The 44,744-nt window shown below is 60.7% G+C and carries 42 protein-coding genes (1 of these 42 running past the window's edge); 27 read left to right on the top strand and 15 right to left on the bottom strand.

The features are described from left to right. Positions 1 to 412: 412 nt before the first annotated feature. Positions 413 to 1,633, bottom strand: coding sequence for a CaiB/BaiF CoA-transferase family protein (locus tag PSFL_RS16410; protein ID WP_057442150.1), 1,221 nt, complete (start codon positions 1,631 to 1,633; stop codon positions 413 to 415). A gap of 13 nt (positions 1,634 to 1,646) precedes the next feature. Then, positions 1,647 to 2,828, bottom strand: coding sequence for an acyl-CoA dehydrogenase (locus tag PSFL_RS16405; protein ID WP_029290432.1), 1,182 nt, complete (start codon positions 2,826 to 2,828; stop codon positions 1,647 to 1,649). Positions 2,829 to 2,985: 157 nt separating this feature from the next. Here PSFL_RS16405 and PSFL_RS16400 point away from each other — a divergent pair, with 157 nt between their 5' ends. The 19 genes from PSFL_RS16400 (at position 2,986) to PSFL_RS16310 (ending at position 23,320) form a co-directional block, all read left to right on the top strand. Further along, positions 2,986 to 3,885, top strand: coding sequence for a LysR family transcriptional regulator (locus tag PSFL_RS16400; protein ID WP_057442148.1), 900 nt, complete (start codon positions 2,986 to 2,988; stop codon positions 3,883 to 3,885). A gap of 449 nt (positions 3,886 to 4,334) precedes the next feature. Then, a complete protein-coding gene (locus PSFL_RS16395; protein WP_057957923.1) occupies positions 4,335 to 5,456 on the top strand; it encodes a Re/Si-specific NAD(P)(+) transhydrogenase subunit alpha in 1,122 nt (373 codons plus the stop codon). Between the two features lie 15 nt (positions 5,457 to 5,471). Further along, positions 5,472 to 5,792, top strand: a complete 321-nt coding sequence (locus PSFL_RS16390; RefSeq protein WP_003233786.1) for an NAD(P) transhydrogenase subunit alpha — start codon at positions 5,472 to 5,474, stop codon at positions 5,790 to 5,792. Further along, the gene (locus PSFL_RS16385) at positions 5,792 to 7,228 is read left to right on the top strand and encodes an NAD(P)(+) transhydrogenase (Re/Si-specific) subunit beta (RefSeq protein ID WP_057957922.1); all 1,437 of its coding nucleotides are present in this window, start codon (positions 5,792 to 5,794) and stop codon (positions 7,226 to 7,228) included. The genes PSFL_RS16390 and PSFL_RS16385 overlap by 1 nt, the downstream gene beginning before the upstream one ends. 180 nt (positions 7,229 to 7,408) lie before the next feature. Continuing rightward, positions 7,409 to 8,902 carry an acetyl-CoA hydrolase/transferase family protein gene (locus tag PSFL_RS16380; RefSeq protein WP_198817589.1) on the top strand — a complete coding sequence of 498 codons (1,494 nt, stop codon included), beginning with the start codon at positions 7,409 to 7,411 and terminating at the stop codon, positions 8,900 to 8,902. 318 nt (positions 8,903 to 9,220) lie between these two features. Continuing rightward, positions 9,221 to 9,436 (top strand): DUF1127 domain-containing protein, encoded by a 216-nt coding sequence (locus PSFL_RS16375; RefSeq protein WP_007911656.1) that lies wholly within the window; start codon positions 9,221 to 9,223, stop codon positions 9,434 to 9,436. Between the two features lie 304 nt (positions 9,437 to 9,740). Next, complete coding sequence (locus tag PSFL_RS16370) at positions 9,741 to 10,061, top strand: DUF2388 domain-containing protein (RefSeq protein ID WP_057442142.1); 321 nt, start codon at positions 9,741 to 9,743, stop codon at positions 10,059 to 10,061. Positions 10,062 to 10,174: 113 nt separating this feature from the next. Continuing rightward, positions 10,175 to 10,483, top strand: coding sequence for a DUF2388 domain-containing protein (locus PSFL_RS16365; protein WP_057442140.1), 309 nt, complete (start codon positions 10,175 to 10,177; stop codon positions 10,481 to 10,483). A 26-nt stretch (positions 10,484 to 10,509) separates the two neighbouring features. Then, positions 10,510 to 10,830 (top strand): DUF2388 domain-containing protein, encoded by a 321-nt coding sequence (locus tag PSFL_RS16360; RefSeq protein WP_057442137.1) that lies wholly within the window; start codon positions 10,510 to 10,512, stop codon positions 10,828 to 10,830. After that, on the top strand, positions 10,827 to 12,788 hold the full coding sequence (locus PSFL_RS16355) for a DUF4105 domain-containing protein (protein WP_057442135.1): 1,962 nt from the start codon (positions 10,827 to 10,829) through the stop codon (positions 12,786 to 12,788). Before PSFL_RS16360 ends, PSFL_RS16355 begins: the two co-directional genes overlap by 4 nt. Before the next feature lie 336 nt (positions 12,789 to 13,124). Beyond that, on the top strand, positions 13,125 to 14,432 hold the full coding sequence (locus tag PSFL_RS16350) for a CitMHS family transporter (protein WP_057442133.1): 1,308 nt from the start codon (positions 13,125 to 13,127) through the stop codon (positions 14,430 to 14,432). A 65-nt stretch (positions 14,433 to 14,497) separates the two neighbouring features. Further along, positions 14,498 to 15,265 carry a TerC family protein gene (locus tag PSFL_RS16345; protein WP_057442131.1) on the top strand — a complete coding sequence of 256 codons (768 nt, stop codon included), beginning with the start codon at positions 14,498 to 14,500 and terminating at the stop codon, positions 15,263 to 15,265. Between the two features lie 211 nt (positions 15,266 to 15,476). Further along, on the top strand, positions 15,477 to 17,135 hold the full coding sequence (locus PSFL_RS16340) for a Na/Pi cotransporter family protein (RefSeq protein ID WP_057442129.1): 1,659 nt from the start codon (positions 15,477 to 15,479) through the stop codon (positions 17,133 to 17,135). Positions 17,136 to 17,281: 146 nt separating this feature from the next. Beyond that, entirely contained in the window at positions 17,282 to 18,664 is a 1,383-nt protein-coding gene (locus PSFL_RS16335; RefSeq protein ID WP_397470273.1) for a M16 family metallopeptidase, read from the top strand. 72 nt (positions 18,665 to 18,736) lie between these two features. Beyond that, positions 18,737 to 19,768 carry a DUF5924 family protein gene (locus tag PSFL_RS16330; protein WP_057439236.1) on the top strand — a complete coding sequence of 344 codons (1,032 nt, stop codon included), beginning with the start codon at positions 18,737 to 18,739 and terminating at the stop codon, positions 19,766 to 19,768. Positions 19,769 to 19,823: 55 nt separating this feature from the next. Beyond that, entirely contained in the window at positions 19,824 to 20,972 is a 1,149-nt protein-coding gene (locus PSFL_RS16325; RefSeq protein ID WP_057957915.1) for an ABC transporter permease, read from the top strand. Then, positions 20,969 to 21,772 (top strand): ABC transporter ATP-binding protein, encoded by an 804-nt coding sequence (locus tag PSFL_RS16320; protein WP_057439238.1) that lies wholly within the window; start codon positions 20,969 to 20,971, stop codon positions 21,770 to 21,772. The genes PSFL_RS16325 and PSFL_RS16320 overlap by 4 nt, the downstream gene beginning before the upstream one ends. 1 nt (position 21,773) lies before the next feature. Next, on the top strand, positions 21,774 to 22,712 hold the full coding sequence (locus PSFL_RS16315) for an MlaD family protein (protein ID WP_057439239.1): 939 nt from the start codon (positions 21,774 to 21,776) through the stop codon (positions 22,710 to 22,712). After that, positions 22,709 to 23,320 (top strand): ABC-type transport auxiliary lipoprotein family protein, encoded by a 612-nt coding sequence (locus PSFL_RS16310; protein WP_397470272.1) that lies wholly within the window; start codon positions 22,709 to 22,711, stop codon positions 23,318 to 23,320. Before PSFL_RS16315 ends, PSFL_RS16310 begins: the two co-directional genes overlap by 4 nt. Positions 23,321 to 23,390: 70 nt before the next feature. On the opposite strand, the gene PSFL_RS16305 is transcribed toward PSFL_RS16310, so the two are convergent. The 5 genes from PSFL_RS16305 to PSFL_RS16285 form a co-directional block, all read right to left on the bottom strand. After that, complete coding sequence (locus PSFL_RS16305; protein WP_115127098.1) at positions 23,391 to 24,620, bottom strand: nucleoside recognition domain-containing protein; 1,230 nt, start codon at positions 24,618 to 24,620, stop codon at positions 23,391 to 23,393. Positions 24,621 to 24,715: 95 nt separating this feature from the next. Further along, positions 24,716 to 26,047 carry a glutamate/aspartate:proton symporter GltP gene (gene gltP / locus PSFL_RS16300; RefSeq protein WP_057444842.1) on the bottom strand — a complete coding sequence of 444 codons (1,332 nt, stop codon included), beginning with the start codon at positions 26,045 to 26,047 and terminating at the stop codon, positions 24,716 to 24,718. A 708-nt stretch (positions 26,048 to 26,755) separates the two neighbouring features. Beyond that, positions 26,756 to 27,223: an inhibitor of vertebrate lysozyme family protein gene (locus PSFL_RS16295; protein WP_057957910.1), complete on the bottom strand. Its 468-nt coding sequence runs from the start codon at positions 27,221 to 27,223 to the stop codon at positions 26,756 to 26,758. 2 nt (positions 27,224 to 27,225) lie between these two features. Further along, positions 27,226 to 27,390 (bottom strand): DUF1328 domain-containing protein, encoded by a 165-nt coding sequence (locus PSFL_RS16290; RefSeq protein WP_003170804.1) that lies wholly within the window; start codon positions 27,388 to 27,390, stop codon positions 27,226 to 27,228. An 80-nt stretch (positions 27,391 to 27,470) separates the two neighbouring features. Next, positions 27,471 to 27,755 (bottom strand): hypothetical protein, encoded by a 285-nt coding sequence (locus tag PSFL_RS16285; protein WP_186625925.1) that lies wholly within the window; start codon positions 27,753 to 27,755, stop codon positions 27,471 to 27,473. A 395-nt stretch (positions 27,756 to 28,150) separates the two neighbouring features. Here PSFL_RS16285 and algB point away from each other — a divergent pair, with 395 nt between their 5' ends. Next, entirely contained in the window at positions 28,151 to 29,497 is a 1,347-nt protein-coding gene (gene algB / locus PSFL_RS16280; protein WP_305418743.1) for a sigma-54-dependent response regulator transcription factor AlgB, read from the top strand. A gap of 10 nt (positions 29,498 to 29,507) precedes the next feature. Further along, positions 29,508 to 31,295: a KinB sensor domain-containing domain gene (locus PSFL_RS16275; protein ID WP_397470271.1), complete on the top strand. Its 1,788-nt coding sequence runs from the start codon at positions 29,508 to 29,510 to the stop codon at positions 31,293 to 31,295. A 90-nt stretch (positions 31,296 to 31,385) separates the two neighbouring features. On the opposite strand, the gene PSFL_RS16270 is transcribed toward PSFL_RS16275, so the two are convergent. The 6 genes from PSFL_RS16270 to PSFL_RS16245 all read right to left on the bottom strand — a co-directional run bounded on the left by PSFL_RS16270 (position 31,386) and on the right by PSFL_RS16245 (position 36,990). Further along, complete coding sequence (locus PSFL_RS16270) at positions 31,386 to 32,162, bottom strand: N-acetylmuramoyl-L-alanine amidase (protein WP_057957907.1); 777 nt, start codon at positions 32,160 to 32,162, stop codon at positions 31,386 to 31,388. A 90-nt stretch (positions 32,163 to 32,252) separates the two neighbouring features. After that, positions 32,253 to 34,328 carry a diguanylate cyclase gene (locus tag PSFL_RS16265; RefSeq protein WP_273871513.1) on the bottom strand — a complete coding sequence of 692 codons (2,076 nt, stop codon included), beginning with the start codon at positions 34,326 to 34,328 and terminating at the stop codon, positions 32,253 to 32,255. Beyond that, positions 34,325 to 35,203, bottom strand: a complete 879-nt coding sequence (locus PSFL_RS16260; protein WP_057439246.1) for an endonuclease/exonuclease/phosphatase family protein — start codon at positions 35,201 to 35,203, stop codon at positions 34,325 to 34,327. Before PSFL_RS16260 ends, PSFL_RS16265 begins: the two co-directional genes overlap by 4 nt. A gap of 10 nt (positions 35,204 to 35,213) precedes the next feature. After that, positions 35,214 to 35,849 (bottom strand): thiol:disulfide interchange protein DsbA, encoded by a 636-nt coding sequence (gene dsbA / locus PSFL_RS16255; RefSeq protein WP_057439247.1) that lies wholly within the window; start codon positions 35,847 to 35,849, stop codon positions 35,214 to 35,216. 189 nt (positions 35,850 to 36,038) lie between these two features. Beyond that, positions 36,039 to 36,653, bottom strand: coding sequence for a cytochrome c4 (locus PSFL_RS16250; protein WP_057439248.1), 615 nt, complete (start codon positions 36,651 to 36,653; stop codon positions 36,039 to 36,041). A 46-nt stretch (positions 36,654 to 36,699) separates the two neighbouring features. Then, positions 36,700 to 36,990 (bottom strand): cytochrome c5 family protein, encoded by a 291-nt coding sequence (locus tag PSFL_RS16245; protein WP_057439249.1) that lies wholly within the window; start codon positions 36,988 to 36,990, stop codon positions 36,700 to 36,702. Positions 36,991 to 37,182: 192 nt separating this feature from the next. Here PSFL_RS16245 and yihA point away from each other — a divergent pair, with 192 nt between their 5' ends. Continuing rightward, on the top strand, positions 37,183 to 37,824 hold the full coding sequence (yihA, locus tag PSFL_RS16240) for a ribosome biogenesis GTP-binding protein YihA/YsxC (protein WP_032862650.1): 642 nt from the start codon (positions 37,183 to 37,185) through the stop codon (positions 37,822 to 37,824). A 267-nt stretch (positions 37,825 to 38,091) separates the two neighbouring features. Here the strand turns inward: yihA and polA are convergent, their stop codons facing one another. Beyond that, entirely contained in the window at positions 38,092 to 40,887 is a 2,796-nt protein-coding gene (gene polA / locus PSFL_RS16235; RefSeq protein WP_397470270.1) for a DNA polymerase I, read from the bottom strand. A gap of 74 nt (positions 40,888 to 40,961) precedes the next feature. On the opposite strand from polA, the gene PSFL_RS16230 reads away from it, so the two are divergent. Together PSFL_RS16230 and PSFL_RS16225 are read left to right on the top strand one after the other, a co-directional pair. Further along, a complete protein-coding gene (locus PSFL_RS16230; protein ID WP_057444840.1) occupies positions 40,962 to 41,252 on the top strand; it encodes a DUF2782 domain-containing protein in 291 nt (96 codons plus the stop codon). A gap of 56 nt (positions 41,253 to 41,308) precedes the next feature. Beyond that, positions 41,309 to 42,262, top strand: coding sequence for a homoserine kinase (locus tag PSFL_RS16225; RefSeq protein WP_057439250.1), 954 nt, complete (start codon positions 41,309 to 41,311; stop codon positions 42,260 to 42,262). 125 nt (positions 42,263 to 42,387) lie between these two features. Here the strand turns inward: PSFL_RS16225 and PSFL_RS16220 are convergent, their stop codons facing one another. After that, positions 42,388 to 43,317 carry a zinc ABC transporter substrate-binding protein ZnuA gene (locus PSFL_RS16220; RefSeq protein ID WP_057439251.1) on the bottom strand — a complete coding sequence of 310 codons (930 nt, stop codon included), beginning with the start codon at positions 43,315 to 43,317 and terminating at the stop codon, positions 42,388 to 42,390. 58 nt (positions 43,318 to 43,375) lie between these two features. Between PSFL_RS16220 and zur the strand changes: the two genes are divergently transcribed. The 3 genes in view from zur to znuB are tightly spaced (each overlapping or abutting the next) and all read left to right on the top strand, a layout consistent with a single transcriptional unit that may run on beyond the window. Then, complete coding sequence (gene zur, locus PSFL_RS16215; RefSeq protein ID WP_029290345.1) at positions 43,376 to 43,858, top strand: zinc uptake transcriptional repressor Zur; 483 nt, start codon at positions 43,376 to 43,378, stop codon at positions 43,856 to 43,858. Then, entirely contained in the window at positions 43,858 to 44,643 is a 786-nt protein-coding gene (gene znuC / locus PSFL_RS16210) for a zinc ABC transporter ATP-binding protein ZnuC (protein WP_057444838.1), read from the top strand. The genes zur and znuC overlap by 1 nt, the downstream gene beginning before the upstream one ends. Further along, a protein-coding gene (gene znuB / locus PSFL_RS16205) for a zinc ABC transporter permease subunit ZnuB (protein ID WP_029290341.1) crosses the window boundary here: on the top strand, positions 44,636 to 44,744 show its start. Its footprint extends 680 nt past the window's final position; only the first 109 of its 789 coding nucleotides appear in the window; it begins with the start codon at positions 44,636 to 44,638; its stop codon lies beyond the right edge, outside the window. The genes znuC and znuB overlap by 8 nt, the downstream gene beginning before the upstream one ends.

Raw genomic sequence — 44,744 nt, 5'->3', positions numbered from 1 at the left:
TGTCAAGTGATTATTTTCAGAAGTTTTCGAGGATTTCCTCAACAACTTCAACCACTTGCGCTTCCGATCTCTCGTTAGCGGGAGGCGAATTCTACAGCGTTACACGCTGCTGTCAACACCTCTTTTTCTCCGCTTTCGACCGAGAGGATCGAAACGTTAATAGAGCCAAACAACACTGCTCTACCAACTCCTTCTGGGCTTCGATGAACTGAAGCAACTCGCCGTCGAATTCTGCGTAACTCTTTGTTTACCAAGGAGTTTTCCGTTTCGACTGCGCCGGAAGTGGGGCGAATTATAGACTTCCAGAATCTGCCGTCAACCCTTAATTTTGCTTTTCTATCAATTAGTTACGATCGTTTAAAAAACAACCAGCCTTTCTATATAGAAACCCCCTCTATATAGAAGAAACACCTCAAATGACCCCCGCTTCCTTTAAAGCCGCCACATGGGCTGCCCCCAATCCCAGCACCTGGCTTAGCACCTGAGCCGTATGTTCGCCCAGCAGAGGCGGCGCACTGCGATACTCCACCGGTGTCTTGGACAGCCGCATAGGGCTCCCCACCTGCGGCACCTTGCCTGCCAGCGGATGCGGCAACTCTATAGCCAACCCGCGCGCCCGCACTTGAGGATCGGCAAACACCTGCGCCAGATCATTGATCGGCCCACAGGGCACACCGACCTGCTCCAGTTGGCTCACCCACTCGGCGGTGGTCTTGAACACTGTGGCCTGGCGAATCAATGGAATGAGCACCGCCCGATTGGCCACCCGCAGCTTATTATTAGCAAACCGCGGATCATCAGCCCACTGTGGCTGCCCGGCAACCTGGGCAAACTTGCGAAACTGACTGTCGTTACCCACGGTCAGGATGAAATCGCCGTCAGCGGTGGGAAAGTCCTGATACGGCACGATATTCGGATGCGCATTGCCCAACCGCTTGGGCGATACACCCGTCGTCAGGTAATTCATCGCCTGATTAGCCAGGCAAGCCACCTGGACATCCAGCAACGCCATATCAATATGCTGGCCGCCACCATCATGGTCGCGGTGCGCCAAAGCCGCCAGAATCGCCACCGTAGAGTAGAGCCCGGTCAAAATGTCAGTCAGTGCCACACCCACCTTGACCGGACCTTCGCCCTCATCACCCTCGGGACGCCCCGTCAGACTCATCAGCCCGCCCAACCCCTGGATCATAAAGTCATAGCCCGCGCGCGCCGCATACGGCCCGGTCTGGCCAAACCCTGTGATAGAGCAGTAGATCAGCTCCGGGTTGAGCTCCTTGAGCGACTCATAGTCCAGGCCATACGCCGCCAAACCGCCAACCTTGAAATTCTCGATCAAGATATCCGACTTCGCCGCGAGGTCCCGGACCAGCTTCTGCCCCTCCGGCCGGGTGAAGTCGATAGTCACCGACTCCTTATTACGGTTGGCCGATAAGTAGTAGGACGCCTCAGTGGTGTTCTCACCATAAGCGTCCTTAAGGAACGGCGGCCCCCAGGCGCGCGTATCGTCGCCACTGCCAGGTCGCTCGACCTTGATCACCTCGGCCCCGAGATCCGCAAGAATCTGCCCGGCCCAGGGCCCTGCCAGCACCCGTGACAAATCCAGTACCCGCAGATGCGATAGCGCGCCCATGGTCACACTCCTATTAATAGAACGCCTGGATACCAGTCTGTGCACGTCCGAGGATCAGCGCATGGACGTCATGCGTGCCTTCGTAGGTATTCACCACTTCCAGGTTGACCAGGTGCCGGGCGATCCCGAACTCATCGGAGATACCGTTGCCACCCAGCATGTCACGAGCCATACGGGCGATATCCAGGGATTTGCCGCAGGAGTTACGCTTCATGATCGAAGTGATCTCCACCGCCGCCGTTCCTTCATCCTTCATCCGCCCCAGACGCAGGCAACCCTGCAGGGCGAGAGTGATCTCGGTCTGCATATCGGCGAGCTTTTTCTGGATCAATTGTGTGGCAGCCAATGGACGCCCGAACTGCTGGCGATCAAGGGTGTACTGACGCGCCGTGTGCCAGCAGAACTCCGCTGCCCCCAACGCGCCCCATGAGATGCCGTAGCGCGCCGAGTTCAAGCAGGTGAACGGCCCTTTCAAGCCGCGCACATCGGGGAAGATGTTTTCTTCGGGAACGAACACGTTATCCATGACGATTTCGCCGGTGATCGAAGCGCGCAGGCCGACCTTGCCGTGAATCGCCGGGGCACTCAGGCCTTTCCAGCCCTTCTCCAGGACAAAACCACGGATATCGCCGGCGTCGTCCTTGCCCCAGACCACAAACACATCGGCAATCGGGCTGTTGGTGATCCACATCTTGCTGCCGGTAAGGCTGTAGCCGCCATCCACCTTGCGCGCACGGGTAATCATCGCGCCCGGGTCCGAACCGTGGTTGGGCTCGGTCAGGCCGAAACAACCAATCCACTCACCCGAGGCCAGCTTGGGCAGATACTTCTGTTTTTGCGCCTCAGTACCGAACTCATTGATCGGCACCATGACGAGGGACGACTGCACGCTCATCATCGAGCGGTAGCCGGAGTCGACACGCTCCACTTCACGGGCAATCAAGCCGTAGCTGACGTAGTTCAAGCCACTGCCACCGTACTGCTCGGGGATCATCGCGCCGAGCAGGCCGGTCTCGCCCATTTCACGGAAAATTGCAGGATCGGTCTTTTCATGACGGAAGGCTTCCAGCACACGCGGTGCCAGCTTGTCCTGGGCAAATTGCTCAGCGCTGTCGCGCACCATGCGCTCTTCTTCTGTGAGCTGTTGATCCAGCAGCAGTGGATCGATCCAGTTGAAGCTTGCCTTACCGCCCATGAGTGAGTCCTCGCGAAGTAAATCAAAAGTCGTGCATGGAGCCTAGGCCGGACAGGCGAGGAGGGCAAACGAGGTTTTTGCATAGGCTTGTGCTAATTTCTCACTTCGTAATGATTAAAAAGGGCAAAACTGCTCTTTATTAGTGAGGCGACGGTACATGCGCAGGAAGATCCCCAGCACCACGGCCCTGGTCAGTTTTGAAGCGGCAGCCCGCCACGAGAGCTTTACCAAGGCCGCGCAGGAGCTATCCATTACCCAGGGCGCAATCTGCCGACAGATCGCCAGCCTCGAGGAGTTTTTGAGTGTCGAACTGTTTCGACGCTCGCGACGTGGTGTAAAGCTCACGGAAGCCGGGCTTTCCTATAGCCGACGGGTCGCGACGCAACTAGATGCCGTGGAGCGCGACACTCTCTCAGTGATGGGCCAGCAGGGCGCCAATGTCATCGAGCTGGCAGTAGTGCCCACGTTCGGCACGCAGTGGCTGATCCCGCGCCTCAAGGACTTCCAGCAACAACACCCCGAAGTCACGGTGAACCTGACCAACCGCACTCGCCCATTCCTGTTTGCCGATACGCAATTCGATGCCGCGGTCTATTTCGGCGATGCCGACTGGTCCGGGACCGAATCCCACCGACTGATGGGCGAAAACCCGGTTCCCGTTTGTAGCCCGCGATTGCTGGAGAACCGCTCGCACTTCAGCGCAGAGGAAATCGCCGAACTGCCGCTGCTACAGCAAACCACAAGGCCCTACGCCTGGCGCCAGTGGTTCAATGCCCAGCAACTGAATATCCCCCGGGACATGACAGGCCCGCGTTACGAACTATTCTCCATGCTGTCCCAGGCAGCCATGCATGACATGGGCATTGCGCTGATCCCACCGTTCCTTATTCAACGCGAACTGGGCGAGAAACAGTTGGTGATCGCCAACCCGCAGGCGCTGACCAGCAGCAAGGCTTATTACTTGATGATTCCCGAGAGAAAGGTCGAATCCGCGTCGCTGCGCGCCTTTCGAGACTGGCTGGTTGATCAGGCACAACGCTACAGCCACCAGTTCTAGGCGCCCGCGATATTTACTGACCCTGTAGTCAGATAATTTATAGCACTACAGATATAAATATATGTCGCCTTTAGACAGACTGTACCGATCAATGCAAAAATGACCTGAAAGCCAATAGCTATCAGCGCTACAGGGGTTATTCACCCCCCATGACCCGCTATTCATGACGACAATTGCAAAAATTGTCTTTTTCCGCCCGAAGCCTTTAAACACCTGTATTCAAAGAGGTTATTTCGGCACGTTGCGACAATCAGTCACAGGGTGACTTGTAGTTAATTTTTCGTCACCCGTCATAATCCCTTGAAGGCCGTAAAGTTCGCCTGCAAAATGCCGCGCCCTGCTGTCATTTCAGCAGGGTCGTGCTGATCGGCCGCCCCAGTTGCGCCACTCGCGGTGCACTGGCCTTTTTACAAAAATCAAAAGCAAAAAGATCATGCAGGAGATTTGACGTGCACATTGGTGTTCCTCTCGAAACCCAGACCGGTGAAACGCGGGTTGCTGCAACCCCGGAAACCATCAAGAAGCTGATCGGCCAGGGCCATAAGGTCACTGTACAAAGCGGCGCAGGCATCAATGCCAGCGTCGTCGACAGTGCCTATGAAGCGGCAGGCGCAACCATTGGCAGTGCCAGCGACGCGTTTGGCGCCGAGCTGATTCTCAAGGTGGTCGCCCCCAGCGACAGCGAACTGACGCTGATTAAAAGCGGCACCGTGTTGGTGGGCATGCTCAATCCGTTCAGCAACGAAACCATCACCCGCCTGGCCGAACATGGCATCACTGCCTTCGCCCTGGAGGCCGCCCCGCGCACCTCCCGTGCGCAGAGCCTGGATGTGCTGTCGTCCCAGGCCAACATTGCCGGCTACAAGGCGGTGTTGCTCGCGGCCCATCACTACCCGCGCTTCATGCCGATGCTGATGACTGCCGCCGGTACGGTGAAAGCCGCCCGTGTGCTGATCCTCGGTGCTGGTGTGGCCGGTCTGCAGGCCATCGCTACGGCGAAACGCCTGGGTGCCGTCATCGAAGCGTCCGACGTCCGTCCGGCCGTGAAGGAACAGATCGAATCCCTCGGCGCCAAGTTCGTCGACGTGCCCTACGAGACCGATGAAGAGCGCGAATGCGCCGTCGGTGTCGGCGGCTACGCACGCCCCATGCCCACCAGTTGGATGCAGCGTCAGGCCCTGGCCGTGCATGAGCGCGCCAAGCAAGCCGACATCGTCATCACCACCGCCCTGATCCCGGGTCGCAAGGCCCCGACGTTGCTGAGCGCCGAAACCGTCGCCCAGATGAAGCCAGGCTCCGTGGTGATCGACCTGGCCGCCGCCCAAGGTGGCAACTGCCCACTGACCGTCGCCGACCAGGTGGTGGTGGAGAACGGCGTGACCATTTGCGGCCCGACCAACCTTGCCGGTGCCGTCGCTGCCGACGCTTCAGCCCTTTATGCGCGCAACCTGCTGGACTTCCTGAAGCTGGTCTTCACCAAGGAAGGGCAGTTTGAAATCAACCTCGAAGACGACATCGTCGCCGCGTGCCTGATGTGCCGCGACGGCCAAGTCATCCGCAAAAACGCCTAAGCAGGGATTCAGACGATGGAAGAGCTTATCTCCCCCGGTATCTACAACCTGATCATCTTCGTGCTGGCGATTTATGTCGGTTACCACGTGGTCTGGAACGTCACCCCCGCGCTGCATACGCCGTTGATGGCCGTGACCAATGCGATCTCGGCGATTGTGATCGTCGGCGCGATGCTCGCCGCCGCACTCACCGTCACGCCACTGGGCAAGACCATGGGCACCCTGGCCGTGGCCCTGGCTGCCGTTAACGTGTTCGGCGGTTTCCTGGTTACCCGTAGGATGCTTGAGATGTTCAAGAAGAAAGCGCCCAAGGCTAAAGAAGAGGTGCAGAAGTAATGAGCATGAACCTCGTGACGACGCTCTACCTGATCGCGTCGATCTGCTTCATCCAGGCCCTCAAAGGCCTGTCGCACCCAACCACGTCCCGACGCGGCAACCTGTTCGGCATGCTGGGCATGGCGCTGGCGGTACTCACCACCGTTGGCCTCATCTATAAGCTCGGTGCAGAACTTGCCACTGCCGGCATCGGCTACGTGATTGTCGGCCTGCTGGTCGGCGGTACCGCCGGCTCGATCATGGCCAAGCGCGTAGAAATGACCAAGATGCCGGAGCTGGTCGCCTTCATGCACAGCATGATCGGCCTGGCAGCGGTGTTTATTGCGATCGCCGCAGTGGTCGAGCCGCAATCCCTGGGGATCGTCAAGCAACTGGGCGATGCGATTCCTGCGGGCAACCGCCTGGAGCTGTTCCTCGGTGCCGCTATCGGTGCCATTACCTTCTCCGGTTCGGTGATTGCCTTCGGCAAGCTGTCAGGCAAGTACAAGTTCCGTCTATTCCAGGGCGCACCGGTACAGTTTGGCGGCCAGCATAAATTGAACCTGGTGTTGGGCCTGACCACCCTGGGTCTGGGCCTGGTGTTTATGTTCACCGGCAACCTCAGCGCCTTTGCCCTGATGCTGGCCCTGGCCTTCGTGCTGGGCGTGCTGATCATCATCCCGATTGGCGGCGCGGATATGCCGGTAGTCGTGTCGATGCTCAACAGCTACTCCGGCTGGGCTGCGGCGGGTATCGGCTTCTCGCTGAACAACTCGATGCTGATCATTGCCGGCTCCCTGGTAGGTTCGAGCGGCGCGATCCTCTCGTACATCATGTGCAAGGCGATGAACCGCTCGTTCTTCAACGTGCTGCTCGGCGGTTTCGGCAATACGCCGGATGCGGCAGGGCCGGCCGGTTCGAAAGAGGCGCGCCCGGTGAAGTCCGGTTCGGCTGACGACGCCACCTTCCTGCTGACCAACGCCGACACCGTGATCATCGTCCCAGGCTATGGCCTGGCGGTAGCGCGGGCGCAGCATGCACTTAAAGAACTGACCGAGAAGCTGACCCATCGCGGCGTCACCGTGAAATACGCGATCCACCCGGTCGCCGGGCGCATGCCTGGTCACATGAACGTGCTGCTGGCCGAGGCCGAAGTGCCGTATGACCAGGTGTTCGAGATGGAAGACATCAACTCCGAGTTCGGCCAGGCCGACGTGGTGCTGGTGCTCGGCGCCAACGACGTGGTCAACCCGGCCGCCAAGAACGATCCGAAATCGCCGATCGCCGGCATGCCGATTCTCGAAGCCTTCAAGGCCAAGACGATCATCGTCAACAAGCGCTCGATGGCCAGTGGTTATGCCGGCCTGGATAACGAACTGTTCTACCTGGACAAGACCATGATGGTCTTCGGCGACGCGAAGAAGGTCATTGAAGACATGGTCAAGGCTGTCGAATAAACACTGCTCCAGCGCAATACCCAAAACCCCGGCCTCCCGTAGGCTGGGGTTTTTTATTAACGGGAAAAACCCGACCAAAGGCTCTAAATCGCCACCTGGCATTCGACCATGGTAGCGGGACGAACGCCTTTGAAATCACTAGACTGCCCACCTTGCCTCCGTTGCCCGAGATAACAATCCATGTACCGTGATCGTATTCGCTTGCCTTCGCTGTTGAACAAGGTCATGAGCGCCGCCGATGCTGCCGCCCTGATCGAGGACGGCATGACCGTCGGCATGAGCGGCTTTACCCGCGCCGGTGAAGCCAAGGCTGTGCCCCACGCCCTGGCCGAACGCGCCAAGACCTCGCCCCTGAAAATCACCCTGATGACCGGCGCCAGCCTGGGCAACGACCTGGACAAGCAACTTACCGAAGCCGGCGTGCTGTCGCGCCGCATGCCGTTCCAGGTCGATAGCACGCTGCGCAAGGCGATCAATGCCGGCGAAGTAATGTTTATCGACCAGCATCTGTCGGAAACCGTCGAGCAGTTGCGTAACAACCAGCTCAAGCTGCCGGACATCGCAGTGATTGAAGCCGTGGCCATCACCGAGCAAGGCCATATCGTGCCCACCACCTCCGTGGGCAACTCGGCCAGCTTCGCGATTTTTGCCAAGCAAGTGATCATCGAGATCAACCTGGCACACAATCCGAACCTCGAAGGCCTGCACGACATCTATATCCCGACCTACCGCCCGACCCGCACCCCGATCCCGCTGGTCAAGGTGGATGATCGCATCGGCAGCACCGCGATCCCGATCCCGCCAGAGAAGATCGTCGCCATCGTCATCACCAACCAGGCCGATTCCGCCTCCACGGTTACGCCGCCCGACAGCGACACCCAGTGGATCGCCAATCACCTGATCAACTTCCTCAAGCAGGAAGTGGACGCCGGGCGCATGACCAACAAGCTCGGCCCACTGCAGGCCGGTATCGGCAATATCGCCAACGCGGTGATGTGCGGCCTGATCGAATCGCCGTTCGAAGACCTGACCATGTACTCCGAAGTCCTCCAGGACTCGACCTTCGACCTGATTGACGCCGGCAAGCTGAGCTTTGCCTCCGGCAGTTCGATCACCTTGTCAGAGCGGCGCAATGCCGACGTGTTCGGCAACCTGGAGCGCTACAAGGACAAGCTGGTGCTGCGCCCGCAGGAAATCTCCAACCACCCGGAAGTGGTGCGGCGCCTGGGCATCATCGCCATCAACACCGCGCTGGAGTTCGACATCTACGGCAACGTCAACTCCACCCACATCTGCGGCACGCGGATGATGAATGGCATTGGCGGCTCGGGGGATTTCGCCCGCAACGCGCACCTGGCGATCTTTGTTACCAAATCCATTGCCAAGGGCGGGGCGATTTCCAGCGTGGTGCCGATGGTCAGCCATGTCGACCATACCGAGCATGACGTCGATATCCTCGTGACCGAGATCGGCCTGGCTGACCTGCGCGGCCTGGCGCCACGGGAGCGGGCACGGGTGATCATCGATAACTGCGTGCACCCAGACTACCGTGACGCCCTCAATAACTACTTCAACGCCGCCTGCGCCATCGGCGGGCATACCCCGCACATCCTGCGCGAAGCCTTGAGCTGGCACATCAACCTGGAAGAAACCGGGCACATGCTCAAAGGTTGATCAATACAGATCCGGGCGGATGCAAACACAGTTGCATTCGCTCGGAACTGAGTGCCGCATCCTTTAAAAAAACTGTACTACTGTACCGGTCATTTCCTACCGAAAAACCCTACGCCCGCTCTCCAAAACGCCTAAAACGCACCAAATAAGTGCCGACAGGTACAGTTGCCCCATTTCCGTACAGTACAGCCGCTATAAACAGTTAACTGGCCCCTCACAATACAGGTGAACTGTATCTAGAGAGTCTTGCGCCGGAGGAGGATCATTGGCATCAGTTAAACCACTACCTAATCCCGCCACAAGCGGAAGGATGTCATCATGGAACGTACACTCAGTTCCGAACTGTTCTTCGAAGATAAAGCTGTAAACACCCAGGCTTCCCTGCCTCTGCGCGTTATCGCCAACCTGATGTTGTGGCAGCGCCGCATCTCCAGCCGCCATCAACTGGCTCGTCTGGACTCGCGTCTGCTGGCCGATGCCGGGATCAGCGAAGCTCAACGCTACGAAGAGCTGAGCAAGCCGTTCTGGCGCTGATTTAGCGCCCGCTGGCCCTGACCTAACAGGTCCACAGCCAGCAACCCGAATTGTTGTAGCAGAACCCGCCCCGGGTAACCGGAGGCGGGTTTTGTGGTTTCTGGGAGGCTGAAAAGTCAGTGCTCAGCCTCGCAACAAGTACAGTTTCATTGGTTTAAGAATCGACCAGTACAATTTTATAACGATCGTTTTGTACTACCCCAATAGCCTTTCCGGGCAACGACTTCTCACTGCGTACTACCCGAACAGATAGGCGCCCGCTACTATCGCGTCATTAGTTCGTCCCATACACAGGAGTCACCCCATGTCCCGTCTTCGTTTGCTGAGCGCTGCAGCCCTGCTTGCCGTCGCCGCCAATGCCAGCGCCACCAGCCTGATTGTGACCACCGACTCGATTGTGGGCGCGCTTAAAGCCACGTCCGATGCCAGCTCCGATGCCACATCGTCCCTGCGCGACAACAAGGTCGTACGTGCTGCCCGTGACGATGCCGCCAGCTTCGTCGCCAGTGAAGGCGCGATCCGTGGCGTGAAGCTGGAAAGCGCCCTGGCGCAGATCCGCCAACAGGCGCCACAACTCAATGCGGCCACGGATGTGCAACTGGCCCAGGCGATCCTGGCCATCTGAGCCGGAGCTGTTTTGTAGGAGCCGGCAAGCCAGCTCCTACATAGAGGTGCCCGCGCTGGCTCTCGCCCAGGCATTACGCTAGCCTTGGCGCTCGTTTTCAGTTGTCGAGTCCCATGGCTTTTTCATACCGTTTGTTGATTGTTCCCACAGTGCTTGCCGTGTGCGGGGCCGGGCCTGCCCAGGCCTTTGATGTGTCCACGCAAGGCCTCGTCGCCAGTGCCTATGCCACCAGCAAAGTGACCTCGGCGCCGTTCGACCGTAAATTGCTACTGGCCGCCCAGGATGACGCTGCCGCGTTTATTGCCACTGACGGCCAATGGCGAGGCGCCCGGCTGGAAAGTGCCCTGGATTATCTGCGTCGCACCCAACCAAAACTTAAGTCCAGTGACCTTGAACTGGCCCAGGCAATTCTCGTCCAATAATCATCCTTTCTCTTTGGAGTCATTCCATGCGTCGCCCGTTGATCGCTGCTGTTCTCGGCCTGTTCCTGCTGGCCGATATCGCCCAGGCTCAAACCCTCGTGGCTACTAGTAACATCATTGTTCGTGCCTTCGGCCGCACCATTGATTTCACCTCGGACACAACCACCTCCATCCGTGACTCCAAAGTCGTGCGCGAAGCCCACGACGATGCCGCCAGCTTTGTCGCCAGCAATGGCGATATCCGTGGCGCGCAACTGGAAGCCGCCTTCGACACCCTGCGCACCCGCGTGCCAGAAGCCCGCGACGCCAGCGACCAGGTCCTCGCCGAAGCCATCCTCGCATTGTGAGGCGCTTCACCGCCTGGCTATTGGCTGCGACGGTACTGCTGGCAGGCAGCGCCGCCCAGGCCAGCCTGCAACTACGGCTCAAGACCGACGGCTTGAGCCCAGCCCAACAGCAGGCCAGCCAGGCATTGCTTGATGAAGCCATGCAGGCGCTGCCGCCGCGCTTCATCGAGCAACTGGACCGGCGCATCGACGTCGGCTGGACCGACGAGATGCCCGCCAATGCCTATGGCCAGGCGTCACTGGTCTCGGAGCTGGACCTCAACCGCAAGCTACTGGCCAGCCTCACGGACGGCACCGCCGCCACCCAGCAGACTCAGCGCCCCCATGGCACCGTGCGCCGGGAACTGCTCGCCACTGTGCTACATGAGCTGACCCACATCTATGACCGTGCGCGCCTGTGGCCCAAGGACCAGCGCTCGCTGATCCAGCGCTGCAGCCGCCAGAACAACATCACCGGCCTGATTGGCCTGCCCGATCAATGCCGTGGCCAGAATGACCGCCGTTTCACCCTCAGCGACGACCCGCGCTTGCTCGACCTGGCCGGCTGGCCGCAATACGTCGGCCGCCGTGGCGAGCGCGAGCAACACAATCGGCAAGTGGCTCGTAGTCCGGACCTGTACGAAATCACCAACCCCAAGGAGTTCGTCGCGGTCAACATGGAGTACTTCCTCCTCGACCCGAGCTACGCCTGCCGCCGTCCTGCGCTGTATCGCTACTACCAGGCACACTTCGGCTGGGCCCCGCCGGCCAAGGACACCTGCGCCAACACTTTCGCCTTCCTCAATGCCGGTAACGATTTTGCCAAGACGCCTTTGGGCCAGGTCGATCCCGAGCGCGTGTACGCCATCGACTACCTGCTGGCCGAGGCCAACCAGAACCTGGTGAGCCGCTGGGGCCACAGCATGCTGCGCCTGGTGATCTGCGCCCCGGGCCGCCCTCGTGGCCCGGATTGCCGCCTGGACCTGGACCAGCACTTGGTGTTGTCCTACCGCGCATTCGTGGGCGACGTGCAGCTATCGAGTTGGGACGGACTGGTAGGCAAGTACCCCTCACGCCTGTTTGTACTGCCCCTGGCCCAGGTGATCGACGAATACACCAAGACCGAACTGCGTGGCCTGGCATCGGTGCCCTTGATCCTAACGCGCCAGGAGATCAACGACACCGTCGAACACGCCGCCGAAATGCACTGGAGCTACGACGGCAATTACTACTTCCTCTCCAACAACTGCGCGGTCGAAGGCCTGAAACTGCTGCGCAGCGGCAGCGCCAACCCGCAACTGACCACCCTGGACAACATCACCCCCAACGGTTTGCTCGAAGTACTCAAGGCCCGTGGGCTGGCCGACACCAGCGTGCTGGATGACCGCCGCGAAGCCTTGCGCCTGGGCTATCACTTCGACTCCTTCCGCGAGCGCTACCAGGCGATGTTCGAGGTGCTGAAGAAACACCTGCCGATCCCGCAGACCCAGGTCGAAGACTGGCTGGCCTTGAGCGCCGAGCAACGCAGGACCTGGTTCGACAAGGCTGACCTGCGCACCAGCGCCGCCTTGCTGCTGCTGGAACAGGCCAGCTTTCGCAAACAGCTGATGCTCGCCCAGGACGAGGTCAAGCAACGCTACCTCGGTGCCCGTGAGCTGAAGAACGGCGGCATGGCCAAGGCCGATGCCACCTTGCAGCAGATCCTCGCCAACAGCGGCTTCCTCAGCCGCCCGGCGGAGTTGCTCGGCAGCGGCGGCTATGGATTGCCCCAACCCAAGGAGTGGCAGCGCCTGGAGTCGGAAAGCGCATCGCGCCAGAAACAGCTGCAATCGTTGACCGGCGACCTGGACAAAGAGGTGAGGGCACTGCTGGAGCCTTCGCGGGCTGCAGAGATTGCCGCCTGCGAGGCCAATCTCAAGCAGGTGGGCGAACATCTGCGGGCCTTGCACAAGGCGGCCGGTGGCCTGCAACTGCCTTAAGGTCAACAGCATCGCGGGCAAGCCCGCGATAGCGCCCTTACAGACATCAAAACCAGACCAGTCCCACGAAGCATCTGTTCATCGCCTGTTTACCCAGCGAAAGCTGGCTGAAAGCTTTCGCGATTAGGATCGCCCTCACTATCGGCAATAGACCGGTTGGCCAACCTGAGCTTTTCTACGCCCAGGGGCCCAATTAACAACAACAATGGTGATTCTGATGTCCGCTCCTACCCGCCTGTTTTTCCCGACTCCCCCCGTACGCCTCGCGCTTTTCGTTCTGCGCTGACCCCAACCCGGTTCGCCATTCCCTAGCCGCGCTACGCCTGGAGTATTCCTATGCTGACTTTCCTTGGCTTTGCCATGGTCATCACGTTCATGTTCCTGATCATGACCAAGCGCCTGTCGGCGCTGATCGCCCTGATCATCGTGCCGATCCTGTTCGCGCTGTTCGGTGGCTTTGCGCCAAAGATCGGCCCGATGATGCTCGAAGGCATCACCAAGCTCGCGCCCACCGGCGTGATGCTGATGTTTGCCATCCTCTACTTTGCCTTGATGATCGACTCTGGCCTGTTTGACCCGGCCGTGCGCAAGATCCTCAAGCTGGTCAAGGGCGACCCGCTCAAAGTCGCCGTCGGTACTGCCGTACTGGCACTGGTGGTGTCCCTGGATGGCGACGGTGCCACCACTTACATGATCTGCGTGGCCGCCATGCTGCCGCTGTACAAGCGCATTGGCATGAGCCCGCGGATCATGGCCGGCCTGATCATCCTCGCCGGTGGCGTGATGAACATGACGCCCTGGGGCGGCCCGACCGCCCGCGCCGCCAGTGCGCTGCACGTGGACCCCTCGGATATTTTCGTACCGATGATCCCGGCCATGGCCGCCGGCGTGGTCGCCATTCTGGTGATCGCCTATATGTACGGCCTGCGCGAGCGCGCTCGTCTGGGTGTGCTGCACTTGCAAGGCGATGAAGTCGACCATAGCGAAATCAGCGTCTCGCAGTTCCCCGATGCCCGTCGCCCGAAACTGATCTGGTTCAACGGCGCCCTGACCCTGGCCCTGATGTGCACCCTGATCGCCGGCCTGTTGCCGCTGCCCGTGCTGTTCATGGTGGCCTTCAGTATCGCGATGATCGTCAACTACCCGTGCCTGCAGCAGCAGAAAGACCGCGTTGCCGCCCACTCGGGCAGCGTGCTGGCGGTGGTCGGCCTGATCTTCGCCGCGGGTATCTTCACCGGCATCCTGTCGGGCACTGGCATGGTCGACGCCATGTCCAAGAGCCTGCTGGCAGTCATCCCTGAGGCCCTGGGCCCGTACCTGGCGGTGATCACCGCGCTGGTGAGCATGCCGTTCACCTTCTTCATGTCCAACGATGCGTTCTACTACGGCGTACTGCCGGTATTGGCCGAAGCCGCCAGCCACTACGGCATCACCGCCGCAGAAATGGGCCGTGCCTCAATCGTTGGCCAGCCGGTACACTTGCTCAGCCCGCTGGTGCCCTCGACTTACCTGTTGGTCGCCCTGGCCGGTATCGAATTTGGCGATCACCAACGCTTCACCCTGAAGTGGGCAGTACTGGTATGCCTGTGCATAATGTTCGCTGCATTGTTGTTGGGCACATTCCCGCTGTTCAGCACTCTATAATCGTAACAACCCACTGCGCCGGTCCTACTGCCGGCGCGGTCTAACACTCGCGCAAAGGAACACATATGGAATGGCTGACCAATCCGGAGATCTGGATTGCCTTCTTCACCTTGACGGCTCTCGAGATCGTCCTGGGCATCGATAACATCATCATGATTTCGATCCTGGTCAGCCGTATGCCCAAGCATATGCAGGCGCGCACCCGGATCTTCGGCCTGGCCCTGGCCATGGTCACGCGGATCCTGTTGCTGCTGTCGATCACCTGGGTCATGCAATTGACCGCCGACTTGTTCACCATCGCAGGCCAGGGTATTTCCGGTCGCGACCTGATCCTGTTCTTCGGTGGCCTGTTCCTCCTGTGGAAAAGCTCCCAGGAGATGTACCACGCCCTGGAAGGTGAAGACGAAACCCACGAAGAGCCGAAAGGCAAGGGTGGCAAGTTCATCTACACCATCATCCAGATCGCGATCATCGACATCGTGTTCTCCCTGGATTCGGTGATTACCGCCGTGGGTATGGTTTCCCACGTTCCGGTCATGGTCGCGGCGATCATCGTAGCGGTACTGGTGATGATGCTGGCAGCTGGCACCATCAGTGAGTTCATCGACAAGCACCCGTCGCTGAAAATGCTCGCGCTGTCGTTCCTGTTGATCGTGGGTACCGTGCTGATCGCTGAATCCTTCGACGTCCACGTGCCAAAAGGCTACGTGTACTTCGCCATGGCGTTCTCCCTGGCGGTAGAAGCGGTCAACATCAAGATGCGTAGCGCCATCGCGAAGAAGAAAAAGCAGCAGGATCCAGTGAAACTGCGCAAGGACATTCCGGGCCAGTAAACCTGCGATGACCGAATGAGGGGCCCCATGCGGGCCCCTTTTTTTCGCCTGCAAAAAGCTGATTTCATGACAGTTTTGTTTCAAAGCCGACTTTAGCTATGCGATGCTGGCGCACAGGCCGTTCGCCAACTACAGCTTAAGTACATAACCCAAAACGGCACACGGCACTTTTTGCTCCACTTCGAGCACGACTCAATACAGGGGGCCGAGCATGCTGACCCTGCTCAATCTTCTTTCTGCGGTAACCCTGCTGATCTGGGGCACGCATATCGTCCGTACTGGCATCCTGCGGGTCTACGGTTCCAACCTGCGCCAAGTCATCGGGCAGAACATGGCCAGGCGCTGGCTGGCGTTCATTGCCGGGATCCTGGTGACCGCCATGGTGCAAAGCAGCAACGCCACGGCGATGCTGGTGACCTCGTTTGTCGGCCAGGGCCTGATGGGCCTGACCCCCGCCCTGGCGACCATGCTCGGTGCCGACGTCGGTACCGCATTGATGGCGCGGGTGCTGACCCTGGATCTGTCGTGGCTGTCGCCGCTGCTGATCTTTCTCGGGGTGATCTTCTTCCTGTCGCGCAAGCAGACACGCGCCGGGCAGATGGGGCGGGTGGGGATCGGCCTGGGCCTGATCATTCTCGCCCTGCAACTGATCGTTGAAGCCGCCGGGCCGATTACCCAGGCCCAGGGCGTCAAAGTGCTGTTCGCCTCGCTGACCGGCGACATTCTGCTCGATGCCCTGGTGGGCGCGCTGTTTGCGATGATTTCCTACTCCAGCCTGGCCGCCGTGCTGCTGACCGCGACCCTGGCCGGCGCCGGGGTGATTGGCCTGCATGTGGCCATCGGCCTGGTGATCGGCGCCAATATCGGCAGCGGCGTGCTGGCCTTCCTCAGCACCAGCATGCAAAACGCCGCCGGACGCCAAGTGGCCCTGGGCAGCCTGCTGTACAAGCTGATCGGCCTGTTGCTGATCATTCCCGTCCTTGACCCGCTGGTGCAGTGGATGGACACCCTGGACTACAGCGCCCAGGGCATGGTCATCACCTTTCACCTGCTCTACAACGTCACCCGCTGCCTGATTCTGCTGCCGACTATCGGCCCCATGGCACGCCTGTGTGCCTGGCTGCTGCCGGAGCGCCCAGAGGCCAATGGCCTGGCCAAACCCCGCCATCTCGACCCCACGGCGTTGACCACGCCGAGCCTGGCCCTGGCCAATGCCGCGCGGGAAACCCTGCGCCTAGGCGACCTGATCGACAACATGCTGACCGCCACGCTGGAAGTGCTGCGCGGCAAACAAACCGCGATCACCCAGGAAATGCGCAGCCTCAGCGATGATGTCGAGGCGCTCTACAGCGCGATCAAGCTGTACCTGGCGCAAATGCCCCGGGAGGACCTCAGCGAGCACGACAGCCGGCGCTGGGCCGAAATCATCGAGCTGTCGATCAACCTGAAGCTGGCCGGCGACTTGATCGAGCGCATGCTGCGCAAGGTCCAGCAGCAGAAAACCTCCCAGCGTCGCTCGTTTTCCGAAGTCGGGCTGGAGGAACTGGCCGACCTGCACAGCCAGTTGATCTCCAACCTGCGCCTGGGCCTGTCGGTATTCCTCAGCGCCGACCCGGAAAGCGCCCGCCAATTACTGCGCGAGAAGCGCCGCTTCCGCGCCCAGGAACGGCGCCTGGCCCACGCCCACGTCAGCCGCCTGCAACGCAAGATCGTGCAAAGTATCGAGACCAGCTCCCTGCACCTGGAGCTGATTGCCGACATGAAACGCCTGAACTCGTTGTTTTGCAGCAGTGCTTATGTAGTGTTGGAAACCTCCGAGACCGGCGCGCTGGCAGTGGACAATATTGCCGACATCACCCATTCGCCCTGAACGAACCGCACGCCCGGGGAGTCAGTTAAAAACACCGCCCAACCAATGTGGGAGCGGGCTTGCCTGCGATAGCGGTGTGTCAGCAGACAAATGCATGCCTGACACACTGGCTGCTCCCAAAGTCATCACCCGCCAGGAACCCCGTTATGCGTCGCCTGTTATTCGCCTGCCTGCTCATAGGCTCGGCCCACGCCTTTGCCTTTGACCGCTTGCAGGTCGAAGGCTATCTGTTGCCCAACGGCCTGCAGTTGCTGCTCAAGCCGGGCACCGAACGTGGGCACGTGGCGATCCGCCTGGTGGTCGGTGTAGGCCTGGACGACTTCAGTTGCGCGGACAAGGAACTGCCGCACCTGCTGGAGCACCTGCTATTCAGCGGCATCAATGGCGGCGGCGAGGGCGAGCTGGAAGAACAGATGCAGGCCCTGGGCGGGGAGTGGAACGCCTACACCAGCAATGCCGACACCACCTTCGTCATCGAAGCCCCGGCGCGCAACCAGCGCAAGGTGCTGGACCTGCTGATGGCAATCGTGACCCGTACCGAGCTGAGCGACGCCGCAATCAACGCGGCCAAACAGGTGGTGGAGCGCGAAGACGGCGGCCACTCTTCGCACCTGCAACGCCTGCTGGATCGCCAGGACCTGGGCCACAACGCCAGCAATCAACTGGCGGTGGAACTGGGCCTCAAATGCGCCGAGCGTGCCGAAGTCGAGCATCTGACCCGCGCCCAGTTGGAAAAGGTACGCCAGGACTGGTACGCCCCCAACAACATGACCCTGATCATCGTCGGAGACCTCGACAAACTGCTCCCGGCCTATCTGGAACGCACCTATGGCCAGCTCGAGCCGGTAGACCCCAGTGAACACCGGGCCTTACCGCAAACCCTTAACGCCGCAGCGACCCAGCGTGACCTGGTCCGTGGCTGGGTCGGCGATGGCGCCAAGCTGCACTGGCTGTTTCCCGAGCCGATACTGGACGACCAGCACGACGCGACCTACGACCTGCTCAAGAACTATCTGGATTGGACGTTGTATCGCCAGTTGCGCCTGCAGCATGGCCTGTCCTACGGCCCGCGGAGCGAGCGCGAAGTGCTGGGCGGCGTGGGGTTCATGAGCCTGAACGCCGACCTGGACCGCGACAACCTGCCTGAAGCCGAACACGTCCTCGAAAACCTCAAGGCCAAGCTGCTTGAGGATGGCCTCGACCGAGTCACCTTTAGCCGCCTGCAACAAGCCGCCATCGACCGCCAGGCCTGGGCCGTGCAGGGCAACAGTGGCCTGGCCGACTATTACTGGGGCGCCTTGGCCGACTACGCCGATGGCCGCTTCAGCGACCCGGCCAAGCGCATCAAGGCCGTAAGCCTGGCGCAAACCAACCAGGCCATGCGCCAGTTGCTCAACCAGCGCGGCTACTGGCGCATCGAAAAGCCGTTGCTCAGTTACGACGCCCTGGGCTGGATCGCCGCAGGCGTGCTGGGGCTGATTGCCATTGGGCTGATTGGCGTGCTCCGTTATCGCAAAGCAGTTGCGTAATCGCACGCCACTCAGAGGGCTAAGACGTTATTCTGTCTGGGATTTTTTCCTACAAAGACTGCGAACCGCCGAATGCCAAACCTGACCCATCTCATCCAGCGCATCCTCGAACTGATGAAGCGCTACCCAGGGGTGATCGCACTCGGCGGTTTTATCTCGGGGGTGGGCAGCTTTATCCTGGTGGACCGCCAGCAAGGCATGGCCAGCTGGATCGCGATCATCATGCTGGTGAGCTGGCTGTGGCTGATGCTGGAGAACAGCTTCACCCAGTTGTTCAGCAAGGTCTTCAAGCGGGAAATCCCCGAGCCGCTGCTGCGCTACGCCACGCAAATGATCCACCAGGAAAGCCTGTTTTTTGTCCTGCCGTTCTTTTTTGTCACCACCACCTGGAACAGCAGCCAGGCAATTTTCACCGGTTTGCTGGGCGCCGCCGCACTCGTCTCGATCACCGACCCGCTGTACTACAAATGGCTGGCACCCAAGCGCTCGCTGTTTCTGGCGCTGCACACCCTGACCCTGTTTGCCGCCTTGCTCACCGCGTTGCCGATCATCCTGCACCTGACCACCGCCGAAAGTTACAAACTGGCCCTGGGCGTGGCGATGGTCTTGTCGATCCCCAGCCTGGCAGTAAGCCTGCCACTGCGCAGCGTCAAGGGGTGGCTGATGCTGCTGGGCGTGACGGCGGCGATCGGTTGCGCGGGCTGGTTCCTGCGCAGTTGGGTGCCGCCGGCGACCCTGTGGATGACCGAAGTGGCAATCAGCACCCAATTGCAGGACCGTACCCCCGGCGATGACCTCAAGGAAGTCAGCGCCAGCCAACTGCGCAGCAGCGGCCTGTACGCCTACACCGCGATCAACGCACCGCGCGGGCTGGACGAGCGCATCTACCATGTGTGGAAGTTCAACGGCAAAGAGGTCGACCGCATTGCCCTGGACATCCATGGCGGGCGCAAGGAAGGCTATCGGGCCTGGACGCACAAGCAGAACTTCCCGGCGAATGCCGCGGGCCGCTGGCAAGTGCGGGTGCTGACCGAAGATGGCCAGGTGATCGGCGTGTTGCGCTTTAAAGTCACGGACACAGCACCAACGGACACGCCAAAGTAGGATGGATCGTGCTATTACATAGCAATTGTGGAATAGCCAAACAAGCTCGGAGCTTATGACCAGTAGCACAACGGCAGGCAATGCCCACCTGGACGCGTCCACCCAACCGCCCCAACTCAGGGTCACCGGGGACTGGACGCTGGCCCACTACAGCGCCCTCAAGCGGTTGTCGGCGAGCCTCGACGGCCAGTACGACGCCAGCACCCGCGTCGACCTCAACGGCCTGGGCGCGCTGGACACTGCCGGCGCCTCGCTGCTGGTGGAACTGTTGGGGCCCGAGCGCATCGAGCACTCCGCCGAACAATCCGACTGCAGTCTGCCCGCCGCCGACCGCGCGCTGCTCAAGACCGTCTACCGCTCCCTGAATGATTTCTGTGTGCCAGTCAAAGAGCCGCAGGAAAGCGCCGGCATCCAACTGCTGGCGCGCATCGGCGGCGCGGTGGATACCGTCTGGCAAGATGCCATGAAGCTGCTCGGCTTTATCGGCCTAATCCTCGAAACCCTCGCCCGTGGCGTGTTCCGGCCCAAGCGCTGGCGCCTGACGCCGATGGTGGCGCATATCGAACAGACCGGGCTCGACGCCGCGCCTATCGTCGCCTTGCTGACCTTTCTGGTGGGCGCCGTGGTTGCGTTTCTCGGCGCCACGGTGCTGGAAAGTTTCGGCGCAAGTATTTTCACCGTGGACCTGGTGGCGTTCTCCTTCCTGCGGGAGTTTGGCGTCCTTCTCACGGCAATCCTGATGGCCGGCCGTACCGCCAGTGCCTTCACCGCGCAGATCGGCTCGATGAAGGCCAACGAAGAAATCGACGCCATCCGCACACTGGGCCTGGACCCCATGGAATTGCTGGTGCTGCCCCGCGTTCTCGCGTTGCTGGTGGCGCTGCCGATGCTGACCTTCCTCGCCATGATCTCCGGAATTATCGGCGGCGGCGTGGTGTGCGCCGTGGCCCTGGATATTTCGCCGGCGATGTTCCTCTCGCTGCTGCAATCGGACATTGGCGTCCAGCATTTGCTGGTGGGCCTGGTCAAAGCGCCGTTCTTCGCCTTCCTGATCGCCGCCATTGGCTGCCTGGAAGGCTTCAAGGTCAGCGGCAGCGCCGAATCGGTCGGTGCCCACACCACCTCTGCGGTGGTGCAATCAATTTTTGTGGTGATCGTGCTCGACGCGGTGGCCGCATTGTTCTTTATGGAGATGGGCTGGTGAGCCGTTTACAGCGTGCGCCCAGCGAGGCGGTGATCGAAGTCCGTGGCCTGTGCAATCGCTTTGGCCCGCAGAGCGTGCATGAAAACCTCGACCTGGACCTGTACAAGGGCGAGATCCTCGCCGTGGTCGGCGGCTCGGGCAGCGGCAAGTCGGTGCTGTTGCGCAGCATCGTCGGCCTGCGCCAGCCCAGTGAAGGCCAGGTGCGGGTCTTCGGGCAGAACCTGCCGAGCCTGGCGGAGCACGAGCGCTCACTGGTGGAGCGGCGTTTCGGCGTGCTGTTCCAGAAGGGCGCGCTGTTTTCTTCGCTGACGGTCACGGAGAACGTCGCCCTGCCATTGATCGAACACGCTGGCCTCAGCCGTGCCGATGCCGAGCACCTGGCGGCGGTGAAGCTGGCCCTGGCCGGGCTGCCGTTGTCGGCGGCCGACAAATACCCGTCGTCACTCTCGGGCGGGATGATCAAGCGTGCGGCCCTGGCCCGCGCCCTGGCCCTGGACCCGGACATTCTGTTTCTCGATGAACCGACTGCCGGCCTCGACCCCATTGGCGCAGCAGCCTTCGACCAGTTGATCCTGACCCTGCGCGATGCCTTGGGCCTGAGTGTGCTGCTGATCACCCATGACCTGGACACGCTCTACACCATCACCGACCGCGTGGCGGTGCTGGCGCAGAAAAAGGTATTGGTGGCGGGAGCCATAGATGTTGTTTCGGAAACGGACGACGCCTGGATTCACGAATACTTTCATGGCCCACGGGGCCGTGCGGCACTGGATGCCGCTCAACAGCTTAACGAGGTATGACATGGAAACCCGAGCCCATCATGTGATGATCGGTCTGTTCAGCGTGATCGTTGTGGTCGGCGCCATGCTGTTCGGCTTGTGGCTGGCCAAGTCCAGCGTCGACAGCGCGTTCCAGGATTACGAAGTGATCTTCAACGAAGCGGTCAGCGGCCTGTCCCAGGGCAGCGCGGTGCAGTACAGCGGGATCAAGGTCGGTGATGTCACCAGCCTGCGCCTGGACCCGAAAGACCCACGTCGCGTCCTGGCACGCATCCGCCTGGCCGGGCAGACGCCGATCAAGGAAGACACCCAGGCCAAGCTGGCGCTGACTGGCATCACCGGCACCTCGATCATTCAACTGAGCGGCGGCACTCCGCAAAGCCCCGAACTCAAGGGCAAGAACGGCAACCTGCCGCAGATCACCGCCTCGCCATCGCCCATCGCCCGGCTGCTGAACAACAGCAATGACCTGATGACCAGCATCAACCTGCTGCTGCACAACGCCAACCGCATGTTCTCGCCCGCCAACGTCGATCGCCTGAGCGGCACCCTGGCACACCTGGAGCAGACCACCGGGGCCATCGCCGAGCAACGGGGCGATATCAAGGTGGTGATGCAGCAACTGGCCCAGGTCAGCAAACAGGCGGGCGCCACCCTGGAGCAGACCACCGCGCTGATGCGCAACGCCAACGGCCTGCTCAACGACCAGGGCAAACAGATGTTCGGCAGCGCCGAAGGGGCCATGCGCTCCCTGGAGCAAAGCACCGCGACCATCAACACCTTGTTGAGCGACAACAAAGAATCCCTGAACAGCGGCATGCAGGGCCTCAATGAACTGGCGCCGGCCGTGCGCGAACTCCGCGATACCCTCGGCTCCCTGCGGGCCATTTCCCGTCGCCTGGAAGCCAACCCCAGCGGGTACCTGCTGGGCAGTGACAAGAACAAGGAGTTCACGCCATGAAGCGTGCTTACCAAATGATCCTGCCAGTGGCCCTGGCCCTGGTCAGCGCCTGCTCGATCCTGCCCAAGGCCGATCCATCCAACGTCTATCGGCTACCGGCAGCCCAGGCCTCAGCCCATGGCAACCCGGGCACCTGGTCATTGCGCCTGGCCAAGCCGCAGGCCAGTGAATTCCTCGACAGCCCGCGCATTGCCGTGGTCCCCGAGGGCAACTTGATCAGCAGCTATGCCCAGTCGCGCTGGAGCGATCCGGCGCCGGTGTTGTTGCGCAACCGTCTGTTGGACGGTTTCCAGCGCGATGGCCGGGTGGCGTTCCTGAGCACCGATGACACCAACCTGCAGGCGGACTTCGAACTGGGCGGGCAGTTGCAGGCCTTCCAGAGCGAGTACCGGGGCGGGGCAGTGGAGGTGGTGATACGCCTGGACGCGCGACTGGTGCGCGGCAGTGACCAGCGGATCGTGGCGGCCAAGCGCTTTGAAGTGCGCCAGCCGGTGAGTGATACCCAGGTGCCAGCGGTGGTCGCCGGGTTTGGGTTGGCGGGGGATCAGTTGAACAAGCAGATGGTGGATTGGGTGGTGGCGCAGGGCAATGCAGCGCCGAAACGCTGAGGGCCTCATCGCAGGCAAGCCAGCGCCCACATTCTGATGTGTGGGCTTGCCTGCGATAGCGATCTAAGCCTTAGCCAAAGAACCAGTAGCAAACGGTAATCGCCGCCACCACACCGGCCAACTCCGCCAGCAACGCACACCCCACCGCATGCCGCGCCCGCTGGATACCCACCGAGCCAAAGTACACCGCCAGCACATAGAAGGTGGTCTCGGTACTGCCCTGGATCGTCGCCGCCACCAGCGCCGCGAAGCTGTCCACCCCTTGGGTCTGCATGGTCTCGATCAGCATCGCCCGCGCCGCGCTGCCGGAGAAGGGCTTGACCATCGCCGTAGGCAAGGCGTCGACAAAACGCGTGTCCAGGCCGGTCCAGGCCACCAGATGGCGAATGCCTTCCAGGCCAAACTCCAGCGCCCCGGAAGCGCGCAGCACGCCGACTGCACACAGCATCGCCACCAGGTACGGCAGCAGGTTCTTGGCAACGTCGAAGCCCTCTTTGGCACCTTCGACAAACGCTTCGTAGACCTTGACCTTGCGCAGCGCGCCGATCAGCAAGAACAGCATGATCAGGCCAAACAGCGTGAGGTTGCCGAGGATCGAGGACAAGCCTGCCAGGGCCGTCGCCGACATCGTGGCCAGCAAGGCCATAAAGCCACCCAGCACCAGCGCACCGGGGATCAGGTACGCCAGCACCACCGGGTCCCACAGGCGCAGGCGTTGCATCAGTGCTACCGACAGCAGGCCCACCAGGGTCGAGGCGCTGGTGGCCAACAGGATCGGCAGGAACACCAGGGTCGGATCGGGCGCGCCTTGCTGGGCGCGGTACATGAAGATCGTCACCGGCAGCAGGGTCAGGGAGGACGCGTTGAGCACCAGGAACAGGATCTGCGCGTTGGTCGCGGTGTTGGGGATCGGGTTGAGCTCTTGCAGCGCCTTCATGGCCTTGAGGCCGATCGGCGTCGCCGCGTTATCCAGGCCCAGGCCGTTGGCGGCAAAGTTGAGGGTGATCAGGCCGATGGCCGGGTGACCGGCCGGCACTTCCGGCATCAGCCGCAGGAACAGCGGGCCCAGAGCCTTGGCCAGCCACTCGACGATCCCGGCCTTCTCGGCGATGCGCAGAAAGCCCAGCCAGAGGGTGAGGGTACCGAACAGCAGCACCATCACTTCGACCGACAGCTTGGCCATGGCGAAGATACTCTCCACCATCGCCGCAAAGATCCCGGCATTGCCGCCCACCAGCCATTGCGCCAGCGCCGATACCATTGCCACGACAAAGAAGCCAAGCCACAGGCCATTAAGCATCAGTCACACCCCTTTAAATATGTGGCGAATGATAGCGGGGCTGGCAGAAACGACAAACCCCGGATTTACCGGGGTTTGTGCGAATCAAGCAGGGATCAGCCCTGGCTGGTCTCGCCAGCCGGCAGCGCGGTCTTGGTCCGCCAGTGTGGCAGGGAGTTCCAGTAGCGCTCGCCCTTGGCATCGTCGTACATGCCTTCCCAACGCGCGATGACCAACACGGCCAGGGCGTTGCCGATCACGTTCAGAGCGGTACGCGCCATGTCCATGATGCGGTCGACACCAGCGATGAACGCCAGGCCTTCCAATGGAATGCCCACACTGCCCAGGGTTGCCAGCAGTACCACGAAGGACACGCCCGGCACACCGGCGATGCCTTTGGAGGTGACCATCAGGGTCAGTACCAGCATCAGTTGCTGGCCAACCGACAGGTCGATGCCATACAGCTGGGCAATGAAGATTGCCGCGATGCTCTGGTACAGGGTCGAACCGTCGAGGTTAAACGAGTAACCGGTGGGTACCACAAAGCTGCAAATGGCTTTCGGCGCACCGTAGGCTTCCATCTTCTCGATCACGCGCGGCAGCACGGTCTCGGAGCTGGCGGTGGAGTAGGCCAGTACCAGCTCATCTTTGAAGATGCGCATCAGCTTGATCACCGAGAAGCCAAACAGGCGAGCGATCAGGCCAAGAATCACAAAGGCAAAGAACAGGATGGCGACGTAAACCAGGATCACCAGCTTGGCCAATGGCAGCAGCGAGGCGAAGCCGAAGTTGGCCACGGTCACCGCGATCAGGGCGAATACACCGATAGGGGCGTACTTCATGATCATGTGGGTGACTTTGAACATGCTCTCGGACACGCCCTGGAACATGGTCACCAGGGGTTCGCGCAGGTCTGGCTTGAGGCTCGACAAGCCCAGGCCGAACAGCACGGAGAAGAAGATGATCGGCAGCATCTCGCCACGGGCTACGGCGGCAAAGATGTTAGACGGAATCAGGTTGAGGATGGTCTCGATGAACGCATGTTCATGCTGCACCTCGGCGGCGGTCGCCTGGTACTTGGAGATATCCACGGTACCCAGGGTACTCATGTCGATCCCGGCACCGGGGTGGAACAGGTTGGCCAGCAGCAGACCGACCACAATCGCAATGGTAGTGACCACTTCGAAGTAAACGATGGTCTTCACACCGATCCGACCGAGCTTTTTCGCATCCCCTACACCGGCGATTCCGACAATCAGCGACGAAATCACGATCGGGATCACGATCATCTTGATCAGGCGGATAAAGATATCGCCCGCCGGCTGCAACACGTTGCTGATCCACCAGGCTTTTTCGGCACTGAAGTGGTTGAGTACAGCACCGATTGCAATCCCTAGCACCAGACCGATGAGGATCTGCCAGGCGAGGCTTAGTTTTGCCTTCTTCATGTCATTACCCTTGTTTCAAGTGGACTCAGGCAGATGCGCCAGCTGGAACGCCCGGGAGCGAAAAAGTGTGAGCATCAGCCTCCGTAGAAGGTCACCGCAGATGGCCGATATGGCTTACTGGCAAGCGAAAAAAGGCGCAACTATTCCGATGCGGGGGGGCATAGTCTAATGCCGTAAACGCCTACCCTATGCCGAATCGGCATGGGTTTTTGCAAATAAAACTGTCTGTTTGGTCAGTTCGAATGCGACATTCTGTCAGGCATACATGCCGTGAACCGGCCATTTCAGGCTCGCTCAGGGATTTTCAGTTTTTTTGCCGGGAGGGAAAAACTCTTGAAAATTCCTACGCATACCATCGAAAAACCAGTCTGGCCGAGACCAAACTTTCTCGATAGATGGTCGCGCAGTAACACCGTGAAATGGTTGTGATGTAGCAGAAGGGAATTTTACAGCTATGGGCGGCATAAGCGCCTAGCGATCACTCTCAAGCCCGCCGCAAGTCCATCAGGCCATAACGGCCTGCGGACCTGCGTCGCAGCTTTTCTCCTGACCCGGCCCTTGCGCAGGCACTCCCTGTACCCGTAGGTCACGCCGATCCACCTTGATCAGAGCAACCCGGCCCCCTGGTCATGCATCGCCGTCAGGTGGCGGTGCAAACGGAAACAGGCAGTTGGCCGGTTTCCATGTTGGTGAGGCCCGCAGACGGACCTAGTACCAATTCGGATCTTTCTTCAGTTGCTCCATCAGCAACTTCTGCATGCCTTCATCCGGCTTGCCAAGAAAACGGTAGTCCGCATGCCGTGTCGGTGACTTGTCTGCCGGAAGCCCCGCAGGCACTTCGACCAACATCGCGTAGGCATCGTCCTTATCCATGCTGAAAGCCACGATCAGACGTTTATTCAGGCAGGTATCGGCCGTTTCACACAGCGGCCCGACCAAATAACCATCACCGTCTTCCGTCACGGCATTCATTTGCTCAGCAGTGCCCGAAAGATTGATCACCCATTCAGGCAAACGCTCTTCCTGCTTGACCACGCCCTGCCAGGTTTCGCGATATTGCGGGTCGGTATTGAGCAGGTCATTGGCCCGCGCCTGGCCGTCATTGGCGGCCATGGCCAAGCCACTGCCGCCCAACAGCAGGGCGGCAGCAAGGGTTTTAAAAGACAAGTTGGCCATGTTCAGCCTCGACCGCGACGGCCAAAGAAGAAGGAAGCGATGAACATCACCAGGAAAACGACAAAGAGAATCTTGGCGATACCCGTGGCGGTGCCCGCGATACCACCGAAGCCCAGGACTGCAGCCACAATGGCAATGATCAGGAATGTGATTGCCCAACTCAACATGGTGATTCTCCTTTTGCGTCTATAGAAGTGACTGCTGTGTAGCCATCCTGTCGCGACCCAACGGGGCGGCAGGTTCGTGCCTAGAACACCCAGCGTTCCTGGACAGGTTCGTCGTACAGGGCGATGTCCTGTTCAACGGCCATCATGCGTGGGGTTGTCACGTCGGCGCTGTGGCTGCCAACGGAACGGAAATGGGTCTGCGTCATGGGTGCGCGTTCGAACTGCGGGGTGGACGCCTGGCTCTGCTGCCAATGCTGTAACTGCTGGCCACCGATCAAGGTCACCATCAACGCAAGGCTGGCGAACAGACCCTGTTGAAGGCGCAGTGGCGATACACGCAATGGCTTGAGGCTTTGGCGAGTCATCCTGAATCTCTCCCGCATTTGTTTTGTTCGTTAATCACGCTTGTAAGAGAGATATTGCAGAGTGCGTGCCAGTTTTTTCTCCGAATAAAAACCAATAAAACCAGTAGCTTATAAGATCATTGGTTTTCTTCTCAGCAGCATCCTGCACGATGCGCCTATCCTCACCGTGCGAAATGCACGATGGTCGTTGGTCGGATCAAGGGATCAGAACGGGCTGTGGGGCTGCCGAAGCATCAAGAAGGGTCAAAAACCCACTGCCCAGGCATATAAGTAGGAAGGGTCTTAGATAGCTGCGCGATAGGGCCTTGAATCAATCAGAATAAACCATGCAACTTGCCCGATTATTCCGGGACTAACCAAGATCAATCATTCTTAATTTAAGGAGCGCGGGACAGATGGAATCAGCCAAGGAACTTCAAGGCCGCATTCTTTTAGTGGACGACGAGTCCGCGATCCTCCGCACCTTCCGCTACTGCCTGGAAGATGAAGGCTATACCGTCGCCACCGCCAACAGCGCGGCCCAGGCCGATGCCCTGTTGCAGCGCCAGGTGTTCGACCTGTGCTTTCTGGACCTGCGCCTGGGCGAAGACAACGGCCTGGATGTGCTGGCGCAAATGCGGGTCCAGGCGCCCTGGATGCGCGTGGTGATCGTCACCGCCCACTCAGCCGTCGATACTGCCGTGGATGCGATCCAGGCGGGCGCGGCCGATTACCTGGTCAAGCCGTGCAGCCCGGACCAATTGCGCCTGGCCACCGCCAAGCAACTGGAAGTGCGCCAGCTGTCGGCACGCCTCGAAGCGCTGGAAGGCGAAGTACGCCAGCCCAAGGATGGCCTCGACTCCCATAGCCCGTCGATGATGGTGGTGCTCGAAACCGCCCGCCAAGTGGCCGGCACCGATGCCAATATCCTGATCCTCGGTGAATCCGGTACGGGTAAAGGTGAGCTGGCCAGGGCCATTCATGGCTGGAGTAAAAGGGCGAAAAAATCCTGCGTCACGATCAACTGCCCATCCCTGACCGCCGAACTGATGGAAAGCGAGCTGTTCGGCCACAGTCGCGGGGCCTTTACCGGCGCCAGCGAAAGCACCTTGGGGCGGGTCAACCAGGCGGACGGCGGTACGCTGTTTCTCGACGAGATCGGCGACTTTCCCCTTACGTTGCAACCAAAGTTGCTGCGTTTCATCCAGGACAAGGAATATGAACGGGTCGGCGACCCAGTCACTCGGCGCGCCGATGTGCGCATCCTGGCAGCGACCAACCTGAACCTGGAAGACATGGTGCGCGATGGGCGTTTTCGCGAAGACTTACTGTATCGGCTGAACGTCATCACCTTGCATCTGCCGCCCCTGCGCGAGCGCAGCGAAGATATCCTCGCCCTTGCCGACCGCTTCCTGGCGCGCTTCGTCAAAGAGTATGCGCGGCCGGCTCGCGGCTTCAGCGATGAGGCCCGTGAAGCCCTGCTCAACTACCGTTGGCCGGGCAATATCCGCGAACTGCGCAACGTCGTAGAACGCGCGAGCATCATCTGCGCCCAGGAGAAAGTCGAAATCAGCCATCTGGGGATGGCCGAGCAACCGACCAACAATTCCCCGCGTATTGGTGCGGCGTTGAGCCTGGATGAATTGGAAAAGGCCCATATCGGCGCCGTCCTGGCCACCAGCGATACCCTGGACCAGGCGGCCAAGACCCTGGGCATTGATGCATCGACGCTATATCGCAAACGCAAGCAATACAACCTGTGAGCTGCACCTTATGAAGTTGGCGATGAAACTGCGCACGCGGCTGTTCCTGAGTATCTCTGCGCTGATCACCGTGGCCCTGCTTGGGTTGCTGCTGGGGCTGGTGAGTGTCATGCAAATGGCCAAGACCCAGGAGTCCCTGATCCGCAGCAACTTCATTACCCTGGACCTGGGACTCAAGCTGCGCCAGACCCTGGGCGACCAGTTGATCCTGATGCTCAACGCCACCCCGGAACCGGTCGCGCTGAATACATCCAAGCAGGAGTATTTCAAGCTGCTGGACCAAGGCATCGCCCATGAGAAAAGTGTGGACAGGATCGGCGGTCTCACTCAGGCCAAGGCCGATTACCTGAGGTTTATCGAAGCCTTCGACGAAAATGAAAGTACGCCGCCATCCCTGCGCAATAACGCAAAACTTACCGCCAGCTTCAACGCCTTGCGCAATGGGCTGATCAGCGAACACAAAACCGCGCTGGAAAACATCAGCGACACCGTGCGGCAATCGCGTGAGCGAGCCTTGTGGATCGCCGGCCTGCTCGGGCTGGTGGGGCTGGCAGTGCTGATCATCGGGTTCATCACCGCCCATGGCATCGCCCGGCGCTTTGGCGGGCCGATCGAGGCGCTGGCCAAGGCTGCCGATAAAATCGGCCAAGGCAATTTCGATGTCACGCTGCCTATTTCTTCAGCTGCAGAAATGAACCTGTTGACCCGGCGCTTTGGCATCATGGCCGAAGCCCTGCGCCAGCATCAGGCCACGAACGTCGATGAATTGCTCGCCGGCCAGCAACGCTTGCAGGCCGTGCTCGACAGCATCGACGACGGTTTGCTGATGATCGACCGCCAAGGCCGTCTTGAACACCTCAACCCGGTCGCCCAGCGCCAGTTGGGTTGGGACGAGACCCGCCTGGGAGAGGGCCTGGGCGAAGCGTTACAGCGCCCGGAACTGGATGAGCAACTGCATCTGGTGCTGCGCGGCGGCAACCTGGAGCGCGCACCTGACGACCTGGAAGTGGAAGTCGAAGGCGAATCACGCCTGCTGACCTACAGCATGACGCCGGTCAGCCACCACCAGGGGCACATCCTCGGCGCGGTGATGGTATTGCATGACGTTACCGAGCAACGGGCCTTCGAGCGGGTGCGTAGCGAATTCGTGCTGCGGGCCTCCCATGAACTGCGCACGCCGGTCACCGGTATGCACATGGCGTTCGGGCTGTTCCAGGAACGGGCGAAGTTCCCCGCCGAGTCGCGCGAAGCCGACCTGCTGAATACGGTCAATGAAGAAATGCAGCGCTTGATGCAACTGATCAACGACTTGCTCAACTTTTCCCGCTATCAGAACGGCCTGCAAAAACTCACCCTGGCGCCCTGCGACACCAACGATCTGCTCGAACATGCCCGCGCGCGTTTTGCCGAACTGGCGAATGCGCAAAACATCGACCTGGTGATAGAGGCACAGGCGCAACTACCCAGGCTACACGCCGACCGGGCGCAATTGGAGCGAGTCCTCGACAATCTGCTGGGCAATGCCCTGCGCCATACCAGCGACGGCGGGCAGATTCGCCTGCAAGCGCGGCGCCATGGCGAACGGCTGATCATCAGCGTGGAGGACAACGGCGAAGGCATCGCCTATGGCCAGCAGGGCAGGATTTTCGAACCTTTTGTCCAGGTAGGCCGCAAGAAAGGCGGTGCCGGCCTGGGGCTGGCGCTGTGCAAGGAGATCGTGCAGCTGCACGGCGGCAGGATGGGGGTTTATTCCCGGCCGGGGCAGGGCACGCAGTTCTATATGGCGTTGCCGCTTTAACTATCAGTCAGCGCGCTACTCAAAGGCTGCAACGATCAAAGGTGGGAGCTCGACGGCTCCCACATCAATTGCGCGCAGCGCTTAAAGACCTTAGCGGTGGTTCAGTGCCCGCAGGATCGCTGCACTTTGCGCATCCGGCGTACCGTCGAACAACGCCGGCCGGAAGCGCATCTGGAAGGCGGCCAGTACACGCCGTGTCGCCACATCCAATTCACCGGTTTGCGGCGTGGCATACCCCAAGCGTGCCAACTCTTCCTGGAACCAGGTAATGCTCGGCAACTGCCCGGCGTACTCGGCCTGATACCGCGCAACCGCCTGGGCCTCGGGCCAGATCCCCAGACCTTCATCAGCCAGGCGCTTCCACGGGAACAATGGACCCGGATCGAGTTTGCGGCCAGGCGCGATATCGCTATGACCAATAATGAATCGCGGGTTGATCCGGTTGCGCTGGCTGATGTCCTTGAGCAAGGTCACCAGGGACTGGACCTGCGCCTCGGAGTACGGATACCAGACCCGACCTGTTGGCGTGTCGCGATAACCCGGATTGACGATCTCGATGCCAATGGAGCTGGAGTTGAGCCAGGTACGCCCCATCCACTCGCTCTCTCCGGCGTGCCAGGAGCGCTTGTCTTCATCCACCAGCTTATAGATGGTTGCGCGGGCATCATCGCCAATCAGGTAGTGGCTGCTGACCTGGCCTTTGGTCAACAGCGCCAGCGAGCTTTGAAGGTTGGTAGCGGTGTAGTGCAGGACGACGAACTGGATACGATGATCGAAGTTCACCGATGGGTGGCTGGTATCCAGCCGCGGGCCGCTCGCACAACCGGCGAGGGTGAGGAACAGTAGAGCAGTAACTAGAAATTTCATGGCAACAGACAGTACGCTAAAGACGATAATGCAACAGTGTAACGTACGGTTTGCCGGCCAGCGGCCGGCAATACAAAATCGAACAAATTTTCAGGCCGCCTGCACCTGGTTACGTCCGGCCGCCTTGGCTCTATACAACGCCTCGTCCGCGCGCTTGAGTGCCAGGTCGCTGCGCTCGCCGGGCTGGAACTGCGCCATGCCGATGGACATCGTAATGGTCACCCGCTCGCCCTTGAAGTGAAACGGGCACGCCTCGATGGCCGCCCGCAGGCGTTCGCCGAGTTCCAGCGCACCGCCCAACGCCGAATCAGGCATCAGCAGCACAAACTCCTCACCGCCAAACCGTGCGATAAAGTCCGTCGGGCGCAGGTGCTTGCTCAATACAGTGGCGATGATTTTCAGCACCTTGTCGCCCGCCAGATGGCCGTAGCTGTCATTGATGCGCTTGAAGTGGTCGAGGTCGAGCATCGCCAACGACAGGCTGTTGCCCTGTTGATGCCAGGTATTGACCTCGTACTCCAGGCGCTCGCTCCAGGCCGCACGATTGGGCAATCCAGTGAGCGGGTCGATCAAGGCTTTCTGGCGCTGCACCTCAAGGTGGTCCCGATAGCCCTGGGCCTCCTGCTCCATACTCGCCACCCGCTCGGCCAAACCCTGCAACCGCGCGGCGACTTCATGTTCACGCTGGTCACGCTGCTTTTGATGCTCGTCCATGGCGCCCAACAGCCCCTCAAGATGACTTTCCAGCACTTGCTTGAGGTCATCGAGGTCGGCCGCTTCCTGGACACTGCTTTGCAAGCCATCCATCTGTTCACGGATTTGCGTATCCATCTCGCGCGCGGCGCTGCGGCTGTCGGCGTGCCCGTCGCTGGCCGCCTGCAGGTTGCTCTGGAAGGCTTCCAGCCGCTCGTTGAGATGCTTGAGGTAGGCCTCGAACTCATGCTGGCCGCTATCGGTGATGGCCAGCATCAATACCGCCAGGTCATCGAGGATCGGTAGCAGTTCGTACCAATTCAGCCCTTGGGCCAGGCGTTCGCGCATGGCTTGCGCCTGGGGCCGGTGCCGCTCGGGCAGAGCGAGGTCGCCCAGCAGGCCGAGCAGGGTGTCTTCGATATGTTTGGCGACAGAGCTGTAGGACGGCTCGGGGGAATCGGGCAGGGCGTACAGCGCCTCAGGATCAACTTCAGCCGATTCGTCGTCCAGCACAGGCGGCAATGACAGACTACCGATCTCGGTCGGTTGCGGCACCAGGGGCAGGACCTCGGGCGCAACTACCGCCGCAGCGACAGCCCGTTCAGGCAGCGGGGCAAGGCTCACTTCGACAGGTCGGGGCGGTTCCGGGGTTTCGATGGCGACCGCGAGCGTCTCGACGGGTGATAAGCGAGGAGCGCCAACCTCGGGCACTGATGCCACACGCTCATCCACATCAACCCGAGGCGCCACAGGCTGAGGTGCAGGTGCAGGTGCAACTTCAAGTACCGGCTGCTGCGGGGCCTGGGCTTGTGGCGCGAAGGCACGCAGGGCCTGGGCCAGCTCGGGCGCATCCTCAACCACCGGGGTGGCCGGGCTTGCTGCTACCGCAGGGGGTTGCCGGGAAGGCGGAGAAACAGCGGGCTCAACCGGCGCAACCTCTGTACCCGCCTCCTTGCCACCAAACAGCCGCTGCAACAAACCTGGACGAGCAGGTTCGTCATCCGACTCAAGATTACTCAGGGCCTGCCCTTGCAGACCGCTCAACTCACTGAGCAGCAGGGGAATTTCTCGCGCCTGGCCGACTCGGCTATCCAACTGCTTGGCAAAGCTCTTCAGCGGGCGACTGACTTCCCGGGGCAAGGGCAGGGCCTGTAATTGCGAGACCAAGGCGGTCAGCGCCGTACTGATCTGATCCACCCGCGTTTCACGGCGTTGCTCGGAGTCCAGCACGGCCTTTTCCAGGCGTGGCAACAAGGCGGCCAGCGCGGCGTCCATGTCATCGGTGCGCACCACATCGCGCATCTCTTTCATACACTGGTCCACGGCCCGATCCGTGCCTTCGGCCGCCAGCGTGCTGCGCACCAGCCCACGACGCAGCAAGTCGAGGCGCGCAGCCCAACGACGTTCGAGCTTTTCTTGTTGCTCGATGCTTAACAGGTATTTTTCTTTCCAGCGCTGGGCGTCGTCGCTCATGCAAGGGGTCCGCGAGGGCCGGGGCTCAACGCGGGTAATGCATCAGCCGTGAGCGAACCCGGCAGACGAATCTCTACCGCGACCGGCAGGTGATCGGAAATGGGCTGCGCCAGCACCTGCACGCGTTCCAGCGTCAGGGTCGGGCTTAACAGAATGTGATCTAGACAGCGTTGCGGACGCCAACTGGGGAACGTGGCTTCGACCTGCGGCGCCAGCAGCCCGAGGTCGCGCAGCGGAGAATTCTGCAACAGGTCGCTGGCGTGGGTGTTCATGTCCCCCATCAGCACCTGGTGTTTGTAATCGCCAATCAGCTCACGGATGTAGGCCAACTGCAGGGTCCGGGTACGTGCCCCCAGCGCCAGGTGCATCATGACCACCACCAGCGCCTCGGGCCCTTCGCCGAAGCGCACCAGAATCGCCCCGCGCCCTTTCGGGCCCGGCAGTGGATGGTCTTCGATCACCGAGGGCTTCAACCGGCTGAGCACGCCATTGCTGTGCTGGCCCAGTCGGCCGAGGTTGCGATTGAGTTGTTGGTACCAGTAGGGGAAAGCACCGAGCTGGGCCAGGTGTTCGACCTGATTGACGTAGCCTGAACGCAGGCTGCCACCGTCGGCCTCCTGCAGGGCCACCAGGTCGAAATCGCCCAGCAGGTCGCCAATCTTCTGCAGATTGCCGGCCCGACCGTTGTGGGGCAGCAGATGCTGCCAGCCCCGGGTCAGGTAGTGGCGGTACTTTTCGGTACTGATGCCTACCTGGATATTGAAGCTCAGTAAGCGCAGCCGGCTATCCGCCGGCAGGCCGGTGGACGTCAGGTGGTGTTCGTTGACCTGCGGATCATGCAGGCCAACCACTCGTTCAGTACCCCAGCGACGCATGGCGAGCCCCTTACTTGGCTGCGCGCTCTTTGGCGATCAACTGGTCGGCAACGTTGAGGGTCGCTTCAGGACCACCTGTGGAGCCCAGGTCAAAGCGGTACTTGCCGTTGACGATCAGGGTTGGAACGCCTTGCACGCCGTACTTCTGCGCAAGATCCTTGGCCTGTTTGATCTGGCCCTTGATGGCAAAGGAATTAAAGGTGGTCAGGAACTTGTCCTTGTCCACGCCCTGGGTGGCGAGGAAGTCAGCCATTTCCTCAGGCTTGGTCAGGCGCTTGCCTTGTTTCTGGATTGCCTCGAACACCGCGTTGTGGACCTTATGCTCCACACCCATGGCTTCCAGGGTCAGGAACATCTGGCCGTGGGCATCCCAAGGGCCGCCGAACATGGCCGGGAGGCGCTTGAAGTTCACGTCCGAAGGCAGCTTCTCGGCCCAAGGGTTGATGGTCGGCTCAAAAGAGTAGCAATGCGGGCAGCCATACCAGAACAGCTCTACGACTTCGATCTTGCCCGGCACGGAAACCGGCACCGGATTGGCCAATTCAACATAAGTCTTGCCCGCTTCAAGCGGCACATCGGCGGCTTGGGCGGTCATGCCGAACAGGCTGGCAGTGACGAGAGCGGCGCTGAGGATCAATTTACGCATGCTTTACTCCTGGACAAATAAAGTCGCCTCGCGCGACCTTTTTTATGACAGGTCTACACGGGCATGAGTTCGTTAGTGTAACGGTAGCGGCCACAAAAAAGGGCGGCCTCAGCCACCCTTTTTATGCTTGCATCGACGGATTAATCGAGCGTTAACGTTACCGCTGATGTACCCCCGGTCTTGCGCACCTTACTTGTGCAGGCCCTGGATGTAGCTGGCTACCGCTGCAATGTCTTCGTCACTCAGTTTGCGCGCAATCGTACGCATGGTCATTGCATCGCCATCGTTGGCACGGCCGGCTTCTTCCTTGCGGAAATCAGTCAGTTGCTTGGCAATGTACTGGGCGTGCTGGCCACCCAGGTGCGGGAAGCCTGCTGCGGCGTTACCCGAGCCATCCGGAGAGTGGCAGCCGGTACAGGCCGGCAGGCCTTTGTCGAGGTCGCCGCCACGGAACAGCTTTTCACCACGTTCGACCAGTTTTGGATCCGCCGCCCCCACGCTGCCTGCCTGGCTGGCGAAATACGCCGCGATATCCGACAGGTCCTGATCGTTGAGATTGGTCAGCATGCCGGTCATTTCCAATACCGTTCGCTTGCCGTCCTTGATGTCGTGCATCTGCTTGGTCAGGTATTTCTCACCCTGGCCCGCCAGTTTTGGAAAGTTGGGTAACGGACTGTTGCCATCCGCTCCATGGCAGGCACCACATACAGCGGCCTTTGTCTGGCCAGCAGTAGCGTCACCTGCAGCATGGGCAACACCAGTGATGCCCAAGGTCAACAGCAGACTCACGATCAATTTGTTCATCAGCTAATCCAATTACGGCTAAAGGTTATAGAGTTATGGACCGGGTCTACTCGCTCATCAAAACAATGATGGCCTGGTAATCCTCGGCACGGCATTCCATGCACAAACCACGCGGCGGCATCGCCTTGAAACCCTGGGTCACATGCTGCACCAGCGTATCCATGCCTTGCGCCAGCCTCGGCGCCCAGGCTGCCTGGTCACCCCGCTTGGGGGCCATTGGCAACTGCCCGGCATGACAAGCCGCACAAACGCGGTTGTACACAGCTTCCGGATCCTGTGTAGCCTGCGCACTGTAAAGTGGTATCAGGACACCGACAGCTAGCAGCCACTGGGTCATACGTCGACCTTTTCAGGGTTTGGAAGCGTTTTGCGTTCTAATGCGCAATAAAGGTCTATCGCTCCCGTGAACTTCATCCTTCGCTGGGACAAAGCACACACAAAATCTGCGGCATTATATACTGGCGCCACTGAAACGGGAACGACACTACTTGCCGCACCCATTCCCGGCACCGCCCACATCGGAAATCCCATGCAACTCAAGAACCCCATCCTCGGTCTGTGCCAACAGTCCACGTTCATGCTCAGCGCCGCCAAAGTCGACCAATGCCCCGACGACGAAGGCTTTGAAGTGGCCTTCGCCGGGCGCTCCAACGCCGGTAAGTCCAGCGCGCTCAACACCCTGACCCATGCCAGCCTGGCTCGCACCTCGAAAACCCCGGGCCGCACACAGCTGCTCAACTTCTTCAAGCTAGACGATGATCGGCGTCTGGTCGACCTGCCGGGCTACGGTTACGCAAAAGTACCTATCCCATTGAAGCTGCACTGGCAGCGTCACCTGGAAGCCTATCTGGGTGGCCGCGAAAGTCTGAAAGGGCTGATCCTGATGATGGATATCCGTCATCCAATGACCGATTTCGACCTGTTGATGCTCGATTGGGCGGTCGCCAGTGGCATGCCAATGCATATTTTGCTGACCAAGGCCGACAAATTGACCTACGGCGCAGCCAAGAACACCTTGCTCAAAGTGCAGGCCGAAATCCGTAAGGGTTGGGGTGATGCGATCACTATCCAGCTGTTCTCGGCGCCCAAGCGCATGGGCCTGGAAGACGCCTATACCGTGCTGGCAGGCTGGATGGAGCTGGCGGACAAGGGCGCGGAAATCGCCGAGTAACTTTTCTGCAGGCAAAAAAAACCCCGGACTTCGTATGGGGAGGGGAAGTTCGGGGTCCAAGTTCCGGACCGCTAGGGCGGGGTCCAGATATCTGCCAACACTTAACACAACATAGGAGCATTGAAGGGCTTCACCACCCATTCAGTAACTCTGAGTGACTTTTCATGGGTTAAGTTCCGGCGCCCGGAAAAACTATTGGAAATAACTCTCGGAGCTTTCCGATCTATAGGCAGTGCTGCGACGTCATGCCGCAGCACTGCCAGATGATCAGTGCGCCTGGTCCCAGTTATCGCCCACCCCGACTTCCACCAGCAGTGGCACATCCAGGCTCGCCGCACCGCTCATGTGCTCGCGAATCTTCTCGCTGACCTCAGCCACCAGGTCTTCGCGGACCTCCAGTACCAATTCATCGTGTACCTGCAGGATGACCTTGGCGTCCAACCCCGACTCCGTCAGCCAGTTGTCGACCTTGACCATGGCTTTCTTGATGATATCGGCGGCAGTGCCCTGCATCGGCGCGTTGATCGCGGTACGCTCTGCGCCCGCGCGCTCCTGGGGCTTGTTGGAGTGGATATCCGGCAGATACAGGCGGCGCCCGAACAGGGTTTCCACATAGCCCTGGTCGGATGCCTGGGCACGGGTGCGCTCCATGTACTCGCGCACCCCTGGGTAGCGGGCAAAGTACACATCGATGTAGGCCTTGGCCGTCTTGGTATCGACGCCAATATCCTTGCCCAGCTTCTGCGCGCCCATGCCGTAGATCAGGCCGAAGTTGATCGCCTTGGCGCTACGGCGCTGGTCGGACGTGACCTCACCCAGCTCGACCTTGAACACCTCGGCCGCCGTGGCCGTGTGTACATCCAGGTTGTCGCGGAAGGCGTTGAGCAAGCCCTCGTCCTTGGACAGGTGCGCCATGATCCGCAGCTCGATCTGCGAGTAGTCCGCCGCCAGCAGCTTGTAGCCCTTGGGCGCAACGAACGCCTGGCGGATCCGCCGGCCTTCGGCAGTGCGCACCGGGATGTTCTGCAGGTTCGGATCACTGGACGACAAACGCCCGGTAGCGGCCACGGCCTGATGATAAGAGGTGTGGATCCGCCCCGTACGCGGGTTGATCTGCTCGGGCAAACGGTCGGTGTAGGTGCTTTTGAGTTTGCTCATGCTGCGGTACTGCATCAGCACCTTAGGCAATGGATAGTCATCTTCGGCCAGCTTGGCCAGCACTTCCTCGGCGGTAGAGGCCTGGCCCTTGCCAGTCTTCTTCAACACCGGCAGCCCGAGTTTTTCGTAGAGGATTGCCCCCAATTGCTTGGGCGAACCCAGGTTGAACTCCTCGCCGGCGATCTCATACGCCTGACGCTCCAGTTCCACCATCTTGTTGCCCAGCTCGATGCTCTGCACGCCGAGCAGCGCGGCATCTACCAGGGCACCCTGGCGCTCGATCCGCGCCAGTACCGGCACCAATGGCATCTCGATATCCGTCAGCACACTGGCCAGGCTCGGCAGGGCGCAGAGTTGTTCGTACAGGGCCAGGTGCAGGCGCAGGGTCACATCGGCATCTTCAGCAGCGTAGGGACCGGCCTGCTCCAGGGCAATCTGGTCGAAGGTCAGCTGTTTGGCGCCTTTGCCGGCGATGTCCTGAAAGCTGACGGTGTCATGCTCCAAGTACTTCTTCGCCAGGCTGTCCATGTCGTGCCGGGTCGCGGTGGAGTTCAGCACGTAGGATTCGAGCATGGTGTCGAAGGCGATGCCGCGCACGGTGATGCCGTGCGCCGGGTCGCCGCCAATGGCGCAATTGGCCAGGATATTCATGTCGAACTTGGCGTGCTGACCGACCTTGAGCTTGTTCGGGTCTTCCAGCAGCGGCTTGAGAGCCAACAACACCGTATCGCGGTCCAGTTGCTCGGGCACGCCGATGTAGGAATGGGTGAGCGGGATGTAGGCCGCTTCATTGGCCTGCACCGCAAATGAAACCCCCACCAGTTGCGCCTGCTGGGCGTCGACACCGGTGGTTTCGGTATCAAAGGCAAACAACTTCGCGTCATTGAGTTTTTTCAGCCAGACGTCAAAGCGAGCCTGGTCGAGGATGGTCTCGTACTGCGCTTCGACCGGGGCCACAGGCGCTTGGGCCGCAACTGCAACCTGAGCCGGTGCAACGTCAGCGGCAGCCTTGAGCTCGACCCGCTTGGCATCACGCTGAACCTCATCGATCCAGCTCTTGAACTCCAGCAGGGTGTACAGCTCAAGCAGCTTCTCGCGATCCGGCTCGATCAGGTGCAAGTCTTCCAGGCCAACATCCAGGGGCACATCGACCTTGATGGTCGCCAACTGGTAGGACAGGAACGCCATCTCTTTGTGCTCTTCCAGCTTGGCCGGCAGGGTCTTGGCCCCACGGATCGGCAAGCTCGGGACAATATCGAGCTGCTCGTAAAGCTCTTTCAAACCGCCGTTCACACCGACCAGCAGTCCCGAAGCGGTCTTAGGACCGATACCGGGAACACCCGGGATGTTGTCGGAGGAATCGCCCATCAGCGCCAGATAGTCGATGATCTGCTCGGGAGCGACACCAAATTTCTCCTTTACGCCGTCCACATCCATGGCACTACCGGTCATGGTGTTGACCAAGGTAATGTGCCCATCGACCAACTGCGCCATGTCCTTGTCACCCGTGGAGATCACCACCGGGCGGTCGGCAGCCGCACTGCTGCGGGCCAGGGTGCCGATCACGTCGTCGGCCTCGACACCTTCGACACACAGCAGCGGGAAGCCCAGGGCGATCACGCTCTGGTGCAGCGGCTCGATCTGCACGCGCATGTCATCGGGCATGCTCGGGCGGTTGGCCTTGTATTCGGCGTACATGTCATCGCGAAATGTCCCGCCCTTGGCGTCGAACACTACCGCGAACGGACTGTCCGGGTACTGCTTGCGCAGGCTTTTGAGCATGTTCAACACGCCCTTGACCGCACCGGTCGGCAGGCCTTTGGACGTAGTCAGCGGCGGCAGCGCGTGGAAGGCGCGGTACAGATATGAAGAACCGTCCACCAGGACGAGGGGGGCTTGGCTCATGAGCAGGATCAACCTTTTCGGCGGGTCTGGCGCTAGAATAGCCGGACCATTGACAACAAAGGGACAAGGTTATCATGCGCACATTCAATCGCCTGCTGTTGACCGGCCTGATTGCACTCGCTCCGATGGCTGCCATAGCGGCAGACGATGCTCCTTCGGGCGATCCGGAAGTCACCATTCGCACGGAAGGCGACAAGACCATCCAGGAATACCGCCAAAACGGCTTCCTGTACGCAATCAAGGTAACGCCCAAGGGCGGCAAACCGTATTTTCTGGTGCGCGCGGACGGAACCGATGCGAACTTCATCCGCTCAGACCAGCCGGATATGCTGATCCCGTCATGGAAGATCTTCGAATGGAAATGATTTCTTAATTTTAATCGGCGCTGCGGCCCGCGGCGCCCGTACTGGCAGTTTTAACCATGTCTGTGTTCACCCCCCTGGCTCGGCCCGAGCTGGAAACCTTTCTCGCCCCTTACGGGCTCGGCCGCCTGCTCGATTTCCAGGGGATTGCCGCTGGTAGCGAAAACACCAACTTCTTTATCAGCCTGGAACAGGGCGAATTTGTCCTGACACTGGTTGAACGCGGCCCCGTGGACGAAATGCCGTTCTTCATCGAACTGCTCGACGTACTCCACGACGCCGACCTGCCCGTGCCTTACGCCCTGCGCACCACCGACGGCGTGGCCCTGCGCGAATTGGCAGGCAAGCCGGCGCTGCTGCAACCGCGCCTGGCGGGCAAGCACATCCAGGACGCCAACGCCCAGCATTGCGTGCAAGTAGGCGAGTTGCTCGGCCACTTGCACCTGGCCACCCAGGGCGACAAGGTGCTGGAGCGCAAGACCGATCGTGGGTTGGATTGGATGCTCGAGGAGGGCGCGCAGCTGATTTCGCACCTCGACGCCCACCAGCAGCAGCTGTTGCAAACGGCACTGGATGAAATCCAGCAACACAAGGAACAGATCCTCACGCTGCCCCGCGCCAACCTCCACGCCGACCTGTTTCGCGACAACGCGATGTTCGAAGGCACCCACCTGACTGGGTTGATCGACTTCTACAACGCGTGCTCCGGGCCGATGCTGTACGACGTGGCGATTGCCCTGAATGACTGGTGCTCGGACGCCGCCGGGGTGATCGACGGCCATCGCGCCCGCGCACTGCTGGGCGCCTACGCGGCACTGCGGCCGTTCAGCGCCAAGGAAGCCGAGCTGTGGCCGACCATGTTGCGCGTGGCGTGTGTGCGGTTTTGGCTGTCACGGCTGATTGCTGCCGAGTCATTTGCCGGGCAGGACGTGCTGATTCACGATCCAGTGGAGTTCCAGCAACGACTGGAGCAGCGCCAGCAGGCCACTCTCCAACTGCCGTTCGCCCTCTGACGCTGTGGGAGCGGGCTTGCCCGCGATGAGGGCGTGTCAGTCGCCTATCAGCGCCTGATACACCGCTATCGCGGGCAAGCCCGCTCCCACACAAGCCTGCTCCCACAGGGGTTCTATGTCGTCGGTTACAACGACTCCAGGCACCCTGCCAAATCGTTACCCAGTTTCTCCAGCAACTGCTCATACCCCTGGCCCGTGGCCGGGGTGTAGCCGCCCAGGGCATCCAACTCCGCCAGTTTCACCGGCAGGCCAGCCACCAGGGTCTCGGCCAGGCGCGGGCGCAAGGGTGGCTCGCTGAACACGCAGGTCTTGCCCACTTCCTGCAAGCGGGTGCGCATCGCCGCCACATGCTGGGCGCCGGGTTGTACCTCGGCGGCCACGCTGAACACGCCGGTGTGCTTGAGGCCGTAGGCATCTTCAAAGTAGTCGAAGGCTTCGTGGAACACGAAGTAAGGCTTGCCGGCGATCCCCGTCAGGCGCGCTTTCAAACGCAGGTCCAAGGCATCCAGGCGTCCGTTGAAGGCTTGCAGGTTGCTCTGGTAGCGCTCTGCGTTGGCGGGGTCAGCCGCACTCAAGTCCGCCGCCATCCTGGCCGCAATCACCCGCGCATTCACCGGCGACAACCACAAGTGGGCATCCAGGCTGCCGGGGCGATGATCGTGATCATGATCGTCGGCTTCTTCGCCATGGGAGTGATGATCTTCGGCGAAATGCCGCAGCTTCAGACCCGGCAGTTCCTGCACGGCCACTGTGGGCAAGTTGCGACCCTTGAGGACCCGTGGCAGGAAGCCTTCCATGTCCGGACCGATCCAATACAGCAGATCCACCGATTGCACACGCCGTACGTCGGATGGGCGCAATGCGTAGTTATGCGGCGAGGCTCCCGGAGGCAGCAACACCTCTGGAACCGCCACGCCGTCCTGCACAGCGGCGGCAATCAGCTGTAAGGGTTTGATGCTGGTGAGCACCCGAACCTCGGCCTGGGCAGCCCCGGCAATCAATAAACTGGTGACAAATACGACAAAAACGGCAAAAAGTCGGGACACGATAAGCACTCAAGTCAGCAGGAACGGGTAACATAATAACGTCTCTCACAAATATCTGTCGCCGCTCATGCCTAAAACACCGCTTGCCAGCCGTCCCCACGACCACTCTCACTGCGTGCACAACGCACTGTCGGAGGCCGATGCCCTGTGCGCACGCCAAGGCCTGCGCCTGACCGCCCTGCGTCGGCGGGTGCTGGAACTGGTGTGGCAGAGCCACAAGCCACTGGGTGCCTACGACATTCTCGGCGTGCTCAGCGAGCAGGACGGTCGCCGCGCCGCGCCGCCCACGGTGTACCGTGCGCTGGACTTCCTGCTGGAAAATGGCCTGGTGCACCGCATCGCCTCGTTGAACGCGTTTGTCGGCTGCAACCACCCGGAACACGCGCATCAGGGCCAGTTCCTGATCTGCCGCGAATGCCACGCCGCCATCGAGCTTGAACAAAAAAGCATCAGCGACGCGATTATCAAGAGTGCCGGCGATGTCGGCTTCCGAGTCGAAGGGCAGACCGTCGAAGTGGTTGGCATCTGCTCGGGCTGCCAGGGGGCTTGATGAGCACTGCGCTGATCCGCCTGGAACAGGTCGGCGTCACGTTCGCCGACCAGAACGTGCTGGACAACATTGACCTGAGCGTCGAGCCGGGGCAGATCGTCACCCTGATCGGCCCCAACGGCGCCGGCAAGACCACCCTCGTACGCGCGGTACTGGGGCTGCTCAAGCCCGATAGCGGCAGTGTCTGGCGCAAGCCCAAGCTGCGCATCGGCTACATGCCGCAAAAACTGCACGTCGATCCGACCTTGCCGCTCTCGGTGCTGCGTTTCCTGCGCCTGGTACCGGGCGTGGACCGCACTCGCGCCCAGGCTGCGCTCAAGGAAGTGGGTGCCGAGCAGGTCATCGACAGCCCGGTCCAAAGCATCTCCGGCGGCGAAATGCAGCGCGTGCTGCTGGCCCGCGCCCTGCTGCGCGAACCCGAATTGCTGGTGCTCGATGAACCGGTGCAAGGCGTCGACGTCGCCGGCCAGGCCGAGCTCTACAGCCTGATCACCCGCCTGCGCGACCGGCATGGCTGCGGCGTGCTGATGGTGTCCCATGACCTGCACCTGGTGATGAGCACCACCGACCAAGTGGTCTGCCTCAATCGCCACGTCTGCTGCTCCGGCCACCCGGAGCAGGTCAGCGGCGACCCGGCCTTCGTCGAGCTGTTCGGCAAGAACGCCCAGAGCCTGGCGATCTACCACCACCGTCACGACCATGCCCACGACCTGCATGGCGCCGTGGTCGCCGATCCGACTGCCCCTCATACCCACGTCCACGGAGATGGCTGCAAGCATGGCTGATTTTCTGCTCTACGCCCTGCTTGCAGGCTTGGCTCTGGCGCTGGTGGCGGGCCCGTTGGGTTCGTTCGTGGTCTGGCGACGCATGGCCTACTTTGGCGACA

This window comes from Pseudomonas sp. DD1, assembly GCF_044510355.1.
GTDB lineage: Bacteria > Pseudomonadota > Gammaproteobacteria > Pseudomonadales > Pseudomonadaceae > Aquipseudomonas > Aquipseudomonas shahriarae.
This window is presented reverse-complemented; position numbering and strand designations above follow the sequence as displayed.

Coding starts and splice junctions, on each gene's coding strand:
- PSFL_RS16265 (WP_273871513.1), bottom strand. CDS start 34,328: ATGAGCGACGACGCCCAGCGCTGGAAAGAAAAATACCTGTTAAGCATC.
- PSFL_RS16315 (WP_057439239.1), top strand. CDS start 21,774: ATGGAAACCCGAGCCCATCATGTGATGATCGGTCTGTTCAGCGTGATC.
- PSFL_RS16245 (WP_057439249.1), bottom strand. CDS start 36,990: ATGACCCAGTGGCTGCTAGCTGTCGGTGTCCTGATACCACTTTACAGT.
- PSFL_RS16350 (WP_057442133.1), top strand. CDS start 13,125: ATGCTGACTTTCCTTGGCTTTGCCATGGTCATCACGTTCATGTTCCTG.
- PSFL_RS16370 (WP_057442142.1), top strand. CDS start 9,741: ATGTCCCGTCTTCGTTTGCTGAGCGCTGCAGCCCTGCTTGCCGTCGCC.
- PSFL_RS16290 (WP_003170804.1), bottom strand. CDS start 27,390: ATGTTGAGTTGGGCAATCACATTCCTGATCATTGCCATTGTGGCTGCA.
- PSFL_RS16375 (WP_007911656.1), top strand. CDS start 9,221: ATGGAACGTACACTCAGTTCCGAACTGTTCTTCGAAGATAAAGCTGTA.
- PSFL_RS16285 (WP_186625925.1), bottom strand. CDS start 27,755: ATGACTCGCCAAAGCCTCAAGCCATTGCGTGTATCGCCACTGCGCCTT.
- PSFL_RS16305 (WP_115127098.1), bottom strand. CDS start 24,620: ATGCTTAATGGCCTGTGGCTTGGCTTCTTTGTCGTGGCAATGGTATCG.
- PSFL_RS16230 (WP_057444840.1), top strand. CDS start 40,962: ATGCGCACATTCAATCGCCTGCTGTTGACCGGCCTGATTGCACTCGCT.
- PSFL_RS16380 (WP_198817589.1), top strand. CDS start 7,409: ATGTACCGTGATCGTATTCGCTTGCCTTCGCTGTTGAACAAGGTCATG.
- PSFL_RS16405 (WP_029290432.1), bottom strand. CDS start 2,828: ATGGGCGGTAAGGCAAGCTTCAACTGGATCGATCCACTGCTGCTGGAT.
- znuC (WP_057444838.1), top strand. CDS start 43,858: ATGAGCACTGCGCTGATCCGCCTGGAACAGGTCGGCGTCACGTTCGCC.
- PSFL_RS16295 (WP_057957910.1), bottom strand. CDS start 27,223: ATGGCCAACTTGTCTTTTAAAACCCTTGCTGCCGCCCTGCTGTTGGGC.
- PSFL_RS16365 (WP_057442140.1), top strand. CDS start 10,175: ATGGCTTTTTCATACCGTTTGTTGATTGTTCCCACAGTGCTTGCCGTG.
- algB (WP_305418743.1), top strand. CDS start 28,151: ATGGAATCAGCCAAGGAACTTCAAGGCCGCATTCTTTTAGTGGACGAC.
- PSFL_RS16385 (WP_057957922.1), top strand. CDS start 5,792: ATGAGCATGAACCTCGTGACGACGCTCTACCTGATCGCGTCGATCTGC.
- PSFL_RS16225 (WP_057439250.1), top strand. CDS start 41,309: ATGTCTGTGTTCACCCCCCTGGCTCGGCCCGAGCTGGAAACCTTTCTC.
- polA (WP_397470270.1), bottom strand. CDS start 40,887: ATGAGCCAAGCCCCCCTCGTCCTGGTGGACGGTTCTTCATATCTGTAC.
- PSFL_RS16335 (WP_397470273.1), top strand. CDS start 17,282: ATGCGTCGCCTGTTATTCGCCTGCCTGCTCATAGGCTCGGCCCACGCC.
- gltP (WP_057444842.1), bottom strand. CDS start 26,047: ATGAAGAAGGCAAAACTAAGCCTCGCCTGGCAGATCCTCATCGGTCTG.
- PSFL_RS16400 (WP_057442148.1), top strand. CDS start 2,986: ATGCGCAGGAAGATCCCCAGCACCACGGCCCTGGTCAGTTTTGAAGCG.
- zur (WP_029290345.1), top strand. CDS start 43,376: ATGCCTAAAACACCGCTTGCCAGCCGTCCCCACGACCACTCTCACTGC.
- PSFL_RS16410 (WP_057442150.1), bottom strand. CDS start 1,633: ATGGGCGCGCTATCGCATCTGCGGGTACTGGATTTGTCACGGGTGCTG.
- PSFL_RS16270 (WP_057957907.1), bottom strand. CDS start 32,162: ATGAAATTTCTAGTTACTGCTCTACTGTTCCTCACCCTCGCCGGTTGT.
- PSFL_RS16325 (WP_057957915.1), top strand. CDS start 19,824: ATGACCAGTAGCACAACGGCAGGCAATGCCCACCTGGACGCGTCCACC.
- PSFL_RS16310 (WP_397470272.1), top strand. CDS start 22,709: ATGAAGCGTGCTTACCAAATGATCCTGCCAGTGGCCCTGGCCCTGGTC.
- PSFL_RS16275 (WP_397470271.1), top strand. CDS start 29,508: ATGAAGTTGGCGATGAAACTGCGCACGCGGCTGTTCCTGAGTATCTCT.
- PSFL_RS16260 (WP_057439246.1), bottom strand. CDS start 35,203: ATGCGTCGCTGGGGTACTGAACGAGTGGTTGGCCTGCATGATCCGCAG.
- PSFL_RS16360 (WP_057442137.1), top strand. CDS start 10,510: ATGCGTCGCCCGTTGATCGCTGCTGTTCTCGGCCTGTTCCTGCTGGCC.
- PSFL_RS16250 (WP_057439248.1), bottom strand. CDS start 36,653: ATGAACAAATTGATCGTGAGTCTGCTGTTGACCTTGGGCATCACTGGT.
- PSFL_RS16330 (WP_057439236.1), top strand. CDS start 18,737: ATGCCAAACCTGACCCATCTCATCCAGCGCATCCTCGAACTGATGAAG.
- PSFL_RS16390 (WP_003233786.1), top strand. CDS start 5,472: ATGGAAGAGCTTATCTCCCCCGGTATCTACAACCTGATCATCTTCGTG.
- PSFL_RS16345 (WP_057442131.1), top strand. CDS start 14,498: ATGGAATGGCTGACCAATCCGGAGATCTGGATTGCCTTCTTCACCTTG.
- dsbA (WP_057439247.1), bottom strand. CDS start 35,849: ATGCGTAAATTGATCCTCAGCGCCGCTCTCGTCACTGCCAGCCTGTTC.
- PSFL_RS16340 (WP_057442129.1), top strand. CDS start 15,477: ATGCTGACCCTGCTCAATCTTCTTTCTGCGGTAACCCTGCTGATCTGG.
- yihA (WP_032862650.1), top strand. CDS start 37,183: ATGCAACTCAAGAACCCCATCCTCGGTCTGTGCCAACAGTCCACGTTC.